Here is a 57024-nt window from a genome sequence, read left to right as displayed (position 1 = left end):
AAATGTATTATCTTACATAAGGAATTGATAAAAAAACAAAAAGGTATCAAAAAAGAGAAGGGACCGGCAAAAATCCAACCACAAAATGATCAGAAAAGAAAAAACGGCAACAAGATCTTCATAAGCCCTTAGAAGACAATTGCTTAGAAAAAAGAAAAAACCTTAGGCTTTAGCATAAGCAATACATGCTGGCGATAAGTTGTTCTTGGAGCCAAGAGATGCGGCCATCTCTGCCACACTGCAAGGGTAGGTGGAGCTATTGGCAAAATAGTTCCAGAAACCGGAAAAGGTGAAACTTCTGGTATAAGAGCAAACCTGAAGGACAGGCAGCAAACACATTCAAATACAGAAAACAAGCAGTTTTTAAAAATAAATGTACTTGTTTACATAAGGAAAAACAAAAAACAAATAAAGCTAACAAGCAAAAAATTAAGAAACAAAAAAACTGCACCAAAGAGATGCAGCCAAGCACTATCCATTTTCAGGAGCGGATCAGCTCGCAGAGTCTTCCCGTTTCAAGAGAGCATCAGGCGCTTTATCCGCCACAAGATTCAACTCGATGTTATGTTCTAAAAGAGCTTTCAACCCACAGAGGACCATCGTAAATCCACCCATTGAGTCTATGGCTTGTTTTACGATATCATCCGGCGTCCCGTGAAATCCTGTATTGGTGATTGACACATAAGTGCTATCATTGCCGCGCGGCGAAAAAATCCATTCAACAGGCGTAAAACCGTAAGCTTCTTCCCATTCAATCAAAATGCGTTGGTTCTCATCAATCTCGATCACATGGACGTTGGTTGAGACTCCGTACATATTCCACTCCCATGTAACATTTTTTCCGGTTTCCAACGGACCACTGCTCGTTGAAAACCAAAATTTTGTGGTGATGTCGGGGTTGATAAAAGCCTGAAAAACTTCATGCACCGGCCGACGGATCAGCATTTCCGCTTTCGCAATCGGTTCGTTTATTAAACCTGCCATATTTAGCGCTCCTTCCGTCCTTAATTGTTAGTTAAATAATAGCATAATTATTCACAGAATATTTTAAAAATTAACAGTAAATTTGAACGAATTGCAGTTATATTTTACTGATTGCTTATGCTGACTCTAAAGATACATATCAATTGCAAACTTGAAGAGGGAGAACTTAGTTGCAATATTTTGTTGAAATTTGAAACCATATACTGTGAAGTCCGTAGAATCTAGTATAAAAGGAGGCAATTCATCATGAATGAAATGAAAGAGAAATCGCATTACAAACAAATTAATCCGTTCACGGCCATCTGGGTACGAACGAGGGAAACGGTACGCTACGTCATTGAGGAAAAAACAACGGGCTACGCGTTAATGATAATTGTTATAGCTGCTGTCATTAATGCACTGCTCGGAACGTTCGATCCCCAATTGAATGGAGCATTGCCTCTATGGGCTTCCCTTCTAATCGGCTGCATCATTGGCCCGATTGCCGGAATTGCTGGAGTAGCTATCCTTTCAGCTTTATATTTACTGATTGGGAAAATGTTTAAGGGAGTTAGTACATATTCAGAAATGTTCAAAGCAATCGGTACGACTTCAATTCCATCAATTTGGTTTGCTCCAATCTTTTTGATTGGAAACTTGGCCGCTCCGGATGTAATGCTCGGGGAAACGGGTGCAGACACATCACCCATAACTTTTGTGATTGCAGGACTTGTCGGAATCGCAAGCTTAGTTCTCGGAATTTGGAGCTTGATCATTCAAAGCAAAGCAATCGGGGAAGCACACCGTTTCTCCAGTTGGAAAGGCTTTTTCACTTTACTGATTCCAGGTGTGGTTTTGTTCGTATTGTTTGCGGCTTTAGCCATATTCTTTGTTATGACGTTTATGAGTTTTTCTTAAGAGAAGGCGAAAGCCTTCTTTTTGTTTATACAAATTTATGCGGCAGCAGAATTTTATCTTTTAAAGTTGGAAGATTGGAGAGCGGATATGAGAGACTCACTGTTAAACCATTTGATTGCCGTCTCCGCACTTGTGGTAAATGAACAAGGCGAGGTTTTATTGGTCCAGACACATGACCGTTCTGATACATGGGAATGTCCGGGTGGGCAGGTGGAGCAAGGCGAGGCTTTGGATCAGGCTGTCATCCGGGAAGTGTATGAAGAAACAGGCATCACTATTCGCGTTCTCGGCATCACTGGCCTCTATTACAACAGCTCGAACTTTCTTTTGTCGGTTGTGTTTAAAGCCGTATCCACTAGCAACTGCATTCGGAAACAAACCGAAGAAATACGCGACGCAAAATTCGTCAACTTGACTGAAGACGCGATCGGCCGCTACATTACACGACCAAATATGAAATCCCGTACACTCGATGCCATGAAGGTAAGACATTATGCACCTTATGAAACATGGACAGCGCCCCCTTTTCAGTTGCTTGGGAGATTGGAATAGACCACTAATCAATACTTTGGCAACGTTACTCAAGATTAGGAGGAGCATTAATGAAAAGAATGGAAACCGAATTCAATGTCTTGTTTTCAGATGAAAAAAGCCCCTATTTCCAAGTAGAAGCGAGAAAGCGAATGGCCATACCTTTCCGTAAACTCAAAGGACGGCCCATGGTTCAAAAAAACTTGGTCTTGCAGCTGTTTGGCGGCGCTTCGCGAATAGACCTGACATTCTTTAAGTTGTATCAGCCTTCTAGGAGTAAAAAGGCCATCCCGTTTGAGAAAAAATCGCTGCACAAGTCATTCCGGATCAAAAATTGGAAAGAACATTATGTTGCTGGCCAGGATATGGAAACCACTTTAACCTATGTTACGATAACCGGTGTTGCTCCCGACGAGATAAGTGCCTATATTAGAAGCTTATCCCGAGGGAAATCGCCTTCCCTTATCAGCTTCTACAATGACCAGTATATGATGACAGTAGACGATGATGAATTCGTGGTGATTGCAAAAAGCAATGAAGAAATCGATGCACTACAGAATTTTTTCCTGGAATAAAAGAATTGGAACTCTGGAAATGAATAACGGACAAGGAGCTAACAGCATGAGCAAGAAAGGCAATATGTATTTTTTGGGTTTGTTTGTTATTTTAATACTGATTTTCTTCGTCAACGATCACTCAAATACAGATTTTATCCAATTGGCATCCTTTATCTTTGTCCTCTTGATATCGGCTGGACTGGCATTCTTCAGTTTTAAGCAAAAAAACAAGCCGCTCATGGCCTATTTTTTAGTTTTAATGCTGATGGATGTTGGGTTAATGTTTTATCTCATAATTTGAAGAACAAAAGAACATGGTCTTTTGGATTAAAGCATCCATCAAGCAGAAAAAGACCATACATACTAAAAAGTTAATGGTTCAGCAGGTTCTCTATAGATCCCTCACAGCCGGCGTTATTTTACTAAACTGGCAATAACCGAGTACCTAGCTAAGAAAAGAAACCCCAGCACTTGAAGAATGCCCTGCTTGTAAATGTGGCATTCGGGTTTCTTGTAAGCCTTTTACATTCGCTTGGATCGACTCCTTAATCCCTTTTGTTCAGTTTGCATTCAAACGAATAATCACTGGTAAGGGGATTATGGATTTCCAAGAAAATGTTCCCGTGGTTTTCCATGCATTGCGCGCTTAATGAATCAATTTGCTTGGTGTTGAAGTAGCTTGAAGCTGCCACTAGGAAAGAAACTGTTAGCAAAATGCAGACTGCTGTCACCCACATATTTTGAATCGACTGTTTTGGCATAACGGATTCACAACTTTCTTTTTTTTGTATTCCTTCTAGTTTAGCTTGAATTTCCAATAAACGGAATTTGTTTTTTTACTTTGCTGCATTTCCAAAGCAACACCTCAGGTTTTCCAGGCGTTACTAGCCCTGTTACTGTTTAAAAATTTACTCACAAATCCAAATAAAGGAGGTTTCCCATGCGCCCGCGAGCAAACACTCTTGGCCTGCTTTTTCATAAAGGCCACCTGTTATTAGAAGAACAAGAAGGCACCCATTCACAAGGCACCGGCCTGTTCTACCGGCCCATTGGCGGAACGATCGAATTAGGCGAGCCTTCAGCGCTGACATTGGTGAGGGAATACCATGAAGAACTGGGGGCCGACATAGAAATTCATCGGTACGTCAGCTGTTTGGAAAACATTTATGAGATCCATGGAGACGTGTTTCATGAAATCACCCAGCTTTATACGGTCGGATTCAAAGACCCAGCCCTTTACTTGCAGAAGGCATTTACTGTTACCGAAGGGCTGAAAACGACGACTGCTAAATGGATTCCTTTAACTCAATTGCGGAATTCCGATACGGTTTTGTATCCGGCCGGCTTGCTGGAATTGATTGAAAGGGAAATTGAAAAGGGAGTGGGCGGCTGAAACAGGCCGCTTGTTTGAAAGTGTTCGAGAAAAGTGATTTGCGGGCAACTGAGCGCTTTTGGGAGATCCGGAAGCCCTGTTATTCATTTAGGGAGCGCAACGCGGCCTGAAAGGCTCTCAGGCGCTATAGAATGTTGCCAGGCAAGCTTACATAAAACAGAGTGGTACATCGGGAAACAGTTTCTTGAGGATACCGATCAAGAGGAACCGTGCGACAAAAACATGGCAATGAAGGACTCGTTGTTCTTTTGCTGTGTTTTTTTATAGTTAAAAGCTTTACAGGTTTGCAAAATAAAAAAACCTTTATGTTTGTTATACTGATAGGAGAAACTTCGGATTCGATATTGGGCACTAGGGAATCGCAAGGAGGCGAATACATGCAGGAATATATGCTCTATGTTCGATTGTTTATTGAAATTGTTTTAGTCGCCTTCTTTATTTATTTTGTTGGCGGCCGGTTAATGGGTTCGCAGATCAATTTCGCGAAACGCGTATTTTCAGTTGGACTTGGCGTGGTTTTGACGTCCTTTGTATATTGGTATTCCTACTTGCGTTATACCGATTACTTGACGGAAAGCGTTGTTTCCGAAGTTACAAGCGTCAGTACGGTCATATGGATCGGCAGTATGGTCTTGATCTCGATGTTATTTTATCTGTTTTTCGAATTGTTCGATCCCATTGAACTTGGTGAAAAAGGAGAACGGATCACCGGGCGCAAATTCTTCCTGCGGCGCATCCAGTTGCGTTGGCGCCGCCAGAAGCGGTTGAGCCAAGTGCTGGAGATCGCGATTCGGAACGGCATTACACGCGGCTTGAAATATGCGCGGCACCGTGAAAATGACCGGGAGCTCGCCATTGCTTTCCGGGACACGCTCGAACAAAGCGGAGGCATCTTCATCAAGTTCGGCCAAGTACTGTCGACTCGTACTGACTTGTTTCCGGCACCTTTTATCGAAGAACTTGGAAAACTGCACCAAGACGTCAAGCCGCTCCCGAGCCCGCAAGTGCAGGCTCTTTTGCAAAATTCCCTGAAAGCGCCGGTAGAGGAGGTCTTTTCCTTTTTTGATATGGAGCCGCTCGCAGCCGCTTCAATCGGCCAAGTGCATCGAGCTGTACTCCGGAAGAATAATGAGCAAGTGGTGGTTAAATTGTTGCGGCCGGAAATCAAACGCATCATGCGCGACGACTTGAATATTCTGGTGGAATTTGCCGAATGGGTATCCAACCGGTCGAAATGGGCCGAAAATTTAGGGTTCCGCCAGCTGGCGATCGGTTTTGCGGCGGGGCTTCGGGAAGAAATCAACTTTGATATCGAAATCCGCAACATGGTCCAGATATCAAATGCCCTTGCCAAAAGCCCGTACCCGGTCAAGATTCCAAAAGTCTATACGGAGTACAGCAACGATACCCTCATCGTCTCAGAATTTGTCAACGGAAAGAATTTGGCAAAGGGAGGAGAAGTGTTTCTCCAAGCGGGTGTCGACCCGAAAGATTTTGCACGGACGGTCCTGTTTTCCTTTTTTGAACAGATGCTGTTTTCGGGCATTTTCCACGCCGATCCGCATCCAGGCAATGTCTTTGTCAACGTTCAAGACGGTACGCCGATTTTGCTTGATTTCGGGGCTGTGGGGCGTTTGGCCGCTCCGCAGCAAGACGGCGTGATCCGCTTTATCATCGGTGTCCAGCAGAACGATGCCAGCGTCATTTATGATGCCGTCACCTTGCTGGTAGAAGAACACGACCACATCGACCGCCAAAAATTCGAACAGGCGCTCGGCCAGCTGTTGCTTAAGATTTCCTATGTGGACGCTATCCCGACCACCGAACTGATCCAGTCGCTGTTCGATTTGGTGCGCCACTTCGGCTTGACGTTTTATCCTTCAGTCGGGACGGCATTGCGGTCGTTGATCACACTTGACGGGACACTCCATTTGATCGATCCGTCGTTTGATATGTTTACGGAAGCGAAAACATTCGCAAAGAAATACAAGAATGCCGCTTTTAAGAAACCGTTCAAAGAACCGCGCATCATCAAAGAAAAGCTGGAAGAAGAACTGACGTTGATCATTCCGGAATTGTTGAATATTCCAAAGCGGCTGGACTTGCTCCTGCAGCGCGTGGAAAGCGGAAAGATCATTCTGCACCATGACGTCTTTTCAGACAAGAAAAACGCAAACTTCATTCTTCAGCTGTTTTCCCGTTTCGTTTTGCTGATGACCGGCATCACGTTCGGGCTGGTATCTGCGGCTTTGCTTGCGATTGCGCAATTCATCGATGCCGCATTTGCTGTGTACTTGAATATCGCTGCGTATACCGGGCTGTTCTTATGCGTTGTCTTGCTCGTCCGGCTGTCGATCCAAGCGATACGGGATATGAAGCGCAGCGGGGCCTAATGGATGTTTGTACAAATTAACTGCACGGGAATACAATGAACAGGACAGAAAGTAAGAAGGGGTGACAGTATGGACAAGCGAGATGCTGAACAACTATTGAACCAGAAATTGCGGGAGACGCGCCCAAGTTGGCAACGACGCCAACCGGTGCGCCCGAAAAAATACAAAACAAGCTTAAAGAAAACCGACAATTACGTGATCCTGGATTTTGAAACGACCGGCCTTCGCGCTGGCAGCGATAAAATCATCCAAATTGGGGCTGTTAAATACATCAACCATAACCGTGTCGATACGATGTATGTGACGATCAATCCGGAATGTTCCATTTCACCGACGATTACCCGGATTACCGGCATTACAAATCAAGATGTCCAAGATGCACCGGTCATTGAAGAAGTGGCACACGAACTCATTGCGTTTATCGAAGGATTTCCGATCATTGCGCATAATGCGCCGTTTGATATGGGCTTTCTCTACGCTTTAGAGGAAATTACACCGATTCCCGAATATACGGTAATCGACACGGTGCAATTGGCCAGAAGAGTGATCAAAGAGACCCCGAACCACAAATTGACAACGCTGACCGCTTTTTTGGAACTGGAGCACAACGCCCACGATGCTTTGGGCGATTGTTTAGCGACTGCAGCCATCTATCAGTACTGCATCAGCCGAATGTAAGCAAAAACTCTCCTAACTAAGGAGAGTTTTTGCTTGCGTTAACAAGACGATTGATGCCAGCTTCTAGTTGTTTTGGTCAACTACATCACTTACACTAAAAGTGTATTCACTATTCTGACTATTAGGGGCGATAACCGATGGCAGAAATGAAGCACGTAGAAAACATACGGAAATTTAACCGGTATTACGCCAATGTGCTCGGGAAAATCGACCAAGAAATTTATAACCGTCCATATTCGTTGCTCGAAGCGCGTGTCATTTCGGAACTTCATGACAAGAAAGGTGCTATTGCGAAAGAGATTCGGGGAAAATTGGGCATTGACCGAGGCTATATGAGCCGAATCTTCCAGAAGTTCGAAGCCGATGAGCTGATTGAGAAACAGCAATCTCCTGATGACAAACGCCAGCAATTGCTGTATTTGACAGATGCCGGTGAAGCTGTTTACCGTAATCTAGCAGACCATGCCAACTTGGAATTGGCTAAAATGGTTGATTCATTAGAGGATCCAGAACTGACCAAACTGACAACTGCAATGGCAACCATTGAAACTCTCCTGCAGGGTGCGAATTCAAGCCCTGAACAAGTCGCCATTCGGCCGTTTCGGGCAGGAGATGTCGGCTATGTAGCGTATTTGCACGGCATCCTTTACAGTAGAACCTATCATTTCAGCGAAAGCTTTGAATACTACGTCCTGAAAGGTTTAGCGGAGTTCATGGTGAACCGGGAAGGCGGGGAATTGTGGATTGCGGAAGTAAATGGAGAAATCGCGGGCTCCATTGCCATTACGAAAGCAACGGAAGATACCGCTCAGCTCCGCTGGTTTGTGCTGGATGAAAACTATCAGGGCCTAGGCATCGGCAAACAATTGATGGACACGGCGCTGGCGTTTTGCCGTGCACAGCGTTATCGGCAGGTCTTCTTATGGACCGTCAACAGTCTCGGCGCTGCTCGGTATTTGTATGAACGATATGGCTTTATGTTAACGGAAGAAAAGCCCAACCACGAGTGGACCGATGGCGAACTGGTAGAAGAACGCTGGGATCTGGAACTGGCAGCTGAAAAATGAGCTTTTGTTTGAAAGCGTAAAGAAACAATGCCACTTTAAAAACACTTCTTCAGATTGGGTCTCGATTTTTTGTTCAGTTTTTCAGGGACAACAACTAAATTAATCGTATAATAAAAAGCCGTTTTCCCGTAACTTAGGAAATCCGGCTTTTTGTTTTATTGTGTAGCCATGAATAGGCTTCAGCCTTTTCTCAGGTAAAACGGGCAGCTTAAGAAAATCTGCGAAACGACAGCTGGTGAAAAAGATTGAAATACACAAATAATTCTTCTCCGGTTATCTTTTTCAAATCAGCACGCAGGGGAAGATGCATGGCGAGATAGGGTTCAGGGACCCAGATATAGTGATGGACATACTCGGTAAGATGGAAGCCGCATGATTGCCAAAAATGAATACGCCTGCTGTTATCCGCTGTTTCTTCAGCCTCAGCCTCGATAATTATCCTGCCATATCCTTCATCTTTTGCTTTTTGTTTCAAATAATCAACAAAGGATTTGCCGAGGCCATGGCTCTGTTCTTTTGGGGCTATGGCCAAATAGTCGATAATTACGATGCGCTCTCTTGCAAGCTTCCCTGTAAGAGCCATGCCAATCGCTGTCGATTCGCGGTAAGCCACGTGGAGCTCCGCAATTCCTTGCGCAAACATGTTTTTGATGACCTTAAGCGGTTTTGCGCCTTTGTCTCCAAACGCTTCCATGTAAAGAGGGCTGGCGTCTTGCCAAAGCTGATCATCCCAACTGTCAACGGTTATAAAGTTCATTGAAATTGCCTCCGCTGTTTTTATGACCTATTTTAGCGCCAAAACCAGAATTACTCAATTTCATGAACGGATAGATTGATAAGGTGCTGCAGAAAAACAAGGGAGCGAAATCCCCTCAGAATGAATCTTTCCAAAAAAATACCTCCGCATCTTTGAGATGCGGAGGTATTTTGATTGGCTGTTATTGATTGGTGATGCGCCGCACTAACGGATCTTCTTTCGTTACGTGTACGGGTTTGATCCGCGGGTTCAGCGGGCGGGTTGCGTCGTTCAGGTGGCGATGTGAGCGGACTTTTGCCAGCTTACGGGCAGCGCGTTCTTTAACGTCTTCCGATCTGAATGGAGTTTTAGCAAGTGTCATTTCATCCACTCCTTTTGTTTATCATAGTATACCTGCATTTCAGCGTCAAATGCTGCTGTTTATGCATCTGGTTCTGCAGGAGAGGTCAATGCCAGCAGGTATTCATAGTGCTCGATATTTTTGCTGACGGCATTGTGCATGGATTCGAACAGCGATTGGTCAAAAGTATCGAATTCCTGCGTATAACTGCTGATGACTGTGATATATTCCTGTTCCCGGTAGGAATAAGCGTAAACCAGGTAATTTTTCTGCATCACGTTGTTTGGATCTGCCGTGTTCTGGATGACGGAACTGCCGGATTCTTTGGAGGCTGCCACCAAACCTTCAAGATTTGACGGATAGGGGGTGGTGAACAGTTCAAAAGAAAAATGGGTGTCAAGCGGCGCATTTTTATACCATTCTTGCAGTTCTGTCAAGTAAGTTTCCAGCACATCTTTGTAATTCAGGCCAATTTCATCCAATATTTCAAGCGTCCGGTCGGTTGCCGCGTCACTCGTCAAATACAGCATGTAATTCGCTTTGGTGGCGCTGACTTCAATTGTTTGAATGGCGGCTTGTTCAATGTCATTCACTTCAAATTCCATATTGAACAGTTTCAAACGTTTGAGCTTTTTAAAAGCCACCGGAATGACCAGGAACAGCAGCATCCATACCAGCAATAAAAACAAGCCCCTGAAAATCACTTGATTAAAGTCGGAGGTAACGATCGGTTTGATTAGCAGGTTCAGCCACGTTTCATTCGCCGTATCAGCTGACGGAGCGCTTTCGGTCTGCAAAAATAACGCTTTCGGGTCATTGCTGGCGTTATCGATGGCGATGCTGACGGACGCCGCGAGCATCCAGCCGATAATCAGAATTATGCCGAGCGTATAGACATACGGGATGAAGAAGTTGATCCATTGAAAAAAGGTTCGGTTTTCACGGGTTGTTCCAGGCAATAAAATCACTCAATTCCAAGTTGCTAAGCCGTAGCTTTCTATGTAATTATACCATATGGCACCAACCGGAAAGCCGGCACATTTTAATAGGGTACCGGCTTTCGAACCTGTTTCAGAAAAGCGGAGCTGTGAAAGCGGTAAAATGGTTCAACAGAACAGTTCGCAGTCGCTTTTGCAGGCCGGCTTAGTTATATTGTTTTTTATAGCCCATCAATGCAGCTGCGGGGGACAGCACGCTGAACAGCAATTTTTGCACAGCCCACGGAGGACTGGTGAGCCGGATTTCGTTTTGATAATGCATCGTTATCCGAGCTGTCAACAGCAGATTCGGCACTCCTTTTTCATTTAGTTTGCCGTCTCTTGCCAGTGCAAAATAGGTCTTAAAGAAAGATTCCGTGTTTAATGCAGGAGAAAAGCGTTGTATCGAGCGGGCTTCTTCTGGTCCTTCATTCCAAAAATGGTGGGGAACGCCCGGTGGGATGACGACTTTTTCTCCTGGACCTATAATTTGAACGTTGCCATTAATATCAAAATGCAGTTTTCCGGAAATTACTTCAGCAGAACTTTCTTGTTTAGGATGAACGTGTTCGGGCTCAGAGCTTGCTGATGGCGGATTAAAAGATTCGATTTCAAGCAATGTGCCATTTGTATCCTTGGCGGTTTTCCGGAAAATCATCGTTTGGCCTGAGCGAGGATTTGTTATGATCAGGTGTGAATAAACCATTTTTTCTGCCTCCTAAGCAATATACTTTAGAGTCAAATGCAGGAGCGGCTGCAATCATTTAAATCGGAGTGTGAAGACGATGGCCACTGAAAGACAGATAATAATCACCACGGAACTACCAGCGGACTTTAAGAAAGTTTTAAACTTGTATGAGGCATTAGGCTGGAATTCATTTGAACTGAAAGAAGAAGATTTCAGGGAAATGTGCATGCAAAGCTGGTTCGTTGTATATGCATATGACCGAGAGCGATTAGTAGGTATGGGACGAATCATTTCAGACGGTGTCATCACAGCAATTATTTGCGGACTGGGAATTGCACCGAGCCACCAACACAGCGGAATTGGCAAACAATTAATGCAGCGAATGATCGATCAATGCGAATCAAACGGTGTAATCGCTCAGCTAATGTGTGAAGAGAATCTAGAACCGTATTACGAAGCAATGGGATTTATGAAGTTTGCGAGCGGCATGACACGGAATTCCTTACACTAATTACTTATAAAATTCATTAGAATTTAACTTAATGAGACGGAATTTCTGCAGTATATTTTCAATGTATATTCATCTAAGCGTATTAGTTCGTAAAATATATAAGATTTTGCAAAGGAGGGATGAAAGTGAGTGATATTAAGCGCGGGAAATGCTCTTTGTCCATCGATGAGATAATTCAATATTACACTAATGGGATAAGCACTAAAGAAATTGGCAGGATGGCCAATGTTTCCGATCGTTACATTAGATCATTATTAAATCAAAATAAAGTCGAAATGAAAGAGACAGGTAGTTGGAAGAGAAAATTCAAAGTTAATGAGGATTATTTTAAAACTTGGTCTAGTACCATGGCGTATATTTTAGGCTTCTTTTTTGCAGACGGTTGTATTGTGAAAGACCAGCAATCAATAAGCTTTGCGCAAAAAGAAAAATATATACTCGAAAAAATTAAAGTAGCTATGGATTCAAATCACCCTATAATTATAAATGAAAAAACCGGGGTTCATATATTAAATATTCATAGTAAAATATTAAAAAAAGATTTAATTGAGTTGTATGGTTTAACTCCAAATAAATCAAAAGTAGTTGAGTTCCCAAATATCCCGCCAGATTTTCTTTCACATTTTATAAGAGGATATTTTGATGGAGATGGATATGTAAGTTACAGAAATTATTTTATTAGCTTTGTTGGTGGTTCGGAAAGTTTCATGCTTTCGTTGCAAGAAGTAATAGCAAAGCAAGGTTTTGAAACAAATTTTACTACTTATGAAACTCACTATAGAGTTTATGTAAGCGGCAGAAAAACAATAAAACATTTTTCTGATTGGATGTACCAAGAGAAAAATTTATACTTACCAAGAAAATATGATGAATTCCAAAAAGAAAAGGATGAAGTTTCTTTATTAAGAGATAATATTAAAACTCATAAAAATGCTCTGATACTAAGAGGGAAGCAAAGTTAAAGATATCTCTTAAAAGCCAAAAAAATTTTAGTAGACATAATATAAATTATCGGAAGTAACGTTTCATTTATTAAGTATACTTTTAATAGTGAGACGAAACCGATTTTTGCGCCTTTTTTGGCATTTTCGGGCTTGTTTTAGCTTATGCGCTAAATCCGCTATTTTACGCGTTTTCAATGCGTTTTGCATCTTAGTCATTTATTTATATGCGCCAGAATTTATTTTCGTTCTTTATAAAAAATAAATTGTCTCACAACCAATAAAATTTAAGCGCAGCAACTCGGTATGAATTTGCTGCGCTTCTGAATGATTGTGTTTGGTTACTGTCTGTCTCAAAACAAGTTCGTATCTGCTATTGATCCAGGATTCGCTTTTTCCATATATCCCAGCCATTAGTCTACATCACCAGCAAGTTCCAACGATGGCCGTCCAAATCACAAAAACCTGCTCCGTAAAACCCATTGCGTTCGCCTGGTCCAGAAAATACTGCGCCTCCAGCTAATTCCACTTTCTGGATGAACTCCTGGACTTCTTCTGGTGACTCGGCCGAAATCGACAAAATAACTTCTGAACTCGAGCTGGTATCTGTCACCGCAATGCCTGTAAACGACCTAAAAGCCTCTTCCGGAAACAACATGACCATGACATTGTGGTCACCAACCACTACACCAGCCATTTCTTCGCTGTCTGAAAACCGCTCATTCACCGTCAAACCAAGGGTTTTGAAGAAGTCTTTCGACTTTTGGAGATCTTTCACCGGCAGATTGATCCAACATTCTTTCGCCACATTGCATTCCTCCATTCTATTTGTCTTTCAGTAGTGCCGCTCCAGCTGCAGAAAGATGAATTAGCCGCCTTTAAAAAAACTGAATATTCACGCCCTAATAAGTCATTCCGCTATAGGCGTTTTTGCCGCTTTATCGGGCCAATTCACCAAAAAAATGCCGATAAAGATCAAGCTCCCGCCAAGCAGCAAGGTCAGCCCGAGCTCTTCTCCTAAGAGCCACCAGCCGCTGATGACGCCAAAAAACGGTGCTAAAAACAAGAAGGCACTGACTTTTCCCGGATTGCCTTTTTGCAGCAAGTAAAACCATATCGCAAATTGGACAATCGATGCCATGACTGCAAGCCATACAATAATGGACACTGATGCTGGATTGAGAATCAGTTTGGCCTCCTCTAACAACGCACTCCCCAGCAGCAATAAAATACCGCCAAAAAGCATCTGATACGCCGTTAGCACCCAAATATCAAAGCGGGCTCCCCACTTTTTGATCAACAGCGTCGCGACAGCCCAAAAAACCGCGCTACTAAAACCGAAAAACGTGCCGATTTCCAGCTGCAATTCAGTGCCCATCGTAACAACAACGCCGATAAACCCCAACAGCACACCTGCCCATTGGACAAAGCGGTAGCGTATTCTAAGCGCCAGAGTTCCGAGTACAACGACCAGCAGCGGGTTCATGAACGTCAAAATAGCCGATTCCCCGGCTGTGATGGTCCGCAGACTTAAGAAGATGGCGCCCATAACCCCGGCTGTCTGAAAAGCGCCGATCCAAAAGATTCGCAGCCAATCGGTAAAACGCTTTGGATGCGGCCGTTTCAACGCTGTGACGATTGCAATCATCAACAGTCCGGCCAAGGTGAACCGTATACCCACCAAAAGCAGCGGAGACACGTAACTCAATCCAATTTTGCCGACAGCAAAGGATGATCCCATCAAACTGGTTGTGATCACGACCATAAGAGCAAATACCGCTTTATTTGTCAAATTTCTTTTCTCCTAACATGAGCTATTGATTGCTCTTACCTAGTTCTGCACCTTAGACAGGATGTCCTGCTTTTTAGAGTTTTGAATTGCGCTTGCAGGGAAAAGAATAGAACACCAAATAGACTGAAAGGATGGGATGATTTGGACCAACAAGCAATCCACCAAGCGCTGCAGCAAAGGACAATTACCCTGCCGGATGGCACCCGCCTCCCCGCTCTCGGCCAAGGCACCTGGAACATAGGTGACCACAAAGCGAACAAAGAGCAAGAAATCCAAGCTCTCCAGCTGGGAATTGAACTGGGCATGACGGTAATCGATACGGCGGAGATGTACGGCGAAGGAAAATCGGAACGCCTAGTCGGTGAAGCGATTCAAGGCAGGCGCGACGAAGTTTTTTTAGTATCCAAAGTGTATCCGCAAAATGCTGGACTGAAGCAAATTAAAAAATCGTGCAAAAACAGTTTGAAACGCCTGGGTACCGATTCACTCGATTTGTATTTGCTGCATTGGCGAGGACGCGTCTCGTTAGCCGAAACCGTCGAAGGCATGGAACAACTGAAAGCGGAAGGAAAAATCAAACGCTGGGGCGTATCGAACTTCGATACGGACGACATGGAGGAATTGTGGAGCGTGCCGCACGGCAAGAACTGCACAACAAATCAAGTGCTGTACCATTTAGGATCACGCGGCATTGAGTTTGATTTAATGGATTGGCATGAAAAACACGAGATTCCCATTATGGCCTATAGTCCGCTCGCGCAAGGCGGATCGCACCGTCGAGCCTTGACGACCGATGCGGTGCTCGGGGAGATAGCGGCTAACCATAACGCCGCTCCCCTGCAAATCGCACTCGCTTGGACACTGCGTTCCGGCAATGTGCAGGCGATTCCAAAAGCAGGGCGGGCAGAACATGTCATCGCGAACGCACAAGCAGCTGCAATCGAACTGACACAGGAAGAATTAAAGAAACTGGATGAGGCTTTTCCAGGGCCTGGACAAAAAACGCCGCTCGACGTTATTTGACTGGTAGCTAAGAGGTTGTTAAGCGGATAAAAAGAGGGACCGTGGGTTGGTTCCTCTTTTTAAGTGAGAACTCATAATATGCTTCCCTTATTCCACAGAAACTTTCTTTTTGCTGCCAGGTTCTAACGGTTTCCGAAGCAGAATGAAAAAACGGTTGTCGTTCAATTTGTAAAAAAGTTCCCCTTCCGAATCAGTCACTGAGCTTAATCGGGTCTCCCATGAATTGTTCAAAAACACAGAGATACTCCGCTCGTGCAATCCAGCAGGGACGAAATCAAAGCCGATTTCTTCCCGCGAGTCCTCCGACGCATTCAACACCTCGATTTCCGCCGACACATTGAATAGGCCATTGAATAAGTCAATCGCCACATCGTAGTCTGCAGTTGCGCCTGGCGTCAGGTCGGCTTCCGCAGCATTGTCATCTTTTAAGAAAAAGTAGTAAAGCAGGCCCGCTGCTACAAGCAGTGCCACAATCAGCAAGAAAGCCGATCCGTTCCTTTTTTCCGGTTTGGGGTCGTTATACAACATAGTCATCCTGTTCACTCCCTTTATCACGTATCCTACTGGCATCAGCAGTTCGCAGAGTTCAAAGGGTTTTCGGATAGAAAGTGATGCACCCCTCCTTTCACGATTTAGAGTGTGAACACCATAAGGCCGTGGAACACGGATGCAGCTGTTTATGTTTGTAAGCGTCCTTTTACGCCCATCATACTCCATTTCCCCCAAAAATGCTCTTGTTTTTCCGGGTTTTGGATAGGCAAGAAACACAAGAAACGAAAAAGAACAGACTGCTCTGCTCTTTATTTTTTGCTGGCTGATCTTCCAAGTAGTGAAAAACCGGTATATTTCCTGGTCTTTCGCTTGGCATTAAGTTTTAAAGCAATCGCTTATTTTACCCATCGCTTTTTGGGGCCAATAGTTTTGCAAGCGGATAAATGCCCATGCTTTGGAGAACAAGGGACAAGAGGATAGCCGCGAACGCCAACGAAACAAGCAGTTGATCGCCTTCAGAGACAGCAGATTCCAACCAAAGAAGCAGCGCGACTGACATGCTCCCTTTAATGCCGGCCCAAGACATCAAGGCCGTGGTGGAAAAGTCGCTGTCAAACTCTTTTCGCCAAGCGGGAACGCCGTAAACAAAGCCGCCCAGCACGAGGAATCTGGCAATAACGGAAAGGACGAAAATCATTATGGCCGCTCCCCAATGCGGAAAAGCCAAATAATCTGCCGTCTGTATCCCAATCATCAAAAACAGAACCGACAAGATTGTAGGATTGATGATATCCCAAAATCCGTCCAGGGACTCTTTTAGCTTGTCTTCCTTGATCGAACGGCCAATTTCAAAAGATAGCATCATCCCGGCCACGACAGTAGCCAAGACCCCCGAAACACCGATTGCTTCAGCGATGTAGAACCCACCATAAGCCACTATGATTGTCAGCATTACCTGATACTGCTTATCGTGCGTATAGCGGATCGCTTTGCTTAAGAGCCAGCCCAGCAGCAAACCGATTGCGACGCCTCCCAAAGAAACCAGGAAGAAGTCCCCGATAAGTTTGCCGATGGAAAATCCATTGCCCGTCTCGAACATGGACAGGAAAATGGTGAACAGAACAATGCTTGTCCCGTCATTGACCATCGATTCCCCTTCAACAATATCTGCTATTTGTTCTTGTCCGGTACTGTTTTTGATAATGGCGGTAACCGATACAGGGTCAGTCGGCACCAGTATGGATGCCAGCAGGAATGCCGCTGTCCAAGAAAGCGAAACAAGAGAACCGCTGATGAAATAAATGCCGATCCCCAGTAAAGCCGTCGTGGCAAACAAACCGGCGGTGCTGAGTGTGATGATGATGCCGAAATTTTTCTTCAGCTGGCTTTGCGGGAATTGGTAGGCGGAAGTAAACAGCAGTGCCGGGAGGAAGACATTGAAGATGACTTCTTTCGAAATCTTCAAGGAAGAGAAAAACGGGAGAAATGACAGGCCGATGCCCAGCAGCACAAGCACAACCGGTACGGGGAAATATTTCTTTTTCAAGTCGATGGTATAAATGATATAGCCGATAAACAGCAACACAAGGACTTGATGGGTAATCGCCATAAGATTCTCCTCCAATGCGAATGTTTTTTACTCTTGTTTTCCTTCCTGAATCTGGTTTAAACATCGATTTCTCACCAACCGCCTGATAAGCGGGTATATACATCTCCCTCCCGCAATTTCAAGTCTGAAACGAAAAAACACCAGCGAACGCCAAGCGGCATTTGCTGGTGAAGAAAGTGTGGATTACAAGTATTCTTTTTCGAATTCGATTGTGCTTCGGACCGTGTCGATCGGACGGACCATTTTTTCGATTTGGTCACGTTTCCCCTCTAAAAACGGCGGCAAAGACAATTTTTCACCGACGGTTTCGTACGGCTCATCGCCTAGGAAGCCAGGACCATCTGTTGCCCACTCAAACAAAATGCCAGGCGCGACGCGGGCATACAGCGACTCGAAGAAGAAACGGTCAACATAGCCGGAAGTCCCGAAACCGAATTTCTCCATGCGTTCTGTCCATTCGTCCAGCACGGCGCGGTCTTCAACACGGAACGCAGCATGGTGGACGGTACCAAACCCTTGGCGCCCTTGTGGCAATACCGTATTGTATTCGACGATCACTTGTGCACCGTTGCCGCCTTCGCCCACTTCGAACAAATGAAGCGAACCTTCTTTGGCGATTTCGCGGAAGAGCATGGCTTTTTCCAGCACTTCTTTCAAATAATCGAACTGGGCGATCCGGATGTGGATCGGTCCAAGGCCGGTAATCGCAAACTCAAGCGGCACTGGCCCTTTTTGCCAGGGCGTCCCGGAAGCGATGCCTTCGTTGTGTTCATCCGACACCAGCATATACTGCTGATCGTCAAAATCTGTGAACGACAGCGTTTGCTTGCCGAACAATTCCTTGATGCCCGTATGCTTGACTTCGTATTTGTCAAAACGTTTTATCCAATAGTCAAGCGCTGCATCTGTCGGCACGCGGAATGACGTTTTGTAAATTTCGTTGGTTCCGTGCGTGCCTTTTTGGATTCCCGGGAAATCGAAGAACGTCATATCCGTGCCTGCACTTCCTTTATCATCGGCAAAGAACAGATGGTAGGTCTGGATATCGTCCTGATTGACGGTTTTCTTGACAAGGCGCATGCCTAATACATATGTGAAAAATTCATAGTTCTTTTCCGCGCTGCTGGTGATGGCAGTAACGTGGTGCATTCCTTTAATGTGGTTCATAATGGACAAACTCCCTTTCAAAGTGGAATTAAACTGAAAAATAATTATCTTGAATTCGAGATAATTTTACCTTTTCTATTCCGTGCTGTCAACCATGTTGTTCGGACCTTTGAAACAAGCGCTTGCTATTGACGACGAGTATAGGTGTTACCGGATAAACTCGCTGGGGTTGTCCAGGTATAATGCTATGTACCCGCACTCGGGGCAAACTGCGGCTTTGGGTTTAGCGGATGCCCGTCTAAAAAGCCCGCCTCCTTTTCGGCTGATCTTTATCCCGTACATTCCGCCCTCAATTGTTACTCGGCAGTCAGGGATCATTTCCGTCTGGCATTGATGGCATTGCTTTTTCAATTGCATACACCTCCTTCTTTTCTAGTGGCAACGAAAAATCAGCGGCATTTGTCGCTGGCTGGTCTGCTGCTTTAGACAAGATAAAAAGAGAAAGAACGGCTTGCTCTTTCTCTCCAATAAAAAAATTTATAATCTTGGGTCTACAGGGTCAGACTCCAAGGCAAGTGTGGCCAAGACGCATTCATGGACCCGCTCGATGGATTCCCGGTTTTGAAAGCGGGTAATGCCTTCGAGGCCAAGTGAGAATTCCTTTAACGCCATTTTTTGCTTTTTTCCGGTATTGCGGTTTTTAAGGCGCGCAAGAATTTCCGGTTGGAGGTAATCCATGCCATAAATAATGCTCAAGTATTTCCTTCCGCGGACTTTGATTGCCGGCTGCAGGAGTTTGCCTTTGTTTTTGGCAATATAAGATTCCGGTTTGATGACAATGCCTTCATGGCCATCTTCAGTCATCTCCTCCCACCAGGCAATCACTTGATCTTCACTTGCCTGGTCGGTAATCAATTTAAACTCTGTCGCTACAAATAACTCGGACCCGTCGGCAAATTCGCGGTTCATGGCCATGTGCCAGGTATGCGGCTTGTGGAAGAATGTTTCCCCGCTGTGGGCCAGGACATGGAAAGGGGCGATTTGAATCGACTCGAGCGCGTCCACTTCCCAGCAATATTTCTGGAACACGTCACGAAACGCTTCGGCATTCTCCTGCTTTTGCTCATATTCTTTAAGCCATCCGGTCAATTGTTCATTTTCCGCTGCGGCAGCCGCCAGTTTGCCGGTTAAAGCAGAACGGTCCAAAAGCGCATTTTCCGCCACATGGGCGTATTGGGCGCTGATCAGTTCTTTCGCTTTCAGATTCCATGGCATGATTTCAGCGTCCAATAAGACGTATTCAGTTTTGTGCTTGCGGAAATAGCCTTTTTTCTGCAACTCGCTGTGTAGTCGGTTGACCACTTGCTGTTCCAACTCTGCGTCGAAAAAACGCTTCCCAGTCCGGGTATGGATGATGCCAAGCGTGTCCAATCCGGTCTGTTTTTTTGCCGCTTCTTTGCTTTCAAACAACAGCAGCACGGCACGGCTGCCCATGTGTTTTTTCTCTGCGATGAGTGTTTCAATGCCGTTGCTCCGGTAATAATCGATCGCTTCTTGTGGATGTTCCAAATACCCTACCAGTGAAGAAGGCTTCGGTGTCGGGCTCATCGTTGGCGGAATATAGAGCAGTTGTTCAATCGGCACAGTAAAGTGGGAAACCGAATCGATTGCGGGCTTGACAATTTCTTGCTGGATTTTCACCTCGCCGAGCTCTTCCGTCAAGACCGAATAGCCGTTCAAGAACTTCGCGATATTCGGCGGACTTAACCGGTTTTTCTCCCATTCATGGAGCGGGTTGCCGTCTGTTCCTGCGTAATTCTCTTTGGCAGAAACTGACACGAATTCGCGTTCCGGATACCGATATGCCGTCAGTTCGCCGCCGAATACCACGCCTTGATCAATGTTAATCGTGTTGTTGATCAAGAGTGGGCGCGGTTTTGGGTCATGGCCCCAAACAATAAGCGATTGGGAGGTGCGGGATGCGGTCCAATCTTTCCGGATCGGCTTTCCTTGAACATCGCTCCCTCCTGTGGCTCCGTAGCGGCAAAAATCGCTGACCGCAGCTGACTGCTTGCCGATAAATTCGTCTTTGATGCCGGCATGGGCGCAAGTAAGAACAGGGACGCCATTGGCTGTAAAGATCAAATGGGAAGGCGCTTGCAACAATAGATCCTTCAACTCGGTTTTCAGTTGCTTAGCATTCTCGCTGCCTGCCTCGTTTTCGTACGCTGCAAATTCGGCTTCCACTTTTTCGTCGCCATGGCTGAGGACTACATTCCGGCCATCAAGCCAGCGGGCGATTTTCCAGCCATGGTTGCTGTCGACCATAAAGGCCAAATCCCGTTGGACGTGTTGCTGGAAGAATTGCATTGTTTCGAGTGAAGCCGGGCCGCGGCTCATGACATCGCCAACGGAGACAAATTTCCGTCCATCCGGATGCACGAATAATCCTTCCTCATTTTTTTGGTATCCCAGTTTCCCAAGGAGTTCCAATAATTCCTCAAAGCAGCCATGTACATCACCGACGAGGTCAATGCCGGGACCGACCTCTTTCTTCAATGGATTTGCATGGCGGAAGAACTCAAGGGCACCAACATCTTTAATGGTATAAACAGAAGCAAAGCCTTCTTTTTTTAGCCAGCGCTTTTCCCGGTTGAACACTTGGACTTGCTGCTTAATGCGCCGTTTTCCGCGGGGGAAATCCCGATTTTCATCACGGCGCAGCAATTCCGCTTCCGGTATATCGAATACCAAAGAAATGATGGGCACATGGTTTTTCTCTGCCAAGGCGATATAGCGTTTCCGGTCTGCCGAATGCAAATGTGTGGCATCGACAATAGAGACTTTATCCAAACGGCAACGGGTTTCGATAAGCGATTCCATCAAGGAAAACGCTTCTTTTGAAATGCTGTTGTACTCTTCCATCAAACCCACAGCTTCATCCGGCGGCCGGTCGCCCCATCCGATAAATTCCTTGTCGCTGACCAGGATCCGGAATTGGTCTGAACCAATCACTTCTGACGGCACAATGGCGCCATCTGTGATCAGACTGTTGAGCAAGGTTGATTTTCCGCTATTGGAAGGTCCGACTAGCAAAACAATGCCCGCATGCGGCAATCCGATTTTCATGAGAATTCCCTCTTTCGTTTAAAAATGCAGAGCTGGGTCGGATGCCCAAAGAACTGCTGTTCTTCTCCAATGCCGTGGAATTCCAGTTCGTATTGAGACTGGTGATTCCGTTTGTGGCACCATCCTTCAAATTCCACACGCGTCCATTCAAAACGGTGGTCGGCATGGCGGAAATGGTCTTCCATATCGTAAACCTCATTGTATTCGCGGTTAGGTGTTGTAATAATCAACGCACCTGGCTGATAGACGGACAAAATCGTGTCCATCGCTTTGGGGAGGCGCTGTTCATCGATATGCTCGATCACTTCACAGAGTACAATAGCATCCTTGTCTCTCAGGCGCTCATCCATGTAAAACAGCGATCCCCAGATGGCTTCCGGCATTACGAATTGTTCTTTTTCCTCCAGTTTGTTGAACCGATCCATCGCTTTAAGCGCAGCAGACTCGGAAGGTTCAACCGCCAGGATTTCTTGGATTCCTTTTAGGAACCCGATTTTTGCGGACAACTTGCCTTCGCCAGAACCGAAGTCCACAACTGTTTTCGGTTTTAAGCCCTCGAGTAATTCGATGATTTTTTCATAGCGCAGATCATTTAGCCGCAGTGTTTTTTCCGGAGATTCCTTTTTCTCTTTTTCGTCGGCGAGGTCTACTAAATCGTATAATTCCTTGAAACGCAGTGCTTGCCGGTAGATGAATTCGCGGTTCGGATGCGTTTCAAGCCAGCCTTCCCCGTAGCGCTCTAGTTTGTCTATTTCCTTTTCGTCTATAAAATAGTGTTTGTAGTTATCGATCACCGGAATCAAGACAAACAAATGGCGCAGTCCGTCTTGCAGCGTCTGAAGTCCTGACAGCGAAACGGTACGGACAGAGCTGCGGTCTTTGATGTGGATCGAATAGTCGATCTTTGGCCGTGTTATCTCGACTTCGTATCCAATCGGTTCAAACAATGCTCGCAGTTGTTGATCAGATAGCGAAGACGCAACCGGACCGAACGTGAAGCGAAACGGAAAGCGGTGACCGACCCACTGGGCATATTCTTCTTTTGGCTGGCCGTTAAGAGCCGTGCCAAGAGCGGAGCGAATCAGCGAAGTAAAGATGCTGCTGACAGCAAATTCCCGGTCATTTATGTAATGGGTAATATCATTGGAACGCGATTTGTTTTGGATTAGTTCAAGCGGATCCGGCGTGATGAAAATCGTTGCATCCAGTTCCGTATCGGTGCACTTGCTGTAGAAAAAGCGAACCAAATGGCCTTTTTGTTTCCGCTCGTATACATTGTTCGGGTTCTTGGCCAGCAAATATGAAATAGCTTTAACGTTGTCCCCTTGGGCTTGAATCGTCAGATACATATGGCATACTCCTTCGTGCGTGAAATTAACAAAAATAGGATAATCTAAATATAGCATAGGTCCCATATCCGAATATATACATGAAACAATTTAAGTGTTTATAAGTGGCCTGCACAGTTACCAAAAACAAACATAGACCCGGAGCGGCATGCCGCTCCGGGTCTATGTGATGGGAGACAAAGTTGAAGAGCTTTCTCCAGAAATCCAGAAGCCGCTCTCGTTTGCAAGATTATTAATACAATTCCCTCTATAATTTAGTAACAATCTGTCCCGCTAAGCCTCCATTTAGGCATTAGTGCATATGATGATTCCTTGCTTTTGTTTATTGGCAACTGACTTTAAATTTCATAAAAACAAAATTTACCGCAGCTAAACAAGCCAAGGCGCCTTGGGAAGCGCTTGGTTTTGGGAAGCGCTTGGCCTGTTGTTATGGAACATCTTGATATATCAACCGCGTCCCGGAAGGCAACAATGCCAGCTCAAGCAATTGTTTTAACACCCTTGTCCTTGTCTCAAAATCAAACGGCTCTCCGCATGGGCGTCCCATTTTGAACGGCACATGCAGCGTTCTCGGTGCTCCGACTTTATCGGTCACATCGGGGAAAAGCGAAATCATGGCAGTAGCGATGCCAACTTCTTCTAAAGCCCGGGCATACAGCCCGAGTACGTTATGGCAAGATCCTCAGCCAGGCACAAGAAGAGCAACATCAATGTTTTCATTCCGGAACAGTTCAACGACAAACGGGATGGCATCGCGTTCCACCAATTCTGTATCAAGTATGCCGCCGTTCAGCCCAATGTTAGCACTTGCTACCGCTCCAATCTCTCCGCCATTAGCAAGTTCCCGCAACTGCTTGAGCGGAAAGACGATGGAGGGATCGGTTTTTGCGTATTTGGTGTCATAATAAATGTGGGTCACCGTCAACTCCGCTTCTTCCGTATGCCCGGGAATCAACCGGAACGTCGGGTCTCCGGCCGGATTGTCAACATCAAAGGGCGGATCCGTTTTCAAATGGACTCCTGCAGTGGAAATCAAAGCCACCGTACACGCTTTGATGGGTTTTTGTACATTCGTTTCCGGCAGGCCTTCATTTTGTTGTGTGTGCTGCATCGTGAACTTCTGATAAGCGCCAGGAAAATTGTTTGAAAAGGTCCGAGACAATTTCGATTTTAGTTTGGTCTTCGTTTTCATTAAACTTCTCCTTCCTGCCATAAAATAGTTTTCTGGTTTATAAGTATTCGACCCGTTGCGAGAAACTCCTTGTAGCCTCTATGGCGAATTAAAAATCTCCTTGACTTCAAAAAAACCCATGGTAAGATTTTAAGCTATAAGCAACTATACACACGTTGAAAGATGTTCTAGTAATTCGATTGCGCGCAGCACAAAGAGACTGAATGGGTGGTGGAAATTCAGGCAGCAATCCGGATGAAATACACCATCTGCTGTTTTCAACTTTTAACGAAGCGGATGGCTTTAAGGCCGTCAAATAGGGTGGTAACGCGGAGAAAACCTTCGTCCCTTTCTCAGGGATGATAGGTTTTCTTTTTGTTTTTCATAAATTAAGGGGGTTACATCATGTTCCACATCAAAGCAGTAGTTACACCATCTGTCAAAGAGTCCATTTTGTTAGTAGCGTTAATCGTCGCGGCCATCAGCGTCAGTTTGATCCGATTTGGAGCCGCCCCGCATTTGCCTATCCTGTTTTCCATCCTTCTGCTGATTTGTTACGGCTTGATCAAAAAAGTCCCGTACCGCCAGCTTGAGAGCGGTCTGGTGCAAGGCGCCGGAGCGGGCATGAGCGCAGTATTCCTGTTTTTCTTTATCGGCATCCTGATCAGCACCTGGATGATGAGCGGGACCATCCCGACACTTATCTATGCCGGATTCCACCTGATCACGCCGCTGTTTTTCTTCGCGATTGTCTTTGTAATAGCGGGGATTGTCGGCTTGGCGATCGGCAGCTCATTGACAACCGTTGCGACGGTCGGTGTTGCATTTATCGGAATGGCCACTGTACTTGATGTATCTCTTGCCATTACAGCCGGCGCCATCGTTTCAGGCGCATTTTTCGGCGATAAAATGTCGCCCGTTTCGGATACGACCAATTTGGCTTCATCAATCGCCGGTGTCGATTTATTTACCCATATCCGCAATATGGGTTGGACCACCATCCCGGCGTTTTTCATTTCGCTAATCATTTTCGCCATTCTTTCGCCCGATGTGGTCTTGACCGATCTTGAGAAGATTCAAGCTTTCCAAGAAGGTCTTTTAGCGACCGGCACCATCCACTGGTATGCGATTTTGCCGCTCGTTGCATTGGTTATACTCACAATCAAGAAAGTGCCGGCCATGATGAATCTAGCGGTCAGTTCCATTTTAGCCATTGCGCTTTCCTACCTGCACCAAAGCTACGCGGTGTCGGAGGTCTTCGGTATTTTGTTCGGCGGCTATGTTTCGGAAACTGGAGTCGCAGACGTTGATCAATTGCTAACCCGCGGCGGCATGCAAAGCATGTTCTTTACAATCGGGCTGGTCTTGTTGTCGCTGAGCATGGGCGGTCTGCTCTTTACGCTCGGTATTGTCCAAACCTTATTAGGAAAAGTTGAAAGTTTGCTAAATAAAGTATCTTCTGTGATTGCCGCTGCAGCTATGACAGCAATCGGCATCAACATTTTGGTTGGTGAACAGTACTTGTCCATTCTGTTGACCGGCCAAGCGTTCCGTGGCCAGTTCGATAAACTCGGACTGGCCGGCAAGAACTTGAGCCGCGTCATGGAAGACGCCGGAACAGTGGTGAATCCACTTGTGCCGTGGAGCGTTTGCGGCATCTTTATCACCTCGGTGCTCGGCGTCTCCACCTTATCTTATTTGCCATTCGCGTTCTTCTGCTTCCTGTGTCCAGTGCTGACGGTTGTGTTTGGTATAACCGGGAAAACGTTAACTTATAACAAAAGGAACTAAGCCTCTTACAGCTTCAAATCCAAAAAGAAGGGCGTCCGCTGTCAAATAGCGGACGCCCTTCTTTTTAGCTTGCCGTTAATCATGCTTATTAATTTCGTGCAAAACAATCTTTCAAATCTGCATAAATTCTCCATACTTCTTCTCTATAATCAGGGAATCTTAAGTTTTATACAGAAAGGTCAACCTGATGCTGCTCAAAAGACTGATAAATAAATTGAAAATCATAAATGAAATTGAAGATGGAACGCTGGAACAAACCGTTCGGGGCATCGCGGAAAATTCCCGGAAGGTCCAACCGGGGTTTGTCTTTGTCGCGATAAGCGGTTATGGCAACGACGGCCATGACTATATCGAACATGCGATTGAGAACGGCGCTTCGTTCGTCATTGGAGAAGCTAAAAATTTGGAGTTGCCGGTCCCTTATATTCAAGTGGACGATAGCCGGAAAGCACTTGGCCTCCTCGCCAAGAATTTCTATCACAATCCATCAAACGCTAAGCTGATGATAGGCATAACCGGGACGAATGGCAAAACAACCACGAGCTATTTGTTGAAACAGATTTTCGAAAGCACCGGAAAGTCTTGCGCGATAATAGGGACGATCCAAAACATCGTAAATGGCACAGTGATAAAAAGTGCCAATACCACACCAAACTCTTTGGTGGCTCACCAACTTCTCGCTGAAAGCCGGGACGATGTCGTGATCATGGAAGTGTCATCGCATGGCCTGACACAGAACCGCATTGAAGGCTTGGAATTTGATTATTGTTTATTCACCAACCTTCATCATGAGCATTTGGATTACCACGATTCGTTAAGCGATTACTTTCAGGCAAAATCCCGGTTGTTCGGCCACTTAAAGCCAACTGGAACAGCCATCGTCAGCACCGATACGATTTGGGGAAGTCAACTCGTGGATTTATTGCAAGCTAGAGGGGTTCGGACATACGCGGTAGGAGAATCAAAAACCAATGGCGCGGGCCGCCTTGCATTCGATGTAAAAAATTCAATGATTCAACTGAATGAAGAAGGCACAGAAATCACCATCCCATCTCCTTTGGCTGGCATGCACAATATGCTAAACACGCTTTTGGCTTACAGCACTTCCCGAATTGCTGGTTTGCCACCGGAAAGCATTGTAGATGCACTCCACCAATTCAAAGGTGTAGCCGGAAGGTTTGAAACGTTCAAAATTCCCAACGGTGCGACCATCGTAATTGACTATGCCCATACACCGGATGCCCTGCTGCACGTTCTGACAACAGCCAAACAATTGGCGGCCAAAAGGATCGTCCATATCTTCGGATTCAGAGGCAATCGAGACCTCAGCAAAAGAAAAGAGATGCTGCTGGTATCTTCCGAATTGAGCGACCAATACATTTTGACCTTGGATGATTTGAATTCAGTGGCCTTAACTGACATGGTGCACAATTTAGACAGTTTAAATGACCAATTCGGAAATGAAAAAGGGCTGATCGTATCCGATCGAACGCTGGCAATAAAATTAGCGATGGAGCATAGCCGATCAGGGGATTTTATCATCATCACCGGCAAAGGGCATGAAACCTTCCAACAATCCTATCACCTCCCGACGAAGTCCGACCAGGAAACCGTGGATTATGTGTTGAATTCACAGGTGGTCGCCAGGTAACTCCAAATTGTTGATCAAACAGAGTGGAATTTTAAATTTCCATGTTCCAACTTTCAGGCTATGCTATGATGGTGAAAATGGCAAAAACCGAGAGGCGGGATCTGTATGTTGAGATTTGTGGACGATTTGGCTGGTGCCATCCAAGATTTGCTGTTTGGTGCAGTGAAAGCGGCTAGTTATTTTATAGCGGGTATACTTCTCGTCGGGGCACCGCTTTGGCTGCTTGCAAAACTTTTAGAATGGATCAGCCAAACTTTCTATACCTAATCCAAAAGCGACCAGGAAAGCAACTTCCTGGTCGCTTTTTAATAGTTCGATTTCCGGAACTCTCTGTTGCTCGCCGCCTGGGCGTCTTCTGGACAGGTTTTTCTTTTTTTGCTATTATAATAGTTAACTTGGGTAACTGTTACTTAGGGTAACTATTTGAAAAGGAGGGATTTCTATAAAAACGTACCGCGAGTTCTTTCACCAATTTCTCCTCCTCTACAGGCCGTTTGAACACCACTTAAACTTGGAACTTGCCAAGCACGGTTTGTATCGTTCCCAATGGACAATCCTGTACTACCTTTCCCATCTCGGCACCGCGACATTAGTGGAGCTCTCCACCTATCAAAGCGTGGAAAAACCGACGGTGACTCGGACAATCAATCGTTTGGAAGAATTGGGGTATGTTGAACATGTCCCGACGAAAGACAAACGTGAAAAACGGATGCAGTTGACAGAACTCGGCAACCGCATTTCCACAGAAGTCCGCGAAACGGTTGACCAGTTTGAACAAAATATCTTGGCGGGCATCTCAGAACAAGAACAGTTAGAAGCAATCCGGGTAATGGAGACAATCAGAAAAAATTTAATCGAATGAGGGACTAGAAAGTGAAGCAAGCAAAACAAAAATTATGGACAAAGGATTTTATTGTAGTTTCATCTGTAAACTTCTTGTTGACATTGATCTTTTATTTATTGATGGTGACCATCGCTGTTTATGCAGTGGACGAATATGCCGCATCGGCCAGTGAAGCGGGCCTTATCACCGGGATCTTCATCGTTGGCACGTTATTTGGCCGGCTCTACATTGGCCGCGTAATTGATAATATCGGCCGTAAAAGAACGTTGATCATTGGCTTGGTCTTTTTTACTTTGACCACATGCTTGTATTTCCTGCCGTTCGGCGTTCCATTTTTATTGGCTAACCGGCTAGTCCACGGAATGGCGCTGGGCATGGCCAGTACCGCTACCGGGACAATTATTGCCCAGCTTATCCCCGATTCTCGCCGTGGTGAGGGAATTGGCTATTACAGCATGAGCGCAACTTTAGCTACAGCCATCGGACCGTTTATCGGACTTTATATGAGCCAGGTAACCAGTTTTCAAAACATTTTCGCGTTTTGCCTCATACTGGGCGCCGTTTGCTTGGCAGTAGGGTTTTCTGTGCAAGTTCCAAAACTGCCTGAAGCTTACCGTGCCGGGAAAAATGCCGAAACTGAGGCGAAAGGGTTCCAGCTTTCCAATTTCATCGAACCGAAGGCATTGCCCATCGCCCTTATTACCTTGATGATTGCATTCGGTTATTCCAGTGTGTTGTCGTTTATTAACTTCTACGCCATCGAAATTGATTTGGTGCAGACGGCGAGCTTCTTCTTTGTGGTCTATGCAGTTGCGGTGTTGATCTCGCGGCCATTTACTGGACGTTTAATGGACAGTAAAGGGGCAAACTTTATCATGTATCCAGCGTTTCTCGTCTTTGCGGCAGGGTTGTTCTTGCTGAGTTCTGTGCATACGGGCGTAATGCTGCTGCTTGCCGGCGCCTTGATTGGCTTCGGTTTTGGCAATATGCAGTCGAGTACGCAAGCCATCGCCGTAAAAATGACGGAGCCTCATCGTTTGGGCTTGGCCACGTCCACCTTTTTTATCGCGCTCGACGCCGGCCTCGGATTTGGCCCTTATCTGCTTGGGTTCCTCGTGCCGGTAACCGGATATAGCAAGTTATACGCCATGTTAGCGGTGATAATACTCGCTACAGCGGTTCTGTATTATTTCATGCATGGCAAAAAAGAAAAAAGGGACTTCCCAAATACCAATACTTCAGCACCCTTGCACTAAAAGAAAACAGCGGACACTCTACTTGAGTGTCCGCTGTTTTCAGGCTGTCGAGAAACTCTTGTTGCTCTTTTCACATTCAACGTTAACTTTCTTTCTTAATCACAGCCTCCGCCGCCCCCGCCGTCTCCGTACCCTGATCCGGTATCTGAAAAGCCACCGTCCCACCCCGATGAATTCGCGTTGCCGTGGCCGCCAGTGTAAATGAATCCTCCTGCTTTTGTAGAATTATTTCTGTGTCTATTGTTTCCGTTATTTTCCCTGAAAGAAGATTGAATTGCCATCGCAATGAAAAAGAGTACAATCGCTACCGTAACAAGAGCCATCTTATTACCTCCTTAAATGCATGCTTGCTTCTATCCACTTATACGGGAAGGCGGCTATAAAAGTTTCAATAATTGGGAGAATTTAACGGAATTTGAGAGAAAATATGTTGATGCAATCCCAAATACTATCTAGCTAGTGCTCTGCAACCTACCTAGACAAAGGAATTCAATCTTCGCCTCTTTTGGTATAACTGTACATACTGGTTTCTGTTTTTCTTCCAACAAGCTTTGCTGAAAGCTTGGGGGCAAATTGAAACAAATACACCCCGATAATGGCTGACAATAATATAAAAACACTGCTGAATGTTTTTAATGAGTCAACGGCGAGAGCAGCGATGATGATGGAAAATTCACCGCGCTGCGTCAACGACAACCCTGCCCGCATCGAAACTTTCCTAGACAATCCATATAGTTGCCCTCCCCAGTAGCCAGTCAAAACTTTCGCGAGAATGGACCAAAGTAAAAGGACAGCCATTAGCGGAACCATCGGGACTCCTTCTCCAAATTCAATTGTGGTGCCGAAATAAACAAAAAATAATGGAAGCAAGACATTCCGGAAACGGATCACGATTCGGTGCAGTTCTTCTCCGCGTTTTACTTCCGCCAGCATAATTCCCGCAAGAAATGCGCCAAGAACTTCTGACAACCCCAGCAAAAGGGCCAGCCCGCCGTAGGTCAAAGAAATCCCCAAAACCAAAAGCATGAAAAAATCTTCTCCTACGTACCGGTCGACGAAAAACCAGATTTTCCGGAACAGGAACACGCCGATTAATACAGCTCCAGCAATCAGCAGCAAAACGAGAAACAGCGTCCAGCCTATCGTTCCGGCTGTCAGTCCGTTTCCGACAGCAAGGCTCGCCAGGACCGCCACCAAAATCGGCGAAAATAAATCTTCAAATATCAATAGCCCCAGCATGAACTCCGCTTCTGGGTAAACCATCCGTTTGGAACTTTCCAGCAGCTTGGCGGTCAAGGAAGAACTGGTGGCAAATACGACGCCTCCCACGATCAGAGAAGTGAACCAATCGAGCTGGAAAGCCATGGCGATGCCTACTGTAACGACGAAACTGAGTAAAATATCGAGCAGGCCCGCTACATAGACCCTTCTCGCAAGACCGATCAGTTGCTTGATCGGAAATTCGATGCCCAGCATGAAGAACAACAGAACAATCCCCATCTCTCCTGCAAAATGCAGCAAGTGAGATCCCGATAATGCCCCGCTAACGGCAATGCCGAGCAGTAAATAAACAATCACATCGGGAAAGCGGAATTTAAACGATAACCAGCCTCCTGCAAATAGGAGCAGCAACAATAGGCCCGCAGACAACAGTTCCGGAAATTCAGCCATCGCAATTAACCCTTGCCTTTGCAAGCAGCTTCAAAGCGGCTTACCGCTTCTTTCTTTCCAATGACCAGCAAGGTATCTCCCGCTTGGATAACAAAATCGTCTTGAGGTTTTGGCAAAATATCTTTCTCCCGCACCACCCCGACGATGGAAACATTTTCTGGCACGCGCAATTGAGCAGCTTTCACCGTCTGATTTGCAAGGGTAGATGCTTTTTTCACTTTAATCCAATCTATCAGCATTTTTTGCCGCATGATGCGAAAACGCTCAAAACTTTCTTCATCTACAGTTTCATTGCCGATTCCAAGGAGCCTCGCTCCGAACTCTTTTGCTTCATCGGAAGTGAAAACAGTAGAAAACAGGACTTCCTCGTCCTCCTCGTCATTCATAAAATAGATTTCCCGTTTGCCGCTGTAATGGTGGATGATCACGGTAGCAATACCATCCCGATTTGTGAATGAAATGCGTTTTCCAATGCCAGGCAAGTCCTGTTCTCGAATGCGCATATCCCTCTCCTCCTTTCTTCTTCCGAAACTTATAGTTTAAAAAAGCAGAGTCAAAAAAAGTCCACCAAACAGGTGGACTTTTTCATCTAGTTTATCATTTGAATATCTTTGGCTTTTGCACCCATTAATTTTGGAATGGTGAGTATTGCATGCTTATGTAAGAACAGCAAGGTCACCTGCAGAAACTAAGCTTGTATTGCAGGAATTTCAACAGCTCTTGTTTCCTCAATCACTGGAACCAACTTAGCTTTTTCTTTTTTGTACTGCTTGTACCCTTCAATATGGTTCATGTACATTTCCAAATAATTCACTGTGATCTTATCCATTTGTTTTACCTCGTTTTTGATAATAGTCATTTTATATTTCCTCCTTTTAATGTTGGCGCTTATTGAGTAAATGTTTGACTGATTATGCCGTGACCGAAATGATAAATATTTTGATAAGATACAACCCCAGGCTTAAGCTATTGGCCAAAATCAGGTAAAGCTTTAAATCGCCTTTTGGACCCGTAAGTGCTAATAGAATTCCAGCAGCACCGATTAAGCAAGGGAAATACACATTGAAACTCATAAGTATATCCATGGGGGTGCTCATCCAATGAAGAGATGAAAGCCCTAAAGGAACGATGGTTACAAGAAAAAAGCATACAGACATGAAGGAAAGGAAGTTTCTCAGCATCAAACCGCCTCTTTCGTTCAGTTATACGTAAATCGGTTCTGCCCAAAACTGCCGCCATCTCTTATGGATATCCATATGCCGAGTAGTAAGCTCTGAACGTGAGGTTAAATAGATGCTCAGCAGGTTAATCTAGTTCTATTCCAAAATTGTTTGCAGTGCATCTGCAAGTCGTTCAACAAAGTCTTGTGGCAGTTCTTTAGTCTCTAAGTGCAGACAATAAAGATGGTGATCCGCTGTCTGTTTTTGAGAGAAAGTGGTCGGAAAAGAAATAGGATGCTGCCACAACGCTGAAGTGAAACGCGGCAGCTCTTCTGGAAGAAGGTAGACACTTGCCTTATTTACAGCAGTCCCGTTTTCTTCAAAAGATTTTACTTCCAGGCTAAAATCCATCATACAAAAAGTATTTTTAGTATTTTTCGCAAGTCGTTGCTTCCGGATTTGCCACAACCCATCAGTTCGCTCGATTTCTGCATCAAGCAGTAAACTGATTGTTTCTGCCACAGTTTTTAAAGATGACGTCTGCATCATCTCGTCCAGTCCTTTCATCAACTATTTCTTTCGATTTGAAATTATCGAAAGATCCCCTCTTTCATTAAGCTAAAGATTTTCTTGATTTTTCCACTTTAGCAAAAATGAATAAGAGAGTAAAATTCATAAATATTCAATAATATTAATATTCATAAATCCTCTGGTTTTGAAAATATTTAGAAGCCAGCGAAAAATAGTCAAAATCAAAAAAGTCTTTTTGCTTACTTTTTTTCCATATCACCTTTTCTCATTTATTTTCTTAATACATTTAGACTATAATATCTTTTACATGTTGTAAATAGCGATAATTTATTAACTTTTTAATATTAATTTTTTATAAAAGAAATTGTTATTTTTTAATAGCAAATATTAATTAACTGACAATTCTTACTATTTAAATTTCTTTTCTTATCTTATTCTGGAAGTTATCTTTTTTCATATTCTTTATAGCCGCCAATGTCTCTAAAAGGACAATTTCAGCGATAGAAGCGGTTTTTTACACTTTATTTCCAGTTTTTTATCACTTCTAGTGAAGGTCAAGGGTTTGATATGATTTGCTGGCATTAATGGAGCAACCGTTGGAAGAAGAAGAAAAAAGCTATTGTCGAAAAGTGAATATTTTTTTTATTTTTTCTCTGTAAACTTAATGTTTTTTAAGCTTTTTTGGCAGATAAAAAACAAAAAGAACGCGGAGAGGATTCTCCACGCTCTTTTTAGCCCTTCCAGGTTCCAGGAAGATGGTGTATTTATCAGGTCTTGATTATTGCCCTATTTAGGAAATGCTTTTTACAACTTTGCTTATGCCCTGTTCGATCGGCGTTGCCGGGCGACCAAGAATTTTTTCGAAATCATCGCTTTCAATGGCTAAAGCGTTCTCACGGATGCCTTGTTGAATGTCTACTAACATCGGAACAAGAAAATCAGGTAGGCCAGCTTGTTTCATGGTCTCAGCGTATGCAGCATCATCAAGCTGCAAAACAGGTACATCCTTGCCGATTTCTTTGCTTAGAACCGTTGCCAGTTCTTCTTGTGTCATCGGTTTGCCGGAAAGCTCATATATTGTATTTTCATGCCCTTCCCCTGCCAATACTGCGGCTGCCGCTTCAGCGTAATCTTGCTGCAATGCCCAGCCCACTTTTCCAGAGCCTGCTGAAGTGATCCAAGGAGCTCCTGCTAGCGCACCTTGAATGCTTGGAATTTCGTTTTCCAAATACCAATTGTTGCGAAGAATGGAAAAGGGTATCCCTGTTTCTAAAATAGCCGTTTCTGTAGCACGGTGCGGAGGTGCCAAGAACATCTCGCTTTCGCTTGCGTTTACTAAGCTGGTATAGGCGATAAATCTCACGCCTGCGCGTTCAGCAGCAGCAACTGCAGCGGTATGCTGGCGTATCCGGGTATCATTGTCTCCGTCAGCAGAAATGATCAATAATCGATCGATGCCAGCAAAAGCAGAGTCCAAAGTCTCCGGATGGTCAAAATCGCCCTGTCTCACTTCTACTCCTCGAGTGCGTAAGTTTTCTGCTTTTTCCGGATTTCGCACACTGACAGCAAGTTGTTCGGCAGGTACCGTTTTCAATAATGATTCAACAATCTTCGTTCCAAGTTTACCTGTCGCACCGGTAACTAACAATTTCATTTTTTTGCCTCCTTCGCATCTTGTTGTAACTAAACTAGTTACATGTAGTTATACTAGTTACAAGATGGGTGATTGTCAACTCTTTGCTAATCGGTATTCTTAATAAATTCAGGTTAGTAAGGTATAATAAGCTTGTAATAAAGTTGATTACAAGTTATTCTGCCGATTGCACTGTTTTATCTAAAGGAAGGTGGCTATCCATGTCTATCAGCAGCCGTTTTGCTGTAGGGATTCATATATTAACGCTTATCGAAGTCAACAAAGGAAATGTCAGTTCATCGGAATATATTGCGGGAAGTGTCAATACGAATCCCGTTGTTATTAGAAGAATAATTGGATTGTTAAAAAATGCGGGATTGGTCACTGTGCGTCCGGGCATTGCCGGGGCGGAACTGGCCAAGGATCTGTCGGAGATCACACTGCTGGATGTTTACAAAGCGGTCGATGTCGTCCAAGACCAGGAATTGTTCAGTGTTCATGGCAATCCGAATCCCGCTTGCGCGGTTGGAAGAAATATCCAAGAAACAATCATTCCTTTGTTTTCTGCTGCGCAATTTGCATTGGAAAAGGCTCTAGGCAGTGTCACAATTGAAGATGTTGTGAAGGATGTCTTGGAAAAAGAAAAGGCCAACAACAAATAACCACAAAAAAAGACATTCTTAAATGAATGTCTTTTTTTGCGCAGAACAGCACGGAGGGATTGTCACTATAATAAAGCATAGCCAAATACCATTTACAAATGCTCTTTATGGTCTGTCGATCTTATACAAAACATGTCTCTTAAGTGGACTGCCCACCGGTACTTTCGGGTCGTCAAACTCTTTCACTTTTGACATTCCGATTCGTTTCATAACCGTTTCAGAAGGAACATTTATTGTTGCGGTAAATGAATAAACTTCATTCAGTTGCAGTTTGCCAAAGGCAAAGTCTAAACAAGCTTTCGCTCCTTCGACCGCATAACCCATTTTCCAGAATTTCTTGTCTAGCCGCCAGCCGATTTCGGTCTCGAATTGAAAATCCGCCTCAAAACCGATTTCCAGCAGGCCGATAAATCCGATAAAGTTGTTGTCTTCTTTTCGTTCCACCGCCCAAATGCCATAGCCTTTTTCATCAAAATGCTTTTCAAATCGCTCGATCAAGTCATCCGATTCTTTCGTGGTCAATTTGTTCGGAAAATATTTCATGACTTCACAATCCCGATTCATCGATGCGAACTTCTCCTTGTCCGATTCTTTCCATCTTCTGAATCCTAAACGTGCTGTTTCAAACTCATAGGCATTAATCATGATCCAACTCCTCTATTCTTTAAAGTAACCCATCACTTTTGCTTGCACGTCACTTGTTTTCAAGAGGTGATGGCTTCCGCGAAACCAATCGTCTAAGAACAAGACAAAGGGGTGGATGAATAACAAAGGAAATAGGAACGGATTGCCATTTCCACTACGTGAAGTGGCGGTTACATCTAGTGTGGCCGCATTCATAAACACAAAGAATAAAGCTGTAGTGAAGAAACAGGTTTCCTCATATAACGAGCCAGTGGAAATGGATAGAATTTTTTTCATTTGGAAGGATACCTGGAATGTTTTAGGAATAACCACAAAAACGGCACTTCTATAATTAGTTCGATTTCTCATTTATAGAACTGCAGCTGAAAGATAGCGAATTCAAGTTTTTAAAATATAATTGCTCCACTTCATAAGCTGTATCTCTGGATCAGTTGGTTCTTCAATTTGGCCATCAGTTGCAAAAATGGAACCTGCTTTCATTTTTTGCGAACTGCTTAAAGGATGTTCCCAACACGATTCGCATTCACTGCACCATACAAAGAGCTCTTTTGTGTTTTTATGTTTTATGATTTCAATCCAGCCCTGATCGCATATTGGGCACCACGACACTTTGTTTTTATAGTATTCCAAGAAATTTTCACCTTTCTTCAAAACAGCCGATAGTTAATACGCCTTCGCCCAAATGACCATGTCATCAGCCTGTTCTCCACAGCATACACATGTTTCCAATAGCTTTTCCTGTTCAAAAGGCAGGCAACGCGATGTCGCTTGTGTGTGTTCCTTGATTTTGTCTTCGCACGCTTGTTTGCCGCACCACATGGCTTTGATGAATCCGCCTTGCTCCGTCAACTTGTCTTGGAATTCCTCCAGGGTATAGGCAGTCGCTGTTTTGGCAATTTGGTGATTGAGCGCTTTTTGGTAAAGGCTATCCTGTATGTCAGAGAGTAGGCGTTGGATTTCGGCTTCAATATTTTCATAGTCCACCTGAATTTTCTCACCAGTATCTCTTCTGACAAGTACCACTTTTTTCTCCTCGATATCTTTTGGCCCGATTTCCAACCGGAGCGGAATGCCTTTCATTTCAGTTTCATTGAATTTCCAGCCAGGTGTTTTGTCGCTTGCATCAATTGCAACGCGGACCGAACGGTTTAAATTGCCGTGAAGCTCATATGCGGCGTCCAATACGCCTTCCTTATGCTGGGCAACCGGCACGATCATCACTTGCGTTGGCGCCACTTGCGGCGGTAAAACCAAGCCTTTGTCATCGCCGTGAACCATGATCATTGCGCCGATAATGCGTGTCGTGAATCCCCAGGATGTCTGATGCACAGGCTGCAGTTTTCCTTCACGGTTTAGGAATTCGATACCGAACGATTCCGCAAATCCCGTGCCAAGATTATGGGAAGTCCCGGACTGAAGCGCTTTTCCGTCATGCATCAAGCTCTCGATCGTATAAGTGTATCTGGCTCCTGCGAATTTCTCTTTTTCCGTTTTGCGTCCCTTAACGACTGGGATTGCCAAGAGCCGCTCACAAATATCGGCGTAAACATTCAGCATTTTGACGGTTTCTTCATGGGCATCTTCTTCGGTTTCATGGCACGTATGCCCTTCTTGCCACAAGAACTCGAGTGTCCGCAGGAAAGGCCGCGTCGTTTTCTCCCAGCGGATGACGTTTGCCCATTGGTTGTACAGCTTCGGCAAATCCCGGTAGGAATGAATGATGTTTTTATAGTGTTCCGCAAACAGCACTTCGGAAGTCGGGCGGATGCACAAACGCTCTGCAAGTTTTTCATCTCCCCCATGCGTCACCCAAGCCACTTCCGGCGCAAACCCTTCTATATGGTCTTTTTCTTTTTGCAGCAGGCTTTCAGGAATCAGCAATGGCATGTAGAGGTTTTCATGGCCCGTTCGCTTGATCTCCGCATCCAATGCGCTTTTGATATTTTCCCAGATAGCGTAGCCGTAAGGGCGGATAATCATCGAGCCGCGGACACTGGAGTAGTCAACGAGTTCCGCTTTCGTCACCACATCCGTGTACCATTGCGCAAAATCTTCATCCATGTTAGTGATTTTTTCTACCAGTTTTTTTGTCATGGTCATTCTCCTTTTTTTGAAAAAATAAAAAAGCCCTGCTTTAATAAAGGGACCCTGGAGGTGGTACCACCCTTTTTTAAAGCAAAGCTTTACACTCGAAATCGGTAACGGGATTAACCGCCGTATTTTTCAATACAGATATGAAAGGCAGGTTCGAAAAACGTGTATTGGATATCTCACAGCTTTCAATATCCTCTCTGAAAAACACCGTTGATCTACTAGTCCTTAAACAGGCATGTTGCTCGTATAATTATTTTATTTAGACTAATTGAAATAAAAAATTAAGTCAATACATTATTTTTTTGTATTTTAAAAATAGCCAGGAAGTGGTGCCTGCAGCGTTTTTTCATAGGTTTCTTCTTTCGCCCGGATCATGCATGTTCCTTTAGAGGATTGCTGAAGGTCATTTGGCAATACACGGAAGCCAAACTGCTCATAATAGCTCGGTTCGATCTCACTGTATAAAATAAACGCTGCATCCGAATGTTTTTCAAGGCATTCTTCGATCAGCTTTTTGCCGAGGCCCCGGCTTCGAAAAGCCGGATCCACTACTATTGAGCCGATTCCGAATAAATTCGGCCGGAATTCAAGCATGATGAGAGACGCTATAAGCTGTTCCTCATCATTAACCAGAACATAACGGATGCCATTTTGTTCTTCTTTTTGGTTGTCTTTCAAATATTCCTCAAAAGAACGGCCTTTTGCCCATTCGCTGTATCCTTGTTTGTAAATATGTTTAAATTCGGCCGGTTTTGCTTGCCTTACTATCATGAGTATTCCTCCTTCATTTATCAAATTCAGTTTTCTTTTTTCTTGATTGTATAGGTTCTGTAAGTTTTCATCTATAATCTTTTTGGTTTTTTTCTTGTTTGCTGGTTTTAGTTTTTTGTATACCCTTATGTAAATTAATACATTTATTGTATTTAACAAGAAAAGCTCACGCTGATGAAATCGGCGTGAGCTTTTTTTAGAACAAATAGGAAATAAACAAACCGATGGACAACAAAAAACTGAACAGCGTATTGGTGATGCCGGTCGATTTCATTGCAATGCCCATTTGTTTCGGCTCTTTTTTGCCTTGTTTGAAGCCTTTGATCGCTTGAACCGGTTTCGGGATGCTCAGCAATACGAGCAGCGCCCAAGGGCTGACCGTCCCTGTTATGACCAGTGAGATGATCCAGATGTAAGCGATGAAAAAGAAAACCGCTAAACAGTTGATCGCCCGGTCCCTGCCAAGAAGAATCGGCAAGGTTTTGCGCCCGCCTTTTGTATCTTCCTCAATGTCCCGAATATTGTTCGCCATGTTTATGCCGCCGACCAGAATGCCGACCGGGATAGAGACAAGCAAACTGACGGGGGTAACCGTATCGGTCTGGATGAAGAACGAAATCAACACGAACCCTGTTCCCATCAACAGACCGGAAGCCAGTTCCCCAAACGGCGTATAAGCGATCGGCAGCGGGCCGCCCGTATAGAAATAGCCGACTGCCATGCCGATAGCCCCTATTGCTATAAGCCACCAGGAGCTGTTCATGCAAATATAGACGCCGATAATAGCGGCGATTACATACAAAACCAAAGCTACAGCCAGAACATTTTTCGGTTTCAACCCGTGCCGGACGATGCCTCCGCCGATGCCGATCGATTCAGCCGTATCAAGCCCCCGCTTGAAATCATAGTACTCGTTAAACAAATTGGTCGCTATCTGAAGGCACAAGCAGGCAACCATCATCGCTGCGAACAAGAGCCAGTCTATTTTAACTGCCGCCGCAGCTATGACCGTTCCAAGTATAACTGGCGCAAATGTTGCCGTCAGAGTGTGCGGCCTTGTCATCTTCCACATCAGCTTGCCAGGACTCATTGTTTCTAAATTTCCTTGTATCATTATTTCCACTTCTTTCTGCTGTTCGTTATGTATGGCGGGCAATGCCCACTGCCTATCATACCAGTATTTGCGGCAAAGAAGCGTAATTTTTGCTCAAAAAATCACCTGCGGAATCCTCCTTCGGAATGGATAACCTGTCCCGTAATCCATTCCGCGTCGTCACTCGCTAGAAAGCTGATCAATTTTGCCGCATCACTTGGTTTTCCGATCCGCCGCGATGGAAACTGTTGTATCAACTCCTTGCGTATGCCCTCGGTCATCCATCCGGTGTCGGTCGGTCCGGGATTGACGGCATTGACCGTTATCCCTAAAGACGAAGCTTCTGCAGATAGTGTCAGCGTCAGTGCATCAATTGCTCCTTTTGTAGTCGCATAGGCCAGTTCCCCAGGCATCGGACCTTGAAATTGGCCGGATGAAAGATTGATGATTCTCCCCCCTTTTTTCTTTTTGAAGCTCTGAGCGAATTTGCTGCTGAGAATCGTTGGTGCCCGTACATTTATAAAATAATGCTCGTCGAGCTCTTTGGCTGTGACAGAAGTAAAATCGCCATTTACTGAGTAGGTCGCATTATTGATTAGAATATCGGGCGGCCCAAGTACTTCAGCCACTTTTTCTAGAAGTTTTTCCAAGTTCTCGGTTTGAGCCAGGTCCACTTCCAAGTGATCAACAGCGACTCCGAGTTTTACTAATTCATCTTTTAATAATGACGGTTCATCTTTCCGGATTCCCCATGGCATACTTTCATCATATTGTGACCAATACGTAAAAAAGATGTCACATCCGTTTTCCGCCAGTTCTTTGCAGATTGCTGCCCCGATGCCCTGAAGCCGGCTCGCACCTGTGACTACAGCAACTTTCCCTGTCAATTTGCCCATGCTTCTTCCCTCCAAGCAAGTATTCTTCAACGTTATTCCGCAGCTGTTTGTCTTGTAAAGTCCCTCATACATTCAACATAACAACAATGCAAAACGTTTACAATCAACATATTTCATTTTGCATATTCCCAAACCAGAAGAGTTCTTGCATAATAAAGAGTGTTGAAAAGCACGCACGGTTGGAGGTTATGCCAATGAACTTTTACATAATAGGTGAAAATACAAAAATAGGAATTGAAGTTTTTACCCAAAGTTACCCTGAAAGCATAGATTATTGGGATGGCAATTGGTTAAATGCAAAAATCGAATGCGAAATACCAGGGTTTTTGGCGAAATTCAGCTTTCAATTAAGAACCGATGAAATAAAAGACTTTGCCGATCAGTTAACGGCAATGGATCAGAGCAGAGAAGGCAAAGCGGCACTGTATAATCTCGATGGCTATATCGAAATTGAAGGCATGATCGACGGGCTTGGGGATATTCAATGGACAGCAGCATTGTGCTATCCTGCTGGAAATGGTGCGAGCTTAAAGTTCGAATTCCGGTCTGATCAAAATTCCCTCAATCGGTTGATAAAAGAAATAGACGAAATCTTAGCCGTTTTCCCCGTTGTCGGCACACCTTAAAAGAGAAAGACGCCAGGCGGCTCTTTCTCTTTTTTATTGCTATCCATTTATCAAAAGCTTAGGACAAGTCCAATTTTCGATATGTCTCTTGGTCGCAGAGGATGGACAAGCTGGCATCGGGTGGAATCGGTTCTTCCAGTCGGCGAATGATGCTCAGGTCGGTGCCATCTGCAATTAAAGTTGCGCCTTGGTTTTTCAAAGATTCAAAAGCGTCGGCATAAGTTCTCCATGAAGGGTCCGGATGAATCTGCCAAATATGTTCATCGTACGAATGGCTTAGCAACTGGCTGAACAAATTGCTTGAACCATGGTGCAGCAAAGCTTTTGTCATCATATGCGAAAAAGATTCTCCGGAAAGAATAAACTCATTTACGTTTGCGTATTGAAACATGCGAATGTGGTCCTCATGGACAATTTCTGCAATCGTATAGATGGGCTTGCCTTGCTGAGCCGCGTATTCTTCAATTGCAGTAGCAATCAAAAGCGTCTTGCCATCCCTCAGTACCTCATCTTCATTTTCAGAAGCGAAAACGGAAACAGAATGCGCATAATCAATATTGGCTTGCTGCAGCACTTCCGTGTCTGTCGGATTGCCGCGGATATAGTGGAATTGCTCGTGGACAAAAGGCGCTTCATAAAGATGGTCAATCAAGACAACATCTGATTCAATTTCTTTGTTATTCAGTATTTCTTCAATCGTTTTCTGTACGCTTTTGGACCAACCGATGATTAAAAAGTGGTTTTTTCCTCTGTACCTCAGCTTCCCTTCCATTTTCAACCTCCTAAAATATGTATAGGAATCTACGATCTTCCCGAGAATAATGCCAATCAACCCTATGCCAAAAAGGTATAAGAAAATACCGAAGAGCATTCCTGGAACCGTCCTTGGGGCGTAGTCACCATAACCTATTGTTGTTACGGTCGTCATCACCCACCAAAAACCGATAAAAGGCGTCGGGAATTCTTCCGGCTCAAGAAAATGGATAAAAAAAGCGCTTGCGATATAAAAAGCACTTGTAAACAGCACCAATCTGGCTGTATTTATTTTAATGGCCTTTCTCATCAGCTCAAACATAAGACATCCTCCAAACGGAAAGGTCTTTAAAAGATCAGAACCTCTTTTTGCTTTGCTTCTTATAGATATACCTTTATTTCATGGTTCTTTAAACAGTAAGCCAACAGACAAAACTAAAAAAAGATGAGCATTAGATCCCGAAACAGAAATGTTCAATGAATGCCCAATACAAAAGGCCAGCCCAAGTAAATCGGGCTGGCCTTTTTAGAACTTATTTGCCTGCATTTCCTGCTTGTTCTTCCGCTTTTTTCTTTCTAACACCGATTAATGCACCTACTACAACAATTCCTACCAGCACTGTCCAGAACACGATCGTCCATGGGGTTGAGTGCGGGAAATCGTGGGGCAAAACGTGGACGTTTTCGTGTGCCAACGTCATGACAAGAAGTTTAACTCCTACCCAGCCAACAATAACGAAAGCTGCTGTTTCAAGCTGTGGATATTTTTCCAAAAGCTGTACGAATTTATGGGCAGCAAATCGCATAATGATTACTCCGATTAAACCACCGGCTAACATAACGAAGAACTGGCCAGAGTTGATGCCACCGATAGCATCCATGCCGAAGACATTCAAGTGCGGCAACGTCACTGCAAGTGCTACCGCAGCAAGCATAGAGTCGATCGCAAATGCGATATCGGCCAATTCGATTTTAAGGACGGTCATCCAGAAACTTGAACCTTTAGATTCTTTCGGTTTAGCAGCTTCTTCATGGTCATCGCCATGGCCTTTCCGCTGATCATAGATGTGCTTAACTGATATGAACAATAGATATGCGGCACCTAAAGCTTGAATCTGCCAAATATTCACTAGAAGCGTAATCATGAACAACGCTGCAAAACGGAAAACAAAGGCACCCGCTAAACCATAAAACAACGCTTTTTTCTGTTGAGCTTTCGGCAAGTGCTTAACCATGACAGCCATAACGACTGCATTATCAGCTGCTAATAGACCTTCTAGCCCGACCAATACTAGTAAAACCCATGCGTACTCCAATAAAATTGCTTCCATTCTCCATCTCCTCCTAAATTTCGCCAACAAAAAAGACCCATGCCTAAATAAAAGGCAAAGGTCTCGCTAAGCAAAAATTTGATTGCTATCACAACCGATGGCTCTGAACCATGTAATGACGACTGTGAAATAGGTTTCCCTATAGCTACTCCCCCTTGACTGAACGTCAGGGTCTATTGAGTTGTAAAGTCAGTATAGCATCTATTCTAGTATAATAACAATCATAAGATGCCCAAAATAAAAAAAAAAGACTTTTTCATTTGACACGGATAACTCCCGAGGAAAACGGTTAAACAAGGAATACTTACTTTCCCGACTTAAGAGGAGGATTAAAATGTATCCAAAAAATTCTATAGACCTGACCGGCACCTCTAGGACTGGCGGCAAGAAAATATCGGTTGGTAAAGTCATCCTTGGAACAGCAGCAGGTTTGACAGCAGTCGGCGGTTTTTTGGCGGATTGGAACAGAACTCATCTATTCAATCCGAATTGGCCGCCCCACGCAAAATTTCATGACGGAATGTCCATTACTCTCGGCTTTTTTCTCGGAAGCGCCAGTTTGTATTTTCTTTTCCGGACAAGTTCAGCTGCGGAACAGGATATCAAGTTTGCCGCCATGCTTCCCGCATTCTTTTGGTCTGCGATGGCCATCAGTTCCGCTTATCCCGGCGCAAAAGGAATGGAAGCCGAATTTCCTGAACTTGTGCCGCGCATCGGCGGGATATGGCTGAACGAAAAATTTGCTGCAACCGCCATGCTGGGGACACTAGCGGCCGGGTATGAGCTTATGCACAAAGAACAAAGCATTTAGCGCATAAAAACAAAGGGTGCTAAGAATTTCAGCCGTCCTTTGTCTCCATTTTTATTTTTTTCATTCTTACGGGTATCTGCTCAGCTAAACGGATGAAGTTTAACTCACGTATCAAAACCGTTCCAAGCACCAGGTTCCCGGCAAGATCAAATTGAGATTGGACGATTTTTGGTTGCTTCTGCCAAGGCATTGACTTTGCCCTGTAAAAATTTATGGTCGTATGATTTTAAATCTTGGTCCTTCAACACTTCAAGAACGTAAAGCTGTATTTTCCAAAGGGTGGGGTGATGGTAATCAGGACAAATTTTGGCAGCGATTTGGAGCGAATCTGCCATAGAAAACAGAACAGATATATCCTCTTTTCCGTAATGCGACAATTGAAAATAGACATTGTACAAAATATTTTCATAGGAAGGAAAATGATACAAGACCGTTTGGTTTCCATTTTGATCCAACAGGACGAGATTGCCGGTCTCCAAATGTCCGATCTTCCCAAGCAGGCTGCCTATGCGGATAATGATGTCATTGGCAGTATTCGGATCATTTATGCCAGGAGAGATGGCACGAAGTGCAATTTCCACCAGCTTCTGCAATGCATAGGAAATGTCTTGTTCTGCAAGCCTTTCATTTCCTATCGAACAAAAGTCCTCCATTTCAAAATCCTCATCCTCATCTGAATATATATGCATAACAGACATTCCTTCGTAAATGAAATCCCCGATTGCCGCATTGATTTCAATTTGCAGTTCGTGTTCTTCTGCGTAATTTTTAAGTTTGTCCAATGCCAAGAATTGCAGATAACCTTCTTTTTTTGCAGCCACAACGTGCTTGCTTCCTGAAGGCGACCAATATAACGACTTGGAAACCGTAATCTTTTCCTCCTGCAAGTCCTGGTAGCGGGAAATGACTCTTTCCGTATCTTCTATTAATTCATCCACGAGTTTGCCGACTTGTACGGTTGTCGCAATATAATGGATAAAATACGTAAATGTCGCTAAACAATAGAAAGCAATAAGAATTCCGATGAATGTGGAAATGACATCGTGTGTGTATAAATCATCTCGCATAAACAACAACGATAATGTGTTATAAATGAATCCCCCTAAAAATACGCCCAATACTCTCCAAGTCACTTTATCATGTACAAAGTTTTTAAGTGCCCGCGGTGAAAACTGTGAAGAATACATGGTCAATACAACAAGTATGGTGGAAAAAGTAAAAGTGCTCATTGTTAAAAGAGCTCCGGATAATGTTCCCATAATGGTCTTTGCCAAATCCACTTTTGTCAGGAGAATGGATGGGATAAACTCTTTGTAACGTTCGACCAGCAAAAGGTCTACATAAAAGAAGCCAATGGAAAGCAACACCGCCAGAATACTGAAAATTGCCGGCGTCATCCAAAATTTTTCCTTGATCCAATACGATATATTTGCCAAATCCGCTCCCTCACTTCCTTGTTATGATTCCAGCTATTCTTTCTTGCTGGACCGTATCTGTATAATGGGCAAAATGCCAGCGAATGCACGGAGTTGCGCAAACAGATAGCATCTGCCTAATTTACCCTGGACATTCTTCTGTAAAACTCCGCTTTCTTCAATTCATAAATTCGGATTGAAAAAGACTGTAGAAAAGCTCAGATAAATCGAGTTCTTCTACAGTCCGGGCTTAAAAACGAACAAGCTTCTTCAAATCTTTTTGTTTTCGTGGCTGTTCCACTAATGCTTGCTGCTTTTAGGAATCCACTCACCCGATTCCCTATTCTTTTGTTATGTGCATTTCTTGCTGTACGCTTGAAATTGTTCTCATTTCTTTCACTGGAACTTCAATTCTTCTATTCTAATAGAACCTTAGGGTATTGCGGCCATCGTTTTTTGCTTCATACATAGCTTGATCGGCCTGATTCATCAAAGTCTCTAAGTCTTTTCCGGGTTCTGCATATGTTATGCCAACACTAGCTGAAATATCAAACTCCCACTTTTGTACTCTCACCGGCTTGTCACTTAATTCGTGCAGAATAGATGAAGCGGTTTCTTTCGCTTCTTCCAAATCTTCTGTTGAATCCGGGATCAGCAAAACGAACTCATCTCCACCGATCCGTGCCACTATACTGCCTGGAGGGGCCACTTCCTGAAACACCGAAGCCACTTTTTTCAGCAATTCATCTCCTGCTTCGTGGCCATATTGATCATTGACCGCTTTAAAACGATCCAAATCGACATACAATAAGGCATACGGTTGATTTTCTTCAGTATTCCGTTCAAAATGACCGACCAAATACGCACGATTGTGCAGGCCTGTCAATAAATCCCGGACCATCATCTCTTCAAGAACGATTGCTTGGCTTAATAACAAGCCAAGCGTCTTGATCAGTTTGACATCATACTCAGAAAACCCATAAGGTTTTGTATCTGCCGCGCATAATGTACCGAAAACGGAATCGCTTGAATGATAAATTGGCGTCCCGATATAAGAACCATTTTTTATCCGTTCGGCCCCAGGGTGGTTTGCCGCGGCTTGGTTCTCAGCGATGCTTGGAATAACCAGGGGTTCACCGTCATTTTCAATGACAAGCTTACAAAGAGACTTGTTCAACGGGGCTTGTTCACCTTCTTGGAGCAAAGTGGTTTTCCGGTTGAAGGCCTTGACAATGAAATTAGTTCCCTGAGCAATATTAGTTAAAAATATCGAATTAACGTCAATGGTTTCGCTTAATAGCGAAAAAACTTCATCAATCACATGATCGATTTTATTGAAATAGAGCTCTTTTTCGCTTTTCCTCATTATATTCCCTCCAATGAATCTACATTGCAGCGTTAAACAGCCGCTACTTGCGGATCTCTCCTATTTCTTATTATAAATGCCCTGAATAAGAAAAGTTATTCATTGGATGAAAACTTTCACGGAAAAAGATGGCGCCATGAGGAATAGGCAGGATGCTCTAAGCGGCCTGCCGGTCGGTAATATCTTTTTTCTTAGGTCAAACCCATTTCTTTTCTTTATAAACCGTCTTTTGCCAAACAAATCTTTTCACCGAAAAATACGCATAGAGAAGATCAACGGATTTTCCTTTGATGAAAGTGCCGATCAACTTTTTGTCCATATCTCCTGACAGGAAAAAGTCTAAGCTATTGATGACACGCTCGTCTTGCATAATCTTTTTTAAATGGGTTTTGATCAGCTGGGGGGACAATCCGCTTTTCGGGTTGAATAAATTCCAGAAACAAGTGACAACTCTAGAAGTATAAAACTGCTCAAAAAGCTCTTTGTTTTTGCCCGAATAAGCATTGTTCTTCTTTAAAAACTCTCTGGTCGTCCCTTGCATCATCTGCATATTATCAAATAGGTCAGTACGGAATTGGCTTGTAATTGAAGCATTGTTCGAATCAATATAGGAATAGGGGATTTCGTGGCTTAAGCTTATTCTTTTGCAGTTTTCCAAGTATTGAAGATTAAAAAGCAGATCTTCTCCCCAATTTACTTTTGTATCAAATGCTATCGATGCATCTTTTATGACAGCTCTTGAATACAGTTTGTTCCAATTGAAATGGATAAAGTAATCTTGGTATAATTCGCCGAAATGCTTTAGAAAGCCTTCGAGTTCGTACTCACCCGTTCGGCCGATTTGAAAAATCTTGGAACTGATGATTTGGCCGTCTCTTTTGAGGATTTTTTTATAGCCGCATATGACCAGTTGGTTATGGTCTCCCATCGTTTTTACTAATCCCTGTGTCATATTCGAATCGATAAAATCATCAGAATCCGCAAATTGGATGAACTCGCCTGCAGCCAAACCGATCCCTTTGTTTCTGGCTGCTGATGGCCCTGAATTTGTTTGATGGATCACTTTTACCCGTTTGTCTTTTCGGGCATAGCCCTCACAAAGTTCACCGCTTTGGTCGGTGGATCCATCATTGACAAGAATCAACTCAATTTCCTTATACGATTGGTTGAGTATACTTTCAATACAATTTCCTAAGTAATTTTCTGCATTATAAACAGGTACGATAATACTGACAAGCTTCTTCGACTTCATAGGATCCCCCTCCAGCAAGATTTATGGATAAATATACCGACAAAAAATTTCGGACTGTTCTAAAATTGTAGCATACTTTTATAAAGTTAAAGTAAATTCCTTGTAGAGATTATAAAGTTTGCACTGATAAAAGGAGTTCACAAAAGCAAAATACAGCCTCATTAGCCCCTTCAGACACTGGATTTTGCTAGACCTTACCGGCTTTAATCGGAAATCTTTCAAGGATTCCCTATCTAAGGATAATATCCATTTTTTTGAAACAAGCCTACAAGAATATTCGAAGTGTGTTATACTTATAATATTATTGAGACCTTGGATCTTTCTAGACTTTTCTTAGTCACTTTCCATTGCGAAAGGAGAAATCCAGCATGACGAATGAGAGCATCAAAGCCCTATTAGTCACCATTTGCCAATACAATACGGTACGGATTACCCAAACGTTTTCAAGAGATGACATGGATTGGATTCAGGTGAAGTGTGTACCGAATACCAGTGTGTTAGAACTAACCTATCTTGAAAACCAAACTATCGAACATTACGAATCGATCGATGAAGCTGCTGATGTTATCGAGAAATCACTCTATTCCCACGTTACTGTTTAAACTCCTAAATGCTTAGGGGTTTTTCTTTTTTCATGAAAATTTGGTTCAGACATAAAAGTCTTGGAAATCTTACGCTAAAAAGGAGAGGACTCATGGAAATCGTCATCATAGGCGGAGGCATTGGCGGCCTTTGTGCTGCAGCAGCTCTGCAAAAACAAGGGATTTCGGTTCAGGTCTTTGATGCCAACCCGGAATTTTTACCAGTTGGTGCTGGCATCGGTATTGGTTCAAATGCCATGCATGCTTTGGCGGATCTCGGAATAGGAGAAGAAGTCTTTCGAAAGGGCTATGTTCTTCAATCTCTCGTTTTTCAAAATAAAAATGGAAAGCTTTTGAAATCCATCGACTTTCTTGCCTTAAGCGAAAAATCCGGTCAAAAAAACATAACAATTCACCGAGCCCACCTGCACCGGACATTCATAGACACATTAATTCCCGGGACTTTGCACTACCGAAAAAAATGCATTTCGGTAGAACAGGATTCGGAGAGAGTGACCGCCTTTTTTGCGGACGGGACACATATTGAAGCAGATTTACTGATAGCGGCAGACGGCATCCATTCTCCCATCCGGCAAAAAATTTTGCCAAAGTCAAAACCACGGTATGCAGGCTATACCTGTTGGAGAGGCATTTCAGACAATTTAGGCAAAGTGGAAGAATTCACTTCAAGGGAACTTTGGTCGACAAAAGGACGCTTCGGCGTAGCTCCCATGAAAGACGGCAAAATTTACTGGTTCGCTTGCGTCAACTCCCCTGCCAGAAATCCGTTACACCAAAATCTTGCACCACAAGAAGTCGCCAAGCTATTCAGCCATTTTTTGGAATCCATATCGCATATTATCAGAACGACACTGCCAAAAAATATGCTTCATCACGATATTATGGATATCAAACCGCTCGCCCGCTTTGTTTATGGAAAAGTCGTCTTGCTTGGCGATGCAGCACATGCCACTACACCGAACATGGGACAAGGAGCCGGCCAAGCGATTGAAGATGCCATCTGCCTTGCGAATGGATTCGAGCAGTTTGCGGATGTGGAGCAGATTTTAAGATTCTATGAAGAAAAACGTGTTGCACGGACCGCAAAAGTGATCCGCCTTTCCCGCCAAATCGGGGCAGCTGCCCAATTGCAATCCTTGCCCCTGGCCGCTGCAAGAGATTTTTTATTCTCACTAATTCCTTCTGTAGTACTGCAAAGGCGTTTAAAATTCTTGTACGATGTTGAATTGAATTAGCTAGAGGGCATGAAAAGGAAGGGACGCGGCTCACTAAGAGCCGCGTCCCTTCCTTGTTTTAACATATTTGAACTTCCCGCTTCCGCAAACTTGTTATTTAACAATGACCGAAGCGGCTTTACTTTTATTGCCAGCCGTATCTTTAGAATCTGCAGTTAAAACAACTCGTTTCGATTGTGGTTTAATTTTCACCGAATACGCTCCTTTAGACGTTGCTTTGGCGGTACCGATAACAGTTTTGCCTCTTTTTACTGTAACAGTTGCGTACGGTTCTGTTTTCCCACTAACGCTTTTCGAAGAAGAATACACGTTATACACTACAGGAGCTGAAGGTGGAGTTTTATCTGCGACTTTTTTGTTCGTTGCGGCACTGATGTTTCCTGCGGCATCTTTAGCAGTTACGATGATCGCCGTTCCAGCTTTTTGTTTTGAAATCTTAACAGTAAAAGCACCGTTTGCAGCGGCTGTCGCTGAACCGATGAGTGTGGTTCCTCTTTTAACAGATACCACGGTTCCTTTTTCTGCCAATCCTTTTATAGATGTAGCATTATCTCCAACAGTTGGGACGGATGGGGCGGGCGGCGGCGTCTTGTCTATGACTTTCTTAGAAGCTGCAGAGCTGATGTTTTTAGAAGCATCTTTTGCAGTTACGCTTAGCACAGTTCCTGCCTTTTGTTTTTGGATCGGCACAGTATATGCACCGTCTGCACCGGCGGTTTTATAGCCAAGAACGGTATCGCCCTTTTTGACGGTAATAGTTGCACCTTTTTCTGTTTTTCCACTCACAATCAGTGAAAGATCTGAAACCGTATTTACCGTTGGCTCAGCAGGAGCAGTTTTATCAGAAACTTTCACAGTTACCGCTTCGCTCTGAACGTCAAAATTGTTTTGAACATAAACGGCAAGCGGCGTCCCAGCAGGCTGTTTTGGAATTGGAATAGAGAAAAACCCACTAACATCAGGAACGGTTTTACCGATTACTTGAGTCCCTTTACGAACAAATACGGTGACTCCAGTTTTTATAACTCCCCCAGTAATAGCAGTTGATTGGTCTGAAACCGGATTTATAATAGGTGCAGCAACAGGCAAGTTCACACTTACTTTCAACGACAGTGAACCTGTATTGCCGGCTTTATCCAATGCCTCCAGTCTCAAGATATACTCACCAGGCGCTAAGCCGCTCGTGTCCCAGCTGCTGATGCTTTCGTTTGCTTTTGAAGCTGTTCCGCTTGAAATCAGCTTCCAGTCTTCTGGAGAATTGCTGTTTGCGTAAGACAAGCTGTAACTTTCTAAGGTCTCATCTTTTATAGTTCCTCTAATGTTCACCGTTTTATACAGCGATTCGTCAGCTTGAGGTGATGTGATCGTCACTTCCGGCTTTTTCTTGTCTTCAATTGAAAAAGATTTTAGTAGAATGTTTCCAAAATATCCTTTCTCGTGTTGGTACATTTGCCAACCATCTGAAACTGGTCCAAGAAGTTTTTTCCCTGTGAATCTTAGCAGAAAAGTTTTTGTTTCACCCGGTTCAATTCGTTCTTCCGGCAATAGTGGATCAGCGGTTAAAATTGCATCCGCATTGATTGATCTCAATTCGAATCCAGTTTCCGCTGTCCAAGCTTGTGACCCTAAATTTTCCATTGTTATAGCCATAACTGGATTGCTATCAACTGAAATGGCAAAAGGCATAGAACTCGACAATGGCTTTGCATCGTTTTCAATTCTGATTGTACCGGTGATTGGCGGAGAATACAGAGACATATTTCCATTTCCATCTTTCGCGGCAATCGAAACATATACAGGTGTAAGCGGATTGACCGGGTAAGGATCTATTTCTATTTCATTTTCTGTTGCTTCTTTTGAACCGATATCAGCAAGCCCCGGTTTTGAACCCACCTTTATATGATAGCCGGTCGCATCCTCCGAACGATCCCATTTCACTTTCACCTTATTCGGAGAAGCTTCTGTGATAACTGGGTTGGCGATTGGCTGCGGTGCTGTCTGATCCGGTACTCCTATGCTTATTTCCTCAGAAGCAGCTGACTCGCCGAATTCGTTATAAGCGGTAATCTTGAAGTAGTAGCGGCTCGGGTCTTTACTTGTACCACCAGCATTACGGTACAAAGCGGACGGATTATCAGGCATATCCGAACCCGAAGCGTCGAGTGCTAATCGGTATGCGCCATTTTGAATCGCTTCGGCAGTCGGCCATAGTCCTTTACCTAATGAAGTCCACTCGGTCATCATCCCGATATCTATAGTTTCATACTCTTCACCATTAAAAACGGAAAGCTTATACCCTTGAATTCCTTGATGAGAGTTCCATTTTAAGCGTACATAGCCTTTGCTTGAGTTTGCTTGCAGTCCAAATCCCGATCCTTGAGATAAAACTGGTCTAGGAGCGAAGTTGATCATCAGCCGGGGTGCTTTATCCATGTTGTCATAACTTTTATTGGCGTAGCCTTTGCCACTGTAGAACGAGCGGTAACTTTCCTGGACATCAGAACTCCCTTGCACCGCTAGGCCGAAATCTGCCGCAGGGTCGTCATACCATTCCGCCGCCATTTGGCTGACATCCCATTTGAAATGGCCTCCGTCCACACCGATTCTCATCGTTTCAATGGCATAAGGACCACTGATTTCCGGGCGGTCCGACCACGTAACAGCTCCACCTTCCCATGCATCCAGAATTTTATGTACAGTATAGCTTTGGTTGATATAAACAGGATCCCAATATCCCCACTTAACGGGCTTGTCAACTTCGAACAAATGCAAATCAGCACTATACATAAGTCCGCCATTTAAATCAGGAAGCTGATTGCCGAATTTGATTAAAGATATATTTTGATTTCCGCTATGGGTCCCTGCCGTCAAATTTTGATCCGAAGAATCGCTGTTCGGTAGGCTCTCTGAAATAGAAGCTTGATAATCAGGATATTCTCCAACACTACCATCCCAATCCGGGAGCCAATTATTCGAAGCTGTATCCTTAAAATAAATTGGTTTTGGAAAAACGGCCAATCTGCTGCTAAGATTAGGATTGAGCGTTGTTTCCGAAAATTCTGTTTGGCTAATAACCGTTTCAGCATTTATTGGTTTAACGAACCCAAAATGCTGGCTGCATAACAAAAATGCTGTAACTACTGCAACTTTTTTAGATAATAAATTCACCTAATATCCGCCCTTTAGTAAAATCAGATTGTCATATGTTATTTATAACCTTTTATCTAGGAACAATCTACCTAAATTCTAATTATTTTACAGTTTATTATTATAAGAAATCCTTCGCTATTTTTCGCATTTCATACTTTTTTCTACCTTTGATAATGTAGTCTCTAGGTATATAATGTTCTTCACATAAAAAATGGAAAAGAGGAAAACCAGTGAAATACATCTTATTCGATTTTGATGGAACTCTAGCGGACTCCACCCATCTGTATATGAACGTATGGAACCAGTTGGCTGAACGTTACAATTTCAAGCCGGTCACAAAAGACGATCTCTTATCAACAAGAAACTTAACGATCCAAGAAAGGGCCAGGCAATACAATTTCCCCATGCATAAGCTGCCGGTCATTTTGCCTCAGATTTACCGCTACTTCAAAGAACATGTGAGTGAAGTGAAGCTGTTTGAAGGAATAAAAGAAATTTTGGACGAGCTCGCCCGAAGCGGATATGTCATCGGCATTGTCTCCTCCAATGCCAAAGAGAACATCGAAATGCTTCTGCACCAAGAACAAATAGTTTCGGTTTCTGAAGTAATGAGTTCAAGCCGAATTTTCGGCAAAGACACTGTCATAAAGAAGTTCATGAAAAAACATAATGCTGCGCCGGACCAGTTGCTGTATGTCGGAGATGAAGTGCGCGATATTATTGCTTGCAACAAAGTCGCGGTTCCGTTTATGTGGGTTAGCTGGGGCTTGGACGGTTTTGAACTGATTGAAAAGGAAAAACCAAAATATGTTGCGCATGCACCAAAAGAAATTCTTGATGCGTTGCTTTAAAATGCGAACAAAGAAAAAGAAGAGTGAAAGGCCGTCCAGCCTTTCACTCTTCTTTTCTTCTTATATCCAGCCCAAAACAGGCAAGTTAATTTCTTGCTGCCGATTGTATAGGTTGCGCTTTTTTGTCAGTAAGCGTGTAAAAAGTAATTAAGCCGATTAACGATGTGATAAATAAGATGGCGCCCATCGGCACAGCGGTTGTTTCATCAATGCCGACGAGCGGCGATACAGCGGCTCCAATTAACATTGGAAGCATGCCAATAACGGCACTTGCGCTTCCTGCCCGGTGCCCCTGTTCACGTAAAGCCAATGTAAACGAACTAGTGAGAGTCATGCCGATTGTAATCATGTAAATGAAAATAGGTATAACAATCGTAGCCAAATGCCCTTCGATTATTGTGGCAACAAGCAAGACAGACGTCGCAATTCCAGCTGTGGTAACAGCAATTTGAAGCAGGCGTTTCTCAGGAACAATTCCTGCAAATCTTCCGATGAGGTAACTTCCAAATATGATCGCTAACCCATTTATACCAAACAAGACACTGAACATTTGCGGTGAAACACCGTAAATTCCCTGGTATACAAAAGGCGTCCCTGACACATAGGCAAAACTTCCGCCGTGGACAACTCCTACAATCAGAGTGTATCCGATATAAGAACGGTCTTTCAGCAAATTCCCCATTGTCCGGAGGGATTGACCGATGGAACTAGGACTCCGTTTGTCTGGAGGCAGTGTCTCAGGCAGCTTCGCTCCCACTGTCAGGACGATTACAATGCCAAGAAACCCCAAAAAATAAAAAATCGTCTGCCAGTTTGCAAAAGGCAGTGCTAAAATGACACCTCCGGCTAACGGCGCCGCCATTGGAGCCACCGAATTAATCACCATCAACAGAGAAAAGAATTTAGTCAGTTCACGGCCGCTGAAAACATCCCGAACAACCGCGCGGGACAAAACGATGCCTGCAGAGGCGGTAAAACCTTGTAAAAAACGAGCGACAATAAGCATTGTGATATTTGTGGCGAGAGCGCAAAAAATAGAGGACAGCGCAAATAATGATACCGCAATTAGAATCGGCTTTCGTCTGCCTTGTGCATCACTGATCGGACCTGCAATCAATTGGCCTACTGCAAGCCCCATAAGGCACGTAGTCAAACTGAGCTGAACAAGCGATGCGGATGCATTCAAGTCAGCTGCGATACCTGGAAAGCTTGGCAAATACATATCAATATTCAGCGGAGCAAGTATGCCAAGCAGGCTGAGAAGAAGCGCCAAGCCAAACCGCGCTTTTCCTGTCGGATTGTAAATCATAATTACCAAACACCTTTCGAGAGAACTTTAGGCTGTTTCTTTTCTTATCACTAGAACCTTGATGGTTTTATATAGAATTAACAAAGTAAGCCTAAATAAAATTCGAAACAACTTTTTCATCCTTATAAACACCTTACTAAGGGTACCACCCTATGAAATTTATAAACACCTGTTTTTCTAATGTAAACGCTTAACCATAAAATTTTTTCCATATTTTCTACCGCTGTTGCTAACGTTTCACTCATCTAAAGAGAATTTTGGCGCTACGGCATTTAATTCTTGAAATGCACTTTCCTTAACTAGTTAATAGTTTCCAAGGTAATGTTTGGGAAGCTTGCTTATAGTTGTCCGCTCTCAGACTGTTCTTCTTCCACTGATAACTTTTAAGGCACTATGATTAAACCAAAAGAAAAGAGGAATACTTTATTGATAGCCTTTTCAACGTAACAATTAGTTTGAGAAGAAATTGAGAGAAACGAATGGAGGACTTAGCGATGATGAAAGCAAGTTTCGACTTAACTGGAAAGGTTGCACTGGTAACTGGTGCCGGAAGAGGAATAGGCCGAACAATCGCGGAAGGACTTGCGCATGCAGGAGCAGATGTTGCGTTGCTGGCGCGTTCGGCAGATGAAATTGGCCAAACCGCTAAGGAAATTCAAGAATCTTCCGGAAGAAAAGCAGTTGCTATCGTATGCGATGTTTCTGACAGACAATCTATTAATGAGGCTGTCAATAATGCCTTAGAACAATTCGGAAAAATTGATATCTTAATCAATAATGCAGGAACAAGTGTCCGGGAGACAGCGCTTAATTTGACGGAAGATGATTGGGACAAGGTTATGAATGTCAATTTCAAATCCATCTTTCTCATGTCCCAAGCAGTCGGGAAACATATGGTCAATCAGAAATACGGGCGCATCGTCAATATTGCATCTGTCGCTTCTAAGTTGACCCTTGCTTCCGGAACACCTTACGGTCCCAGCAAAGCAGGCGTTGTGCAATTGACCCGCCAATTAGCAAATGAATGGGCCACTTATGGCGTTACCGTCAATGCAATCAGTCCTTGGTTTTTCAAAACCGCCTTCAACTCGGAAGCACTCGAGAATGACGAATTCCGTACCCTATTGGAAAATCGTACGCCTATGAAAAGATTAGGGCAGTTGGAAGAATTGATAGCGCCGGTCATCATGTTTTGTTCTGATGGAGCCAGTTACGTTACCGGGCAAAATCTTTTTGTCG

General features: G+C 44.1%; 58 protein-coding genes (1 of these 58 running past the window's edge). 23 read left to right on the top strand and 35 right to left on the bottom strand.

All coding sequences use genetic code 11. The features are described 5' to 3' along the window. Positions 1-492: 492 nt before the first annotated feature. Positions 493-984, bottom strand: a complete 492-nt coding sequence (locus FQV28_RS06780) for an SRPBCC family protein (RefSeq protein WP_146494868.1) — start codon at positions 982-984, stop codon at positions 493-495. 246 nt (positions 985-1230) lie between these two features. Here FQV28_RS06780 and FQV28_RS06775 point away from each other — a divergent pair, with 246 nt between their 5' ends. The 8 genes from FQV28_RS06775 (at position 1231) to FQV28_RS06740 (ending at position 8500) form a co-directional block, all read left to right on the top strand. Beyond that, a complete protein-coding gene (locus tag FQV28_RS06775) occupies positions 1231-1881 on the top strand; it encodes a Yip1 family protein (RefSeq protein ID WP_146494866.1) in 651 nt (216 codons plus the stop codon). A gap of 87 nt (positions 1882-1968) precedes the next feature. Beyond that, complete coding sequence (locus tag FQV28_RS06770; protein ID WP_146494864.1) at positions 1969-2433, top strand: NUDIX domain-containing protein; 465 nt, start codon at positions 1969-1971, stop codon at positions 2431-2433. 50 nt (positions 2434-2483) lie between these two features. Beyond that, positions 2484-2987, top strand: a complete 504-nt coding sequence (locus FQV28_RS06765) for a PH domain-containing protein (protein WP_146494862.1) — start codon at positions 2484-2486, stop codon at positions 2985-2987. Between the two features lie 46 nt (positions 2988-3033). Further along, positions 3034-3270, top strand: a complete 237-nt coding sequence (locus tag FQV28_RS06760) for a hypothetical protein (protein ID WP_146494860.1) — start codon at positions 3034-3036, stop codon at positions 3268-3270. A 639-nt stretch (positions 3271-3909) separates the two neighbouring features. Further along, positions 3910-4362: an NUDIX hydrolase gene (locus FQV28_RS06755; RefSeq protein ID WP_146494858.1), complete on the top strand. Its 453-nt coding sequence runs from the start codon at positions 3910-3912 to the stop codon at positions 4360-4362. Positions 4363-4751: 389 nt separating this feature from the next. After that, positions 4752-6755 (top strand): ABC1 kinase family protein, encoded by a 2004-nt coding sequence (locus FQV28_RS06750; RefSeq protein WP_146494988.1) that lies wholly within the window; start codon positions 4752-4754, stop codon positions 6753-6755. Positions 6756-6824: 69 nt separating this feature from the next. Continuing rightward, entirely contained in the window at positions 6825-7433 is a 609-nt protein-coding gene (locus FQV28_RS06745; RefSeq protein WP_146494856.1) for a 3'-5' exonuclease, read from the top strand. A 137-nt stretch (positions 7434-7570) separates the two neighbouring features. Further along, on the top strand, positions 7571-8500 hold the full coding sequence (locus FQV28_RS06740; protein ID WP_146494854.1) for a bifunctional helix-turn-helix transcriptional regulator/GNAT family N-acetyltransferase: 930 nt from the start codon (positions 7571-7573) through the stop codon (positions 8498-8500). A 208-nt stretch (positions 8501-8708) separates the two neighbouring features. Here the strand turns inward: FQV28_RS06740 and FQV28_RS06735 are convergent, their stop codons facing one another. From FQV28_RS06735 to FQV28_RS06720, 4 genes are all read right to left on the bottom strand, one after another. Further along, the gene (locus FQV28_RS06735) at positions 8709-9257 is read right to left on the bottom strand and encodes a GNAT family N-acetyltransferase (RefSeq protein ID WP_146494852.1); all 549 of its coding nucleotides are present in this window, start codon (positions 9255-9257) and stop codon (positions 8709-8711) included. Between the two features lie 181 nt (positions 9258-9438). Further along, positions 9439-9618 carry a hypothetical protein gene (locus FQV28_RS06730; RefSeq protein ID WP_146494850.1) on the bottom strand — a complete coding sequence of 60 codons (180 nt, stop codon included), beginning with the start codon at positions 9616-9618 and terminating at the stop codon, positions 9439-9441. Positions 9619-9677: 59 nt separating this feature from the next. Further along, a complete protein-coding gene (locus tag FQV28_RS06725) occupies positions 9678-10556 on the bottom strand; it encodes a hypothetical protein (RefSeq protein WP_146494848.1) in 879 nt (292 codons plus the stop codon). Between the two features lie 184 nt (positions 10557-10740). Next, the gene (locus FQV28_RS06720; protein ID WP_146494846.1) at positions 10741-11280 is read right to left on the bottom strand and encodes a cupin domain-containing protein; all 540 of its coding nucleotides are present in this window, start codon (positions 11278-11280) and stop codon (positions 10741-10743) included. Positions 11281-11359: 79 nt separating this feature from the next. Between FQV28_RS06720 and FQV28_RS06715 the strand changes: the two genes are divergently transcribed. Together FQV28_RS06715 and FQV28_RS06710 are read left to right on the top strand one after the other, a co-directional pair. Beyond that, a complete protein-coding gene (locus FQV28_RS06715) occupies positions 11360-11773 on the top strand; it encodes a GNAT family N-acetyltransferase (RefSeq protein ID WP_146494844.1) in 414 nt (137 codons plus the stop codon). Positions 11774-11892: 119 nt separating this feature from the next. After that, complete coding sequence (locus FQV28_RS06710; RefSeq protein WP_146494842.1) at positions 11893-12735, top strand: LAGLIDADG family homing endonuclease; 843 nt, start codon at positions 11893-11895, stop codon at positions 12733-12735. A gap of 397 nt (positions 12736-13132) precedes the next feature. Here the strand turns inward: FQV28_RS06710 and FQV28_RS06705 are convergent, their stop codons facing one another. Then, on the bottom strand, positions 13133-13522 hold the full coding sequence (locus FQV28_RS06705) for a VOC family protein (protein WP_146494841.1): 390 nt from the start codon (positions 13520-13522) through the stop codon (positions 13133-13135). Positions 13523-13624: 102 nt separating this feature from the next. Continuing rightward, positions 13625-14479, bottom strand: a complete 855-nt coding sequence (locus FQV28_RS06700; RefSeq protein ID WP_186763808.1) for a DMT family transporter — start codon at positions 14477-14479, stop codon at positions 13625-13627. Positions 14480-14647: 168 nt separating this feature from the next. Here FQV28_RS06700 and FQV28_RS06695 point away from each other — a divergent pair, with 168 nt between their 5' ends. Continuing rightward, the gene (locus FQV28_RS06695) at positions 14648-15529 is read left to right on the top strand and encodes an aldo/keto reductase (RefSeq protein WP_304608781.1); all 882 of its coding nucleotides are present in this window, start codon (positions 14648-14650) and stop codon (positions 15527-15529) included. A gap of 87 nt (positions 15530-15616) precedes the next feature. Here the strand turns inward: FQV28_RS06695 and FQV28_RS06690 are convergent, their stop codons facing one another. From FQV28_RS06690 to FQV28_RS06660, 7 genes are all read right to left on the bottom strand, one after another. Next, complete coding sequence (locus FQV28_RS06690; RefSeq protein WP_146494837.1) at positions 15617-16063, bottom strand: hypothetical protein; 447 nt, start codon at positions 16061-16063, stop codon at positions 15617-15619. A 358-nt stretch (positions 16064-16421) separates the two neighbouring features. Then, a complete protein-coding gene (locus FQV28_RS06685) occupies positions 16422-17630 on the bottom strand; it encodes a cation:proton antiporter (RefSeq protein WP_146494835.1) in 1209 nt (402 codons plus the stop codon). Positions 17631-17813: 183 nt separating this feature from the next. Further along, positions 17814-18797, bottom strand: a complete 984-nt coding sequence (locus FQV28_RS06680) for a ring-cleaving dioxygenase (protein WP_146494833.1) — start codon at positions 18795-18797, stop codon at positions 17814-17816. A 477-nt stretch (positions 18798-19274) separates the two neighbouring features. Continuing rightward, the gene (locus FQV28_RS06675; RefSeq protein WP_186763798.1) at positions 19275-21866 is read right to left on the bottom strand and encodes a polynucleotide kinase-phosphatase; all 2592 of its coding nucleotides are present in this window, start codon (positions 21864-21866) and stop codon (positions 19275-19277) included. Beyond that, a complete protein-coding gene (locus FQV28_RS06670; protein WP_146494829.1) occupies positions 21863-23215 on the bottom strand; it encodes a 3' terminal RNA ribose 2'-O-methyltransferase Hen1 in 1353 nt (450 codons plus the stop codon). The genes FQV28_RS06675 and FQV28_RS06670 overlap by 4 nt, the downstream gene beginning before the upstream one ends. A gap of 427 nt (positions 23216-23642) precedes the next feature. Continuing rightward, positions 23643-23831: a hypothetical protein gene (locus FQV28_RS06665; RefSeq protein WP_146494827.1), complete on the bottom strand. Its 189-nt coding sequence runs from the start codon at positions 23829-23831 to the stop codon at positions 23643-23645. Positions 23832-23897: 66 nt separating this feature from the next. Then, a complete protein-coding gene (locus FQV28_RS06660; protein WP_146494826.1) occupies positions 23898-24428 on the bottom strand; it encodes a glycine/sarcosine/betaine reductase selenoprotein B family protein in 531 nt (176 codons plus the stop codon). Positions 24429-24791: 363 nt separating this feature from the next. On the opposite strand from FQV28_RS06660, the gene nhaC reads away from it, so the two are divergent. From nhaC to FQV28_RS06640, 5 genes are all read left to right on the top strand, one after another. After that, positions 24792-26177, top strand: a complete 1386-nt coding sequence (gene nhaC / locus FQV28_RS06655; RefSeq protein WP_146494824.1) for a Na+/H+ antiporter NhaC — start codon at positions 24792-24794, stop codon at positions 26175-26177. A gap of 187 nt (positions 26178-26364) precedes the next feature. Beyond that, the gene (locus FQV28_RS06650) at positions 26365-27828 is read left to right on the top strand and encodes a UDP-N-acetylmuramoyl-L-alanyl-D-glutamate--2,6-diaminopimelate ligase (protein WP_146494822.1); all 1464 of its coding nucleotides are present in this window, start codon (positions 26365-26367) and stop codon (positions 27826-27828) included. 105 nt (positions 27829-27933) lie between these two features. Beyond that, the gene (locus FQV28_RS19155) at positions 27934-28095 is read left to right on the top strand and encodes a hypothetical protein (protein WP_186763796.1); all 162 of its coding nucleotides are present in this window, start codon (positions 27934-27936) and stop codon (positions 28093-28095) included. 175 nt (positions 28096-28270) lie between these two features. Further along, a complete protein-coding gene (locus tag FQV28_RS06645) occupies positions 28271-28690 on the top strand; it encodes a MarR family winged helix-turn-helix transcriptional regulator (RefSeq protein ID WP_146494820.1) in 420 nt (139 codons plus the stop codon). A gap of 11 nt (positions 28691-28701) precedes the next feature. Further along, positions 28702-29928, top strand: a complete 1227-nt coding sequence (locus FQV28_RS06640) for an MFS transporter (protein ID WP_146494818.1) — start codon at positions 28702-28704, stop codon at positions 29926-29928. A 95-nt stretch (positions 29929-30023) separates the two neighbouring features. Here the strand turns inward: FQV28_RS06640 and FQV28_RS06635 are convergent, their stop codons facing one another. The 7 genes from FQV28_RS06635 to FQV28_RS06610 all read right to left on the bottom strand — a co-directional run bounded on the left by FQV28_RS06635 (position 30024) and on the right by FQV28_RS06610 (position 34944). Continuing rightward, positions 30024-30251, bottom strand: a complete 228-nt coding sequence (locus tag FQV28_RS06635) for a hypothetical protein (protein WP_146494816.1) — start codon at positions 30249-30251, stop codon at positions 30024-30026. Positions 30252-30417: 166 nt separating this feature from the next. Beyond that, positions 30418-31599, bottom strand: coding sequence for a cation:proton antiporter (locus FQV28_RS06630; protein WP_146494814.1), 1182 nt, complete (start codon positions 31597-31599; stop codon positions 30418-30420). A 5-nt stretch (positions 31600-31604) separates the two neighbouring features. Further along, complete coding sequence (locus tag FQV28_RS06625) at positions 31605-32102, bottom strand: cation:proton antiporter regulatory subunit (RefSeq protein WP_146494813.1); 498 nt, start codon at positions 32100-32102, stop codon at positions 31605-31607. 185 nt (positions 32103-32287) lie between these two features. Further along, positions 32288-32458 carry a hypothetical protein gene (locus FQV28_RS19150; protein ID WP_186763795.1) on the bottom strand — a complete coding sequence of 57 codons (171 nt, stop codon included), beginning with the start codon at positions 32456-32458 and terminating at the stop codon, positions 32288-32290. 52 nt (positions 32459-32510) lie between these two features. Next, a complete protein-coding gene (locus FQV28_RS06620; RefSeq protein WP_146494811.1) occupies positions 32511-32780 on the bottom strand; it encodes a hypothetical protein in 270 nt (89 codons plus the stop codon). A gap of 135 nt (positions 32781-32915) precedes the next feature. After that, positions 32916-33329 (bottom strand): hypothetical protein, encoded by a 414-nt coding sequence (locus FQV28_RS06615; protein ID WP_222433244.1) that lies wholly within the window; start codon positions 33327-33329, stop codon positions 32916-32918. 751 nt (positions 33330-34080) lie between these two features. Then, positions 34081-34944, bottom strand: coding sequence for an SDR family oxidoreductase (locus FQV28_RS06610; protein ID WP_146494807.1), 864 nt, complete (start codon positions 34942-34944; stop codon positions 34081-34083). Positions 34945-35144: 200 nt separating this feature from the next. On the opposite strand from FQV28_RS06610, the gene FQV28_RS06605 reads away from it, so the two are divergent. After that, complete coding sequence (locus FQV28_RS06605; protein ID WP_146494805.1) at positions 35145-35585, top strand: Rrf2 family transcriptional regulator; 441 nt, start codon at positions 35145-35147, stop codon at positions 35583-35585. A gap of 105 nt (positions 35586-35690) precedes the next feature. On the opposite strand, the gene FQV28_RS06600 is transcribed toward FQV28_RS06605, so the two are convergent. The 7 genes from FQV28_RS06600 to FQV28_RS06570 form a co-directional block, all read right to left on the bottom strand. Then, positions 35691-36230: a GNAT family N-acetyltransferase gene (locus tag FQV28_RS06600; protein ID WP_186763794.1), complete on the bottom strand. Its 540-nt coding sequence runs from the start codon at positions 36228-36230 to the stop codon at positions 35691-35693. A 12-nt stretch (positions 36231-36242) separates the two neighbouring features. Next, the gene (locus FQV28_RS06595) at positions 36243-36506 is read right to left on the bottom strand and encodes a hypothetical protein (protein ID WP_146494803.1); all 264 of its coding nucleotides are present in this window, start codon (positions 36504-36506) and stop codon (positions 36243-36245) included. 102 nt (positions 36507-36608) lie between these two features. Then, positions 36609-36860, bottom strand: coding sequence for a hypothetical protein (locus FQV28_RS06590; protein ID WP_146494801.1), 252 nt, complete (start codon positions 36858-36860; stop codon positions 36609-36611). 33 nt (positions 36861-36893) lie between these two features. Further along, positions 36894-38324 carry a proline--tRNA ligase gene (gene proS / locus FQV28_RS06585; RefSeq protein WP_146494799.1) on the bottom strand — a complete coding sequence of 477 codons (1431 nt, stop codon included), beginning with the start codon at positions 38322-38324 and terminating at the stop codon, positions 36894-36896. A 309-nt stretch (positions 38325-38633) separates the two neighbouring features. Continuing rightward, the gene (locus FQV28_RS06580) at positions 38634-39095 is read right to left on the bottom strand and encodes a GNAT family N-acetyltransferase (protein ID WP_146494797.1); all 462 of its coding nucleotides are present in this window, start codon (positions 39093-39095) and stop codon (positions 38634-38636) included. A gap of 196 nt (positions 39096-39291) precedes the next feature. After that, positions 39292-40209 carry a 1,4-dihydroxy-2-naphthoate polyprenyltransferase gene (locus FQV28_RS06575; RefSeq protein WP_146494795.1) on the bottom strand — a complete coding sequence of 306 codons (918 nt, stop codon included), beginning with the start codon at positions 40207-40209 and terminating at the stop codon, positions 39292-39294. Between the two features lie 101 nt (positions 40210-40310). Continuing rightward, entirely contained in the window at positions 40311-41084 is a 774-nt protein-coding gene (locus FQV28_RS06570) for an SDR family oxidoreductase (RefSeq protein ID WP_146494793.1), read from the bottom strand. A gap of 194 nt (positions 41085-41278) precedes the next feature. On the opposite strand from FQV28_RS06570, the gene FQV28_RS06565 reads away from it, so the two are divergent. Continuing rightward, positions 41279-41710 carry a WapI family immunity protein gene (locus tag FQV28_RS06565; RefSeq protein WP_146494791.1) on the top strand — a complete coding sequence of 144 codons (432 nt, stop codon included), beginning with the start codon at positions 41279-41281 and terminating at the stop codon, positions 41708-41710. A 58-nt stretch (positions 41711-41768) separates the two neighbouring features. Here FQV28_RS06565 and FQV28_RS06560 read toward each other — a convergent pair whose 3' ends face one another. After that, complete coding sequence (locus tag FQV28_RS06560) at positions 41769-42785, bottom strand: potassium channel family protein (protein WP_146494789.1); 1017 nt, start codon at positions 42783-42785, stop codon at positions 41769-41771. Positions 42786-42996: 211 nt separating this feature from the next. After that, complete coding sequence (locus FQV28_RS06555; protein ID WP_146494787.1) at positions 42997-43794, bottom strand: TerC family protein; 798 nt, start codon at positions 43792-43794, stop codon at positions 42997-42999. A gap of 334 nt (positions 43795-44128) precedes the next feature. Here FQV28_RS06555 and FQV28_RS06550 point away from each other — a divergent pair, with 334 nt between their 5' ends. Continuing rightward, positions 44129-44605: a DUF6640 family protein gene (locus FQV28_RS06550; protein ID WP_146494785.1), complete on the top strand. Its 477-nt coding sequence runs from the start codon at positions 44129-44131 to the stop codon at positions 44603-44605. 146 nt (positions 44606-44751) lie between these two features. Here FQV28_RS06550 and FQV28_RS06545 read toward each other — a convergent pair whose 3' ends face one another. From FQV28_RS06545 to FQV28_RS06535, 3 genes are all read right to left on the bottom strand, one after another. Beyond that, positions 44752-46041 carry a DUF2254 domain-containing protein gene (locus FQV28_RS06545; RefSeq protein WP_146494783.1) on the bottom strand — a complete coding sequence of 430 codons (1290 nt, stop codon included), beginning with the start codon at positions 46039-46041 and terminating at the stop codon, positions 44752-44754. 400 nt (positions 46042-46441) lie between these two features. After that, positions 46442-47386, bottom strand: coding sequence for a sensor domain-containing diguanylate cyclase (locus FQV28_RS06540; protein ID WP_146494781.1), 945 nt, complete (start codon positions 47384-47386; stop codon positions 46442-46444). 196 nt (positions 47387-47582) lie between these two features. Continuing rightward, positions 47583-48638, bottom strand: coding sequence for a glycosyltransferase family 2 protein (locus FQV28_RS06535; protein WP_146494779.1), 1056 nt, complete (start codon positions 48636-48638; stop codon positions 47583-47585). A gap of 368 nt (positions 48639-49006) precedes the next feature. Between FQV28_RS06535 and FQV28_RS06530 the strand changes: the two genes are divergently transcribed. Beyond that, positions 49007-49240: a hypothetical protein gene (locus FQV28_RS06530; RefSeq protein WP_146494777.1), complete on the top strand. Its 234-nt coding sequence runs from the start codon at positions 49007-49009 to the stop codon at positions 49238-49240. Between the two features lie 92 nt (positions 49241-49332). After that, positions 49333-50475, top strand: a complete 1143-nt coding sequence (locus FQV28_RS06525; RefSeq protein ID WP_186763793.1) for an FAD-dependent monooxygenase — start codon at positions 49333-49335, stop codon at positions 50473-50475. A gap of 93 nt (positions 50476-50568) precedes the next feature. On the opposite strand, the gene FQV28_RS06520 is transcribed toward FQV28_RS06525, so the two are convergent. Beyond that, positions 50569-53643, bottom strand: coding sequence for an Ig-like domain-containing protein (locus tag FQV28_RS06520; RefSeq protein WP_146494773.1), 3075 nt, complete (start codon positions 53641-53643; stop codon positions 50569-50571). Between the two features lie 212 nt (positions 53644-53855). Between FQV28_RS06520 and FQV28_RS06515 the strand changes: the two genes are divergently transcribed. Beyond that, positions 53856-54476 carry an HAD hydrolase-like protein gene (locus tag FQV28_RS06515; protein WP_146494771.1) on the top strand — a complete coding sequence of 207 codons (621 nt, stop codon included), beginning with the start codon at positions 53856-53858 and terminating at the stop codon, positions 54474-54476. A gap of 85 nt (positions 54477-54561) precedes the next feature. Here the strand turns inward: FQV28_RS06515 and FQV28_RS06510 are convergent, their stop codons facing one another. Next, entirely contained in the window at positions 54562-55785 is a 1224-nt protein-coding gene (locus tag FQV28_RS06510; protein ID WP_146494769.1) for a Bcr/CflA family efflux MFS transporter, read from the bottom strand. Positions 55786-56279: 494 nt separating this feature from the next. Between FQV28_RS06510 and FQV28_RS06505 the strand changes: the two genes are divergently transcribed. Next, positions 56280-57024, top strand: partial view of an SDR family NAD(P)-dependent oxidoreductase gene (locus tag FQV28_RS06505; protein WP_146494767.1) — the 5' portion only. Its footprint extends 29 nt past the window's final position; 745 of the gene's 774 nt are visible here — the first part of the coding sequence; its start codon is at positions 56280-56282; its stop codon lies off the right edge, out of view.

This window comes from Planomicrobium sp. CPCC 101079, from assembly GCF_007859275.1.
Taxonomy (GTDB): domain Bacteria; phylum Bacillota; class Bacilli; order Bacillales_A; family Planococcaceae; genus Planococcus.
Note: the sequence above shows the minus strand (reverse complement) of the source record. Positions and strands in the feature narration are given on the sequence as shown.

Excerpts from the sequence above, each read along its gene's own strand:
- FQV28_RS06780 (WP_146494868.1), bottom strand. The coding sequence starts at position 984 with ATGGCAGGTTTAATAAACGAACCGATTGCGAAAGCGGAAATGCTGATC.
- FQV28_RS06775 (WP_146494866.1), top strand. The coding sequence starts at position 1,231 with ATGAATGAAATGAAAGAGAAATCGCATTACAAACAAATTAATCCGTTC.
- FQV28_RS06770 (WP_146494864.1), top strand. The coding sequence starts at position 1,969 with ATGAGAGACTCACTGTTAAACCATTTGATTGCCGTCTCCGCACTTGTG.
- FQV28_RS06765 (WP_146494862.1), top strand. The coding sequence starts at position 2,484 with ATGAAAAGAATGGAAACCGAATTCAATGTCTTGTTTTCAGATGAAAAA.
- FQV28_RS06760 (WP_146494860.1), top strand. The coding sequence starts at position 3,034 with ATGAGCAAGAAAGGCAATATGTATTTTTTGGGTTTGTTTGTTATTTTA.
- FQV28_RS06755 (WP_146494858.1), top strand. The coding sequence starts at position 3,910 with ATGCGCCCGCGAGCAAACACTCTTGGCCTGCTTTTTCATAAAGGCCAC.
- FQV28_RS06750 (WP_146494988.1), top strand. The coding sequence starts at position 4,752 with ATGCTCTATGTTCGATTGTTTATTGAAATTGTTTTAGTCGCCTTCTTT.
- FQV28_RS06745 (WP_146494856.1), top strand. The coding sequence starts at position 6,825 with ATGGACAAGCGAGATGCTGAACAACTATTGAACCAGAAATTGCGGGAG.
- FQV28_RS06740 (WP_146494854.1), top strand. The coding sequence starts at position 7,571 with ATGGCAGAAATGAAGCACGTAGAAAACATACGGAAATTTAACCGGTAT.
- FQV28_RS06735 (WP_146494852.1), bottom strand. The coding sequence starts at position 9,257 with ATGAACTTTATAACCGTTGACAGTTGGGATGATCAGCTTTGGCAAGAC.
- FQV28_RS06730 (WP_146494850.1), bottom strand. The coding sequence starts at position 9,618 with ATGACACTTGCTAAAACTCCATTCAGATCGGAAGACGTTAAAGAACGC.
- FQV28_RS06720 (WP_146494846.1), bottom strand. The coding sequence starts at position 11,280 with ATGGTTTATTCACACCTGATCATAACAAATCCTCGCTCAGGCCAAACG.
- FQV28_RS06715 (WP_146494844.1), top strand. The coding sequence starts at position 11,360 with ATGGCCACTGAAAGACAGATAATAATCACCACGGAACTACCAGCGGAC.
- FQV28_RS06710 (WP_146494842.1), top strand. The coding sequence starts at position 11,893 with ATGAAAGTGAGTGATATTAAGCGCGGGAAATGCTCTTTGTCCATCGAT.
- FQV28_RS06700 (WP_186763808.1), bottom strand. The coding sequence starts at position 14,479 with ATGGTCGTGATCACAACCAGTTTGATGGGATCATCCTTTGCTGTCGGC.
- FQV28_RS06690 (WP_146494837.1), bottom strand. The coding sequence starts at position 16,063 with ATGACTATGTTGTATAACGACCCCAAACCGGAAAAAAGGAACGGATCG.
- FQV28_RS06685 (WP_146494835.1), bottom strand. The coding sequence starts at position 17,630 with ATGGCGATTACCCATCAAGTCCTTGTGTTGCTGTTTATCGGCTATATC.
- FQV28_RS06680 (WP_146494833.1), bottom strand. The coding sequence starts at position 18,797 with ATGAACCACATTAAAGGAATGCACCACGTTACTGCCATCACCAGCAGC.
- FQV28_RS06675 (WP_186763798.1), bottom strand. The coding sequence starts at position 21,866 with ATGAAAATCGGATTGCCGCATGCGGGCATTGTTTTGCTAGTCGGACCT.
- FQV28_RS06670 (WP_146494829.1), bottom strand. The coding sequence starts at position 23,215 with ATGTATCTGACGATTCAAGCCCAAGGGGACAACGTTAAAGCTATTTCA.
- FQV28_RS06665 (WP_146494827.1), bottom strand. The coding sequence starts at position 23,831 with ATGATTTCGCTTTTCCCCGATGTGACCGATAAAGTCGGAGCACCGAGA.
- FQV28_RS06660 (WP_146494826.1), bottom strand. The coding sequence starts at position 24,428 with ATGGCAGGAAGGAGAAGTTTAATGAAAACGAAGACCAAACTAAAATCG.
- nhaC (WP_146494824.1), top strand. The coding sequence starts at position 24,792 with ATGTTCCACATCAAAGCAGTAGTTACACCATCTGTCAAAGAGTCCATT.
- FQV28_RS06650 (WP_146494822.1), top strand. The coding sequence starts at position 26,365 with ATGCTGCTCAAAAGACTGATAAATAAATTGAAAATCATAAATGAAATT.
- FQV28_RS19155 (WP_186763796.1), top strand. The coding sequence starts at position 27,934 with ATGTTGAGATTTGTGGACGATTTGGCTGGTGCCATCCAAGATTTGCTG.
- FQV28_RS06635 (WP_146494816.1), bottom strand. The coding sequence starts at position 30,251 with ATGGCTCTTGTTACGGTAGCGATTGTACTCTTTTTCATTGCGATGGCA.
- FQV28_RS06630 (WP_146494814.1), bottom strand. The coding sequence starts at position 31,599 with ATGGCTGAATTTCCGGAACTGTTGTCTGCGGGCCTATTGTTGCTGCTC.
- FQV28_RS06625 (WP_146494813.1), bottom strand. The coding sequence starts at position 32,102 with ATGCGCATTCGAGAACAGGACTTGCCTGGCATTGGAAAACGCATTTCA.
- FQV28_RS19150 (WP_186763795.1), bottom strand. The coding sequence starts at position 32,458 with ATGACTATTATCAAAAACGAGGTAAAACAAATGGATAAGATCACAGTG.
- FQV28_RS06620 (WP_146494811.1), bottom strand. The coding sequence starts at position 32,780 with ATGCTGAGAAACTTCCTTTCCTTCATGTCTGTATGCTTTTTTCTTGTA.
- FQV28_RS06610 (WP_146494807.1), bottom strand. The coding sequence starts at position 34,944 with ATGAAATTGTTAGTTACCGGTGCGACAGGTAAACTTGGAACGAAGATT.
- FQV28_RS06605 (WP_146494805.1), top strand. The coding sequence starts at position 35,145 with ATGTCTATCAGCAGCCGTTTTGCTGTAGGGATTCATATATTAACGCTT.
- FQV28_RS06600 (WP_186763794.1), bottom strand. The coding sequence starts at position 36,230 with ATGATTAATGCCTATGAGTTTGAAACAGCACGTTTAGGATTCAGAAGA.
- FQV28_RS06595 (WP_146494803.1), bottom strand. The coding sequence starts at position 36,506 with ATGAAAAAAATTCTATCCATTTCCACTGGCTCGTTATATGAGGAAACC.
- proS (WP_146494799.1), bottom strand. The coding sequence starts at position 38,324 with ATGACAAAAAAACTGGTAGAAAAAATCACTAACATGGATGAAGATTTT.
- FQV28_RS06580 (WP_146494797.1), bottom strand. The coding sequence starts at position 39,095 with ATGATAGTAAGGCAAGCAAAACCGGCCGAATTTAAACATATTTACAAA.
- FQV28_RS06575 (WP_146494795.1), bottom strand. The coding sequence starts at position 40,209 with ATGATACAAGGAAATTTAGAAACAATGAGTCCTGGCAAGCTGATGTGG.
- FQV28_RS06570 (WP_146494793.1), bottom strand. The coding sequence starts at position 41,084 with ATGGGCAAATTGACAGGGAAAGTTGCTGTAGTCACAGGTGCGAGCCGG.
- FQV28_RS06565 (WP_146494791.1), top strand. The coding sequence starts at position 41,279 with ATGAACTTTTACATAATAGGTGAAAATACAAAAATAGGAATTGAAGTT.
- FQV28_RS06560 (WP_146494789.1), bottom strand. The coding sequence starts at position 42,785 with ATGTTTGAGCTGATGAGAAAGGCCATTAAAATAAATACAGCCAGATTG.
- FQV28_RS06555 (WP_146494787.1), bottom strand. The coding sequence starts at position 43,794 with ATGGAAGCAATTTTATTGGAGTACGCATGGGTTTTACTAGTATTGGTC.
- FQV28_RS06550 (WP_146494785.1), top strand. The coding sequence starts at position 44,129 with ATGTATCCAAAAAATTCTATAGACCTGACCGGCACCTCTAGGACTGGC.
- FQV28_RS06540 (WP_146494781.1), bottom strand. The coding sequence starts at position 47,386 with ATGAGGAAAAGCGAAAAAGAGCTCTATTTCAATAAAATCGATCATGTG.
- FQV28_RS06535 (WP_146494779.1), bottom strand. The coding sequence starts at position 48,638 with ATGAAGTCGAAGAAGCTTGTCAGTATTATCGTACCTGTTTATAATGCA.
- FQV28_RS06530 (WP_146494777.1), top strand. The coding sequence starts at position 49,007 with ATGACGAATGAGAGCATCAAAGCCCTATTAGTCACCATTTGCCAATAC.
- FQV28_RS06525 (WP_186763793.1), top strand. The coding sequence starts at position 49,333 with ATGGAAATCGTCATCATAGGCGGAGGCATTGGCGGCCTTTGTGCTGCA.
- FQV28_RS06510 (WP_146494769.1), bottom strand. The coding sequence starts at position 55,785 with ATGATTTACAATCCGACAGGAAAAGCGCGGTTTGGCTTGGCGCTTCTT.